Annotated in this window: 52 protein-coding genes and 1 riboswitch (1 of these 53 running past the window's edge); of the genes, 17 read left to right on the plus strand and 35 right to left on the minus strand. The window is 53.2% G+C overall.

The genetic code is table 11. From position 1 onward, the window contains the following. Window positions 1-327: 327 nt before the first annotated feature. Window positions 328-771: an RNA-binding protein gene (locus KCG43_RS16095; protein WP_218386236.1), complete on the plus strand. Its 444-nt coding sequence runs from the start codon at window positions 328-330 to the stop codon at window positions 769-771. Here the strand turns inward: KCG43_RS16095 and murI are convergent. The 3 genes from murI to KCG43_RS16110 all read right to left on the minus strand — a co-directional run bounded on the left by murI (window position 752) and on the right by KCG43_RS16110 (window position 4,156). Beyond that, window positions 752-1,546 carry a glutamate racemase gene (murI, locus tag KCG43_RS16100; protein WP_192017459.1) on the minus strand — a complete coding sequence of 265 codons (795 nt, stop codon included), beginning with the start codon at window positions 1,544-1,546 and terminating at the stop codon, window positions 752-754. The two genes, KCG43_RS16095 and murI, sit on opposite strands and share 20 nt — an antisense overlap. Window positions 1,547-1,624: 78 nt before the next feature. Further along, window positions 1,625-2,302 carry an adenine nucleotide alpha hydrolase gene (locus KCG43_RS16105; RefSeq protein ID WP_218386240.1) on the minus strand — a complete coding sequence of 226 codons (678 nt, stop codon included), beginning with the start codon at window positions 2,300-2,302 and terminating at the stop codon, window positions 1,625-1,627. Between the two features lie 39 nt (window positions 2,303-2,341). Next, window positions 2,342-4,156, minus strand: coding sequence for a TonB-dependent receptor domain-containing protein (locus KCG43_RS16110; RefSeq protein WP_218386243.1), 1,815 nt, complete (start codon window positions 4,154-4,156; stop codon window positions 2,342-2,344). 42 nt (window positions 4,157-4,198) lie between these two features. Further along, window positions 4,199-4,425: riboswitch (cobalamin riboswitch) on the minus strand. A gap of 147 nt (window positions 4,426-4,572) precedes the next feature. Here KCG43_RS16110 and trmA point away from each other — a divergent pair. Further along, complete coding sequence (trmA, locus tag KCG43_RS16115; protein WP_218386245.1) at window positions 4,573-5,679, plus strand: tRNA (uridine(54)-C5)-methyltransferase TrmA; 1,107 nt, start codon at window positions 4,573-4,575, stop codon at window positions 5,677-5,679. Between the two features lie 67 nt (window positions 5,680-5,746). Here the strand turns inward: trmA and KCG43_RS16120 are convergent, their stop codons facing one another. Together KCG43_RS16120 and fabR are read right to left on the minus strand one after the other, a co-directional pair. Then, complete coding sequence (locus KCG43_RS16120) at window positions 5,747-6,130, minus strand: YijD family membrane protein (protein WP_218386248.1); 384 nt, start codon at window positions 6,128-6,130, stop codon at window positions 5,747-5,749. Window positions 6,131-6,150: 20 nt separating this feature from the next. Continuing rightward, window positions 6,151-6,783, minus strand: a complete 633-nt coding sequence (gene fabR / locus KCG43_RS16125; RefSeq protein ID WP_027251541.1) for an HTH-type transcriptional repressor FabR — start codon at window positions 6,781-6,783, stop codon at window positions 6,151-6,153. Window positions 6,784-7,082: 299 nt separating this feature from the next. Between fabR and sthA the strand changes: the two genes are divergently transcribed. Beyond that, entirely contained in the window at window positions 7,083-8,498 is a 1,416-nt protein-coding gene (gene sthA, locus KCG43_RS16130; RefSeq protein ID WP_218386250.1) for a Si-specific NAD(P)(+) transhydrogenase, read from the plus strand. Between the two features lie 103 nt (window positions 8,499-8,601). Here the strand turns inward: sthA and KCG43_RS16135 are convergent, their stop codons facing one another. Further along, window positions 8,602-9,453 carry a bifunctional allantoicase/(S)-ureidoglycine aminohydrolase gene (locus KCG43_RS16135; RefSeq protein ID WP_192017453.1) on the minus strand — a complete coding sequence of 284 codons (852 nt, stop codon included), beginning with the start codon at window positions 9,451-9,453 and terminating at the stop codon, window positions 8,602-8,604. Window positions 9,454-9,621: 168 nt separating this feature from the next. Between KCG43_RS16135 and KCG43_RS16140 the strand changes: the two genes are divergently transcribed. Then, entirely contained in the window at window positions 9,622-10,497 is an 876-nt protein-coding gene (locus KCG43_RS16140; protein WP_218386251.1) for a LysR substrate-binding domain-containing protein, read from the plus strand. A gap of 70 nt (window positions 10,498-10,567) precedes the next feature. On the opposite strand, the gene cysQ is transcribed toward KCG43_RS16140, so the two are convergent. The 14 genes from cysQ to gspC form a co-directional block, all read right to left on the minus strand. After that, on the minus strand, window positions 10,568-11,401 hold the full coding sequence (cysQ, locus tag KCG43_RS16145; RefSeq protein WP_218386253.1) for a 3'(2'),5'-bisphosphate nucleotidase CysQ: 834 nt from the start codon (window positions 11,399-11,401) through the stop codon (window positions 10,568-10,570). Between the two features lie 12 nt (window positions 11,402-11,413). After that, the gene (gene nudE / locus KCG43_RS16150) at window positions 11,414-11,962 is read right to left on the minus strand and encodes an ADP compounds hydrolase NudE (RefSeq protein ID WP_218386327.1); all 549 of its coding nucleotides are present in this window, start codon (window positions 11,960-11,962) and stop codon (window positions 11,414-11,416) included. A 132-nt stretch (window positions 11,963-12,094) separates the two neighbouring features. Next, on the minus strand, window positions 12,095-12,853 hold the full coding sequence (locus tag KCG43_RS16155) for a type II secretion system protein N (protein WP_218386255.1): 759 nt from the start codon (window positions 12,851-12,853) through the stop codon (window positions 12,095-12,097). Window positions 12,854-12,855: 2 nt separating this feature from the next. Next, a complete protein-coding gene (locus tag KCG43_RS16160) occupies window positions 12,856-13,332 on the minus strand; it encodes a type II secretion system protein M (RefSeq protein WP_192017448.1) in 477 nt (158 codons plus the stop codon). Continuing rightward, the gene (gspL, locus tag KCG43_RS16165) at window positions 13,329-14,627 is read right to left on the minus strand and encodes a type II secretion system protein GspL (RefSeq protein WP_218386257.1); all 1,299 of its coding nucleotides are present in this window, start codon (window positions 14,625-14,627) and stop codon (window positions 13,329-13,331) included. Before gspL ends, KCG43_RS16160 begins: the two co-directional genes overlap by 4 nt. Next, entirely contained in the window at window positions 14,596-15,615 is a 1,020-nt protein-coding gene (gene gspK, locus KCG43_RS16170) for a type II secretion system minor pseudopilin GspK (RefSeq protein WP_192017446.1), read from the minus strand. The genes gspL and gspK overlap by 32 nt, the downstream gene beginning before the upstream one ends. Then, complete coding sequence (gspJ, locus tag KCG43_RS16175; protein WP_218386259.1) at window positions 15,612-16,277, minus strand: type II secretion system minor pseudopilin GspJ; 666 nt, start codon at window positions 16,275-16,277, stop codon at window positions 15,612-15,614. The genes gspK and gspJ overlap by 4 nt, the downstream gene beginning before the upstream one ends. Next, window positions 16,267-16,644, minus strand: coding sequence for a type II secretion system minor pseudopilin GspI (gene gspI, locus KCG43_RS16180; protein WP_218386262.1), 378 nt, complete (start codon window positions 16,642-16,644; stop codon window positions 16,267-16,269). Before gspI ends, gspJ begins: the two co-directional genes overlap by 11 nt. Continuing rightward, complete coding sequence (gene gspH, locus KCG43_RS16185; protein ID WP_192017443.1) at window positions 16,641-17,216, minus strand: type II secretion system minor pseudopilin GspH; 576 nt, start codon at window positions 17,214-17,216, stop codon at window positions 16,641-16,643. Before gspH ends, gspI begins: the two co-directional genes overlap by 4 nt. Window positions 17,217-17,224: 8 nt before the next feature. Then, window positions 17,225-17,662 (minus strand): type II secretion system major pseudopilin GspG, encoded by a 438-nt coding sequence (gene gspG / locus KCG43_RS16190; RefSeq protein WP_218386264.1) that lies wholly within the window; start codon window positions 17,660-17,662, stop codon window positions 17,225-17,227. A 23-nt stretch (window positions 17,663-17,685) separates the two neighbouring features. Then, window positions 17,686-18,906, minus strand: coding sequence for a type II secretion system inner membrane protein GspF (gene gspF / locus KCG43_RS16195; RefSeq protein ID WP_192017441.1), 1,221 nt, complete (start codon window positions 18,904-18,906; stop codon window positions 17,686-17,688). Next, on the minus strand, window positions 18,906-20,402 hold the full coding sequence (gspE, locus tag KCG43_RS16200) for a type II secretion system ATPase GspE (RefSeq protein ID WP_192017440.1): 1,497 nt from the start codon (window positions 20,400-20,402) through the stop codon (window positions 18,906-18,908). The genes gspF and gspE overlap by 1 nt, the downstream gene beginning before the upstream one ends. Next, complete coding sequence (gene gspD / locus KCG43_RS16205; protein WP_192017439.1) at window positions 20,402-22,420, minus strand: type II secretion system secretin GspD; 2,019 nt, start codon at window positions 22,418-22,420, stop codon at window positions 20,402-20,404. The genes gspE and gspD overlap by 1 nt, the downstream gene beginning before the upstream one ends. 38 nt (window positions 22,421-22,458) lie before the next feature. Then, window positions 22,459-23,403 carry a type II secretion system protein GspC gene (gspC, locus tag KCG43_RS16210; protein ID WP_225445341.1) on the minus strand — a complete coding sequence of 315 codons (945 nt, stop codon included), beginning with the start codon at window positions 23,401-23,403 and terminating at the stop codon, window positions 22,459-22,461. Between the two features lie 539 nt (window positions 23,404-23,942). Between gspC and hslR the strand changes: the two genes are divergently transcribed. The 4 genes from hslR (at window position 23,943) to KCG43_RS16230 (ending at window position 29,464) form a co-directional block, all read left to right on the plus strand. Next, window positions 23,943-24,347, plus strand: a complete 405-nt coding sequence (gene hslR / locus KCG43_RS16215) for a ribosome-associated heat shock protein Hsp15 (protein ID WP_192017438.1) — start codon at window positions 23,943-23,945, stop codon at window positions 24,345-24,347. Between the two features lie 26 nt (window positions 24,348-24,373). Next, on the plus strand, window positions 24,374-25,252 hold the full coding sequence (gene hslO, locus KCG43_RS16220) for an Hsp33 family molecular chaperone HslO (protein ID WP_192017437.1): 879 nt from the start codon (window positions 24,374-24,376) through the stop codon (window positions 25,250-25,252). Between the two features lie 308 nt (window positions 25,253-25,560). Continuing rightward, window positions 25,561-27,195, plus strand: coding sequence for a phosphoenolpyruvate carboxykinase (ATP) (pckA, locus tag KCG43_RS16225; protein WP_192017436.1), 1,635 nt, complete (start codon window positions 25,561-25,563; stop codon window positions 27,193-27,195). 250 nt (window positions 27,196-27,445) lie between these two features. Next, window positions 27,446-29,464, plus strand: coding sequence for an AsmA family protein (locus KCG43_RS16230; RefSeq protein WP_218386266.1), 2,019 nt, complete (start codon window positions 27,446-27,448; stop codon window positions 29,462-29,464). Here the strand turns inward: KCG43_RS16230 and KCG43_RS16235 are convergent. The 3 genes from KCG43_RS16235 to KCG43_RS16245 all read right to left on the minus strand — a co-directional run bounded on the left by KCG43_RS16235 (window position 29,419) and on the right by KCG43_RS16245 (window position 31,898). Next, on the minus strand, window positions 29,419-30,339 hold the full coding sequence (locus KCG43_RS16235; RefSeq protein ID WP_218386268.1) for a bifunctional GNAT family N-acetyltransferase/hotdog fold thioesterase: 921 nt from the start codon (window positions 30,337-30,339) through the stop codon (window positions 29,419-29,421). The genes KCG43_RS16230 and KCG43_RS16235 overlap by 46 nt on opposite strands. 124 nt (window positions 30,340-30,463) lie before the next feature. Next, the gene (gene dtd, locus KCG43_RS16240; RefSeq protein WP_192017433.1) at window positions 30,464-30,901 is read right to left on the minus strand and encodes a D-aminoacyl-tRNA deacylase; all 438 of its coding nucleotides are present in this window, start codon (window positions 30,899-30,901) and stop codon (window positions 30,464-30,466) included. Between the two features lie 19 nt (window positions 30,902-30,920). Then, window positions 30,921-31,898, minus strand: a complete 978-nt coding sequence (locus tag KCG43_RS16245) for a virulence factor BrkB family protein (protein WP_218386270.1) — start codon at window positions 31,896-31,898, stop codon at window positions 30,921-30,923. A gap of 190 nt (window positions 31,899-32,088) precedes the next feature. Between KCG43_RS16245 and KCG43_RS16250 the strand changes: the two genes are divergently transcribed. Continuing rightward, the gene (locus KCG43_RS16250) at window positions 32,089-32,730 is read left to right on the plus strand and encodes a DUF2959 domain-containing protein (RefSeq protein ID WP_192017431.1); all 642 of its coding nucleotides are present in this window, start codon (window positions 32,089-32,091) and stop codon (window positions 32,728-32,730) included. A gap of 95 nt (window positions 32,731-32,825) precedes the next feature. On the opposite strand, the gene typA is transcribed toward KCG43_RS16250, so the two are convergent. Next, on the minus strand, window positions 32,826-34,655 hold the full coding sequence (gene typA / locus KCG43_RS16255) for a translational GTPase TypA (protein WP_192017430.1): 1,830 nt from the start codon (window positions 34,653-34,655) through the stop codon (window positions 32,826-32,828). Window positions 34,656-35,211: 556 nt separating this feature from the next. On the opposite strand from typA, the gene glnA reads away from it, so the two are divergent. The 4 genes from glnA (at window position 35,212) to add (ending at window position 40,754) form a co-directional block, all read left to right on the plus strand. Further along, window positions 35,212-36,621 carry a glutamate--ammonia ligase gene (gene glnA, locus KCG43_RS16260; protein WP_192017429.1) on the plus strand — a complete coding sequence of 470 codons (1,410 nt, stop codon included), beginning with the start codon at window positions 35,212-35,214 and terminating at the stop codon, window positions 36,619-36,621. 412 nt (window positions 36,622-37,033) lie between these two features. Beyond that, window positions 37,034-38,098: a nitrogen regulation protein NR(II) gene (gene glnL / locus KCG43_RS16265; protein ID WP_192017428.1), complete on the plus strand. Its 1,065-nt coding sequence runs from the start codon at window positions 37,034-37,036 to the stop codon at window positions 38,096-38,098. Between the two features lie 75 nt (window positions 38,099-38,173). Further along, entirely contained in the window at window positions 38,174-39,589 is a 1,416-nt protein-coding gene (gene glnG / locus KCG43_RS16270; RefSeq protein ID WP_218386273.1) for a nitrogen regulation protein NR(I), read from the plus strand. Window positions 39,590-39,752: 163 nt separating this feature from the next. Next, window positions 39,753-40,754: an adenosine deaminase gene (gene add / locus KCG43_RS16275; protein ID WP_192017427.1), complete on the plus strand. Its 1,002-nt coding sequence runs from the start codon at window positions 39,753-39,755 to the stop codon at window positions 40,752-40,754. Between the two features lie 87 nt (window positions 40,755-40,841). Here the strand turns inward: add and hemN are convergent, their stop codons facing one another. The 5 genes from hemN to KCG43_RS16300 form a co-directional block, all read right to left on the minus strand. Further along, window positions 40,842-42,215 carry an oxygen-independent coproporphyrinogen III oxidase gene (gene hemN, locus KCG43_RS16280; protein ID WP_218386275.1) on the minus strand — a complete coding sequence of 458 codons (1,374 nt, stop codon included), beginning with the start codon at window positions 42,213-42,215 and terminating at the stop codon, window positions 40,842-40,844. Between the two features lie 167 nt (window positions 42,216-42,382). Next, the gene (locus tag KCG43_RS16285) at window positions 42,383-42,865 is read right to left on the minus strand and encodes a DUF2489 domain-containing protein (RefSeq protein ID WP_370630703.1); all 483 of its coding nucleotides are present in this window, start codon (window positions 42,863-42,865) and stop codon (window positions 42,383-42,385) included. Window positions 42,866-42,868: 3 nt separating this feature from the next. Further along, window positions 42,869-43,405 carry a Der GTPase-activating protein YihI gene (gene yihI, locus KCG43_RS16290; protein WP_192017424.1) on the minus strand — a complete coding sequence of 179 codons (537 nt, stop codon included), beginning with the start codon at window positions 43,403-43,405 and terminating at the stop codon, window positions 42,869-42,871. Beyond that, a complete protein-coding gene (locus KCG43_RS16295; protein WP_218386277.1) occupies window positions 43,402-44,046 on the minus strand; it encodes a class I SAM-dependent methyltransferase in 645 nt (214 codons plus the stop codon). Before KCG43_RS16295 ends, yihI begins: the two co-directional genes overlap by 4 nt. 166 nt (window positions 44,047-44,212) lie before the next feature. Continuing rightward, entirely contained in the window at window positions 44,213-44,830 is a 618-nt protein-coding gene (locus KCG43_RS16300) for a cytochrome c (RefSeq protein ID WP_027251506.1), read from the minus strand. A gap of 158 nt (window positions 44,831-44,988) precedes the next feature. On the opposite strand from KCG43_RS16300, the gene yihA reads away from it, so the two are divergent. After that, window positions 44,989-45,663 (plus strand): ribosome biogenesis GTP-binding protein YihA/YsxC, encoded by a 675-nt coding sequence (gene yihA, locus KCG43_RS16305; protein ID WP_218386279.1) that lies wholly within the window; start codon window positions 44,989-44,991, stop codon window positions 45,661-45,663. Between the two features lie 998 nt (window positions 45,664-46,661). Here yihA and polA read toward each other — a convergent pair. After that, on the minus strand, window positions 46,662-49,448 hold the full coding sequence (gene polA / locus KCG43_RS16310) for a DNA polymerase I (RefSeq protein ID WP_218386282.1): 2,787 nt from the start codon (window positions 49,446-49,448) through the stop codon (window positions 46,662-46,664). A gap of 326 nt (window positions 49,449-49,774) precedes the next feature. Between polA and elbB the strand changes: the two genes are divergently transcribed. Next, the gene (gene elbB / locus KCG43_RS16315; RefSeq protein ID WP_218386284.1) at window positions 49,775-50,425 is read left to right on the plus strand and encodes an isoprenoid biosynthesis glyoxalase ElbB; all 651 of its coding nucleotides are present in this window, start codon (window positions 49,775-49,777) and stop codon (window positions 50,423-50,425) included. Window positions 50,426-50,559: 134 nt separating this feature from the next. Here the strand turns inward: elbB and KCG43_RS16320 are convergent, their stop codons facing one another. The 5 genes from KCG43_RS16320 to recQ form a co-directional block, all read right to left on the minus strand. Continuing rightward, window positions 50,560-50,892 (minus strand): hypothetical protein, encoded by a 333-nt coding sequence (locus KCG43_RS16320; RefSeq protein WP_218386286.1) that lies wholly within the window; start codon window positions 50,890-50,892, stop codon window positions 50,560-50,562. 31 nt (window positions 50,893-50,923) lie between these two features. Continuing rightward, complete coding sequence (locus tag KCG43_RS16325; protein WP_192017417.1) at window positions 50,924-51,367, minus strand: GNAT family N-acetyltransferase; 444 nt, start codon at window positions 51,365-51,367, stop codon at window positions 50,924-50,926. A 57-nt stretch (window positions 51,368-51,424) separates the two neighbouring features. Next, window positions 51,425-52,102: a 7-cyano-7-deazaguanine/7-aminomethyl-7-deazaguanine transporter gene (locus KCG43_RS16330; RefSeq protein ID WP_192017416.1), complete on the minus strand. Its 678-nt coding sequence runs from the start codon at window positions 52,100-52,102 to the stop codon at window positions 51,425-51,427. 156 nt (window positions 52,103-52,258) lie between these two features. Then, window positions 52,259-52,576 (minus strand): DUF3630 family protein, encoded by a 318-nt coding sequence (locus KCG43_RS16335; RefSeq protein ID WP_218386288.1) that lies wholly within the window; start codon window positions 52,574-52,576, stop codon window positions 52,259-52,261. Between the two features lie 284 nt (window positions 52,577-52,860). Beyond that, complete coding sequence (gene recQ / locus KCG43_RS16340) at window positions 52,861-54,717, minus strand: ATP-dependent DNA helicase RecQ (protein WP_218386289.1); 1,857 nt, start codon at window positions 54,715-54,717, stop codon at window positions 52,861-52,863. A 199-nt stretch (window positions 54,718-54,916) separates the two neighbouring features. Between recQ and rarD the strand changes: the two genes are divergently transcribed. Both rarD and ggt read left to right on the plus strand, forming a co-directional pair. Beyond that, a complete protein-coding gene (rarD, locus tag KCG43_RS16345) occupies window positions 54,917-55,828 on the plus strand; it encodes an EamA family transporter RarD (protein ID WP_218386291.1) in 912 nt (303 codons plus the stop codon). A 113-nt stretch (window positions 55,829-55,941) separates the two neighbouring features. Continuing rightward, window positions 55,942-57,671 carry the 5' portion of a gamma-glutamyltransferase gene (gene ggt / locus KCG43_RS16350; protein ID WP_218386293.1) on the plus strand. Its footprint extends 16 nt past the window's final position, so only the first 1,730 of its 1,746 coding nucleotides appear in the window; its start codon is at window positions 55,942-55,944; its stop codon lies beyond the right edge, outside the window.

The following is a 57,671-nucleotide window of genomic DNA, read 5'->3' on the forward strand; positions in this document are numbered from 1 at the left end:
ACGAATCAAACAAAGTAGTCAAACAATTTTTTATTTGCTTTCTTTGTGCCGCCTTTCATCAAAACTGAACTGATGTTTTCATCCGTTCCCGTCTTGGTGAGGCGGCATTATAGAGACTTGGAAAAGACTGACAACCCTTTTCTTAATAAAAAATGTTTAACCGGTCATAATTTCAACTAATGTAAAAATATGCGCCTTAAGTCAACATTATACGATCAATACATTCACTTTCTGGTAATCGTAAAACTATGCACGTACTATAATTGTGATTAATTTGTTAAATAAATCGCCTTCTAACTTTTCAATCGATGACACTGTAGCTTGCCTATGAAATTTTCCAACTCACACACTATGATCATTGCGCTGATAACTCTTATTGGTGCCATCATATTTAGCTTCATTTCTTCTACCGCTGCGATAGCCTTCGCACTGGGCGCCGTCTTATCCGGATTTGCCAATCATTACCTGAACACAAAGCAGGATGAAAATATGATGGGCGATGAAAACCAGAGCAGTAAAACGCTCTATGTCGGAAACCTTCCCTATCGTGCTAACGAAAGTGAAGTTAAAGATTTATTCTCAGAGTACGGGGAGGTCTTTGCTGTTCGCTTGATGAAAGATAAACGAACAGGAAAAAGGCGGGGCTTCGGCTTTGTGGTTATGAGCAGCAAAGATGCTGACTATGCTGTCAGCAAGCTAAATGAGAAAGAATTTGGTCAGCGTACATTAAAAGTACGTGAAGCCAACGACCCTAAGAATGAGGATAGTTAAGGCTGATTACCCGGCCCAAGTTCATGGCTAATAGACTGTGATTTAAAATCACAACATTGGAATTCTCACCAGAATGATAGGTCAAGTTCTGCCATTGCGGTGACCTTCCTGTGGCCATGTCTCCCAACAGTGAATTGACCCGGCTAGCGATCGCGCTGCCGGAGTCAATCACATTCGTAGCCTGAACAAACACCTTACTGATTTCATCTTTTATCAGCGGAAAGTGAGTGCATCCGAGCACAACCGTATCGATTGCCGTGTGAAACCAAGGCTGCAATATCCCGGTCAGCTCGTCCAGATCAACCTTAGCTCCCCGTAGTTTCATCTCTGCCATTTCAACCAGACGCGTGTTGCCCAGCAAATGAACCTCGCAATCTGAAGCAAACTCCTGGATCAAAGCCTGAGTATATTGGCGTTTAACCGTAGCCGGTGTGGCTAACACGCCCAGGCTTTTCGTTTTACTCAGTAATGCTGCAGGCTTGATAGCAGGCACAACCCCAACCACAGGCAAACTCAGCGCAGCCCGCAGAGGAGGCAAGACGATAGTGCTGGCGGTATTACAGGCAATCACAACCAGATCTGCTTTATGTTTTATGACCAGAGACGACACAATGTGCAGGGTACGCTCAACCAATACCGCCTCGTCCAACTCACCATAAGGGAAAGCCGCATCATCAAATGCGTAGATGTATTGATAATGTGGCAGCTGGCGGTATATCTCCTGATAGACGGAGAGGCCGCCCACACCAGAATCAAAAATAAGGATGGTTTTCACAACGTCTTTCTGACTGCTCCAAGATAGAAGCTCTCATCATACTGGCTGACAGATAAAAGCCAACTATCACACATCAGTTTACTGTGACTCTGGTACTGAGATCCGATAGCGGAGATGGTGAAACCGGCCTTGGTTGTCTATATGCAGAGGTTCAAGCGCTAACTGCCCTGAAAAACATGGGGCATGGACCACCAGAGTATGAAATTCGCCGTCTTCTCCGCAAGGGTCCACCTCATCAGGCAACCGTGCGAGTAATGAGTGATTAAACCATTTACCGCAGAACTCACCGCTGAGCTGGCTGGTATCCACAGTGGTCAGAATCGTTTTTATCCCTCGTTGCAGCATTTCCTCGGCCAGCAGCTGGCTGTCCTCCCCCAGCAAAGGAAAAACACATTGCCAGCCGGCCGGCTCGATATAACTGCGCCGATAGGTTTCAATACCATTACAAAACATATCGCCAAATGCCACGGCTTCAACGGCCAATCCGCTATTGCGAATGGCTTCCACCACCAGCGACTGATATACGTCATTCGGAGGAAACACGTCAGGCAGCGGTATCTCAACCAAGGGGAGCCCTGTCAGCCGGGCCTGTGCCCGTACCACAGCGATTGGTGTTGCCTGAAACGGCACCTCGGTACCGACATAAGTGGTAAACAGCCCCACAACGTCAAAGGCAGGGCTTTCTAATAAGCGCAACAGCGTCAGTGTTGAATCTTTACCGGATGACCAACTGACTATCACTTTCTTTGGTTTCATTGTCGCCTCACGAAAAAGCCGCCCGAAGGCGGCTGAGGGTTAGAACTGGTAGGTCACAGAAGCGTAATAGCTTCTTTCCTGAGTACTGTAGTTCTGAACCAATTCGTATTCTTTATCAAACAGGTTAGCAACACGGCCGCTCAACGTCACTTGCTCGGTCAAATAATAACTGGCCGCGACATCAAACAGTGAGTAGCCCCCCATTTCGTAGACACCGCCACCAAAAAGGTTTTCCTGCCGTTCACCTTGGTAAAGATAGTTCAATGAAGCCTGCCAATCTGCCGCGTTATAAACAATGTTCCACTTGGCATTTTGTTTAGCCACTCGGGACAACGGTTGATCCAAGTTCTTATCTTTCGGATCCAGATATTCAAGGGACAGATTATGATCAAACGCGCCTGTTTCGAAAGCGGCCACCAGCTCAATGCCTTTGATGAGAGCATCATCATTCTGGCAGCTCCCCGACTGACAGGAAATACGGTTATCAATATCATTCTGATATGCGGCTAACCGCCAATAGACCGAATTAAGCTGGCCATCGAATGCGACTTCGAAGGTTGTCGATTCCTCTGGCTCCAGAGTCGGATTACCGAAATTCGGCCAATATAAGTCGTTAAATGTCGGGGCGCGGAAACCTGTACCGGCATTACCCGTCAGGCGCAATGCATCACTGAAGCGCCAACCGGCACCCAACTGCCAGGTAAACTCAGTGCCGTACTGCTCGTTATCATCAACACGGACGCTTGCCTCACCTTGAGCCTGCTGACCATCATGATTGACAGTGACATAAGCCGCTTTATTATCACGATCTCCTTTGTCATAACTGTTGAACACTTGGTTCCAGCTATCCCACAGGTTCGAATCTTTAACTTGCTCATCGGTATACTCCAGGCCCGCCCCCAGCCAGGTTTGCGCCTGAACCAGTACTGCATTTCGCCAGCTGATAACATTCCTGTCCGTAACAATCTTGCTACCGGTCACTGAAGGATCCGCATTTTCAGCTTCATCCCGATTCATGGCGAGGATCAACTCAGAGCTGAACTGATCGTTGTCATACACCAGACGGCCAGATACGTTGTACAGCAAATTATCGGTTTCTTCAGAACCACCAAAAGAGTCATCAAATTCAATGTTCCCCTCGTGGTAGTAGGCATTACCTGCAAGGGTCCAGTGATCATCCAGATGAATCCCGACATCAATCAGGCCATCCCGGTTACGAAAACCATCTTCATCATCGCTACCAAAGGAAGCGACATCCTGGCCATCTGCCTGTTCAAAATTCGCAGCCACTTTTATCCAGCTACGTTCACCAAGGCGGTCTGCGACACTTCCTGCTAACTGCTGGTACTTCTCAGAGCCTACCTTGGCTTTCACTTCACCTGACATTTGCGTAGGCTGTGAGTCCGTGATGATATTAATCACGCCTGCTGTTGCGTCGGCACCATACACAGCAGCACGATTACCACGCACGAATTCGATGCGCTCAATGCCCGTTAACGGGAGTTGCCCAACATTCGTGAAACCTGTCGTGGCGCTGCCAATACGCACACCATTTAACAGAAACAGGACATTGTCACTACCGCGAACATAAGTGCGGCCAAGATGGCCGTAAGTACCATTGGTACTAATCTGCACACCCGGTAAGGTACGTAATACTTCCGTTAAACTGTTCGCCTGCATCGCATCAATATCAGCTTTAGTAACCACTGAAACAGGTGCAATGAGATTTTTTGTAGACTGCTCAAAACGGTTGGCGGTCACCACCATGGTCTCATCGGTGGTGTTCTGGGCGGAAACGAGCGAGGATTGCAGACACAAAGGTGCCAACGCCACGGCTAAAAGCGTTTTTTTCATTGTCATGGATACCTTAAATCGCGTTGAAATCTGGGCAGTCTCCATACTGCCTGTCTCGCTGGTCGGTCTTCGGACTTGAGAGCATGGTTGAACAACCGCCTAGGACATCGACTTCCCATCTCAACTGGCCGGCGTTGCGCTTGCCTGATGAAACAGTGTCTGGCTATCTGCCTTGTGTCTTTCGTTCTCTCTTACCGCTGCGCGTCAGTTACGGATTCTCACCGTATTCCCCGCCTGTGAACAGGCAAACCAGCGCAGCGGAATGCTAATTTTACCGGTCGGAATTGTCTAGTTTAGTTTGCTATTAGTCATGACAAATCTATCTGGCCTGCACTTTTCTCCCCCCTTTCACTGGACATCAGTCAACAATGCAATAAAATCTGCGCTCTTATTTTGAGCAGTTTTGAGGCAACACCATGGCAGCAACCCCAATCAACCCCGCCACCTACCAAGCACAACTGGACGAAAAGGCCGAGCGTATGCAAGCGCTGTTTGCTGACGTAGACACCCCGGAGTTGGAGGTGTTCGCTTCTCCTGCTCAACACTACCGTATGCGTGCTGAGTTTCGTGTCTGGCATGAAGGTGAAGACCTGTATTACATCATGTTCAATCAGGAAACCCGCGAGAAGTACCGGGTCGATCAGTTTCCGCAAGCCAGCCGTCTGATCAATGATTTGATGCCGTTGCTGGTAGATGCCATGAAGCCGAACCGTGCGCTGCGTCATAAGCTGTTCCAGGTCGATTTCCTGTCCACGCTGAGCGGAGAGATTCTGGTTTCCCTGCTATATCACCGTCAACTGGATGATCTGTGGGTCGCAGAAGCCAAAGCCCTGAAGCAAAGGCTGAATGATGAAGGGTTCAATCTCAACCTAATCGGCCGAGCTCGGAAACAGAAAATCGTGCTGGATCAGGACTATGTGATTGAGAAACTGACGATTCACGATCAAACACTGACCTATCAGCAGGTTGAAAACAGTTTTACCCAGCCTAACGGCGAAGTGGCGCAAAAGATGCTGGAGTGGGCAGTAGACTGTACTCAGGACAGCGAAGGCGATCTGCTGGAGCTGTATTGCGGCAACGGGAACTTCTCGCTGGCACTGGCAAAGAATTTTGACCGTGTGCTGGCCACAGAACTGGCCAAGCCGTCGGTGGAATCGGCACAGTACAACATTGCAGCGAACAAGATAGACAATGTGCAGATCATACGTATGTCTGCTGAAGAATTTACTCAGGCGATGGAAGGGCAGCGCGAGTTTCGCCGCCTGAAAGACAATAATATTGATCTCAGCAGCTACAACTGCAACACCATTTTTGTTGATCCGCCCCGCTCAGGCATGGACGAGGATACCTGTCGCATGGTTCAGGCCTATGAGCGTATTGTCTATATCTCCTGTAACCCGGACACCTTAAAAGCTAACCTGGAGATTCTGGGTCACACCCATCGCATTACCCGGTTTGCGCTGTTTGATCAGTTCCCTTACACCCACCACATGGAAGCGGGTGTAATGCTGGAACGTAAATAATCCAAGCGAAAACGGCAAAAACGAAAAAGGCGCCTCAGGCGCCTTTTCTGTCTTTCATGCTGAGAGATTATGCATCATCCTGAGCTTTGGATTTCGATTTCGGCTTCATCACACCCATGCGGTAAGCGACCCACAACAGCAACGCTAAACAAATCATCAACGGCAGGAAGTTAGATCCCATATCCGGTGCCTGCGCGCGCAGAAAGGCAGAATAGCCAAAGGCGCCGACCAGAAACAAAGCAAAGGCAATGGCCGGGGTCCCTTCCGCCATCGGGCGTGTCAGGTAGTCCTGATACATGCAATACACAGTCATCACAAAAGCAATCACCGGAAAAATAGAAAAAGCGACAGCACTGGAGGTAAATACTGCCAGCGTGGCGTTACCGCACAGTCCTGCTAACAGTGACAGGATTAAGGTCTTGCGTTCTGCTTTAACTTGTTGCTTGTCCATATCTTCACCAACATACTCAATTAAGGTTTATGCGCCAGCGTGTTGCGCTCACGCTCTTTACGATACCAGTAAGCTCCTTTGGCTATCATTCGCAGTTGCATGATTAAGCGCTCTGCATGTTCTGCCCGCGACTGACTGTCCAGATCCAGTGCATCGGCTCCTGAGCTGAACACCAAAGTGACTAACGCTTCAGCCTGGATATAAGCTTCTTCGTGCCGGCTCCCGCCTTTGGCTTCCAGATACTCAGTGAGTTCCGCCACGAAGTGCTGAATTTCTCTCGCCACAGCAGCACGGAATGCCGGCGAGGTGCCGGAGCGTTCCCGTAACAGCAAACGAAAAACGTTCGGGCTGCTTTCAATAAATTCCATGAAGGTTTCAACAGAAGTGCGGATAACACTGCCTTCTTCAGCAATGCGCTGGCGAGCCTGACGCATCAGCTGGCGAAGCAGTAAGCCACCTTCATCAACCAATGTTAGTCCAAGTTCATCCATATCTTTGAAGTGACGATAAAAAGATGTGGGTGCTATACCAGCTTCACGCGCAACTTCGCGCAAACTGAGATTGGAAAAACTGCGCTCAGCACTGAGCTGGTTAAAGGCTGCGTTAATCAGTGAACGCCGGGTTTTTTCTTTTTGTTGGGCCCTGATCCCCATGGGTTCCTGCTTCTGTTAAGTTGCCAGTTTGAGTCTCACTATACCCGCTTTCAGCCACTTGATCAGCGCCAATCCACACTTTGCCGGTGGGAATACTAACGGCCCTGTCAGGTGGAAGCAAAATCACAAACGTCATTTTCCCTGTCGGCTCACAAACTGCTGTCTGCCAGCGATAAAAATGGGGGTTTCTTCTGCCACAACGTGATCCTACGCGCTCTATCGGGGAGTCGCGATTTTCCCTTCGATTGGAAAGCGTTACACTCCGCACCACAGAAACAATCGGATAAATAAGGCGGCCCATGAGCACTCAACACCCCACGACTCCTTCTCACTATGATGTGATTATTATCGGCAGCGGACCCGGAGGCGAAGGGGCCGCCATGGGACTGACCAAAGCAGGTTTCAGCGTCGCTATTATTGAACGTGAAAGCCGTGTCGGCGGCGGCTGTACCCATTGGGGCACTATCCCCTCTAAAGCACTGCGTCACGCGGTCAGCCGTATTATCGAATTCAATAAAAACCCGCTCTACAGCAAAAACACCACCACACTGCACAGTACTTTCAGCCAGATTCTTGGTCACGCGCAGACAGTGGTCAGTAAGCAAACGAGAATGCGCCAGGGCTTTTATGATCGCAACAGTTGCCCCATCATTGCCGGTGAAGCCAGTTTTGTCGACCAACACACCATACGTGTTCGCCACCCTGACGGCAGTCATGACACCTATACCGCCGATAAATTCGTGATTGCCACCGGCTCACGTCCTTACCAGCCCAAAGATGTCGACTTCACCCACCAGCGCATCTACGACAGTGACTCCGTGCTGCGTCTGCAGCACGACCCGCGCCACATTATTATTTACGGGGCCGGGGTGATCGGCAGTGAATATGCCTCTATCTTCCGCGGCCTGGGGGTAAAAGTTGACCTCATCAACACCCGCCAGCGGCTGCTGGAATTTCTCGATAACGAGATCTCTGACTCGCTGTCTTACCACCTGTGGAACAACGGTGTGATGATCCGCAGCGGGGAGGCCTACAACAAGATTGAAGGCACAGAAGACGGTGTGATCCTGCATCTGGAATCCGGCAAGAAAATGAAAGCCGACTGCCTGCTGTACGCCAACGGCCGGACAGGTAACACAGATCGCCTCAACCTGGAGGTGGTCGGACTGACACCAGACTCACGCGGCCAGCTATCCGTCGACCAAAACTACTGTACCGATGCCGATAACATTTATGCGGTGGGTGATGTGATTGGCTACCCGAGTCTGGCGAGCGCCGCCTATGATCAGGGCCGCTTCGTGGCGCAGGCCATAGCAACCGGTCAGGCTCAGGGCCAGTTGATCGATCACATCCCAACCGGTATCTACACCATTCCTGAAATCAGCTCTGTGGGTAAAACAGAGCAGCAGCTGACTGCGGAAAAAGTCCCTTATGAGGTGGGACGGGCGCAATTCAAACACCTGGCCCGCGCTCAGATAGCCGGTACCGATGTCGGCAGCCTGAAGATACTGTTCCACCGCGAAACCAAAGAGATCTTAGGGATCCACTGCTTCGGTGAGCGGGCGTCTGAGATCATTCACATTGGTCAGGCGATCATGGAACAGAAAAACGGCGGTAACAGCATAGATTACTTCGTCAATACCACCTTTAATTACCCGACCATGGCTGAAGCCTACCGGGTGGCCGCGCTGAATGGACTGAACCGCCTGTTTTGAAAGCACCACTCCGCAGCCGATGCTGTGGAGCGGTACACACCATAAAAAAACGGCGCTCTAGGCGCCGTTTTTACGATTGGGACTTTTGCGATTGAGACTTTGCTTATCGGCGGTTACCGCGATAAGCCGGTGATGGGTTAAGTACCATGTGACGGTTGATATCTTTAAACAGCAGGTAGCGGAAACGACCCGGACCACCGGCATAGCATGCCTGCGGGCAGAAAGCGCGTAACCACATATAATCACCGGCTTCCACTTCCACCCAGTCCTGATTCAAATGATAAACCGCTTTACCTTCCAGTACGTACAGACCGTGTTCCATCACATGAGTCTCATCAAACGGAATGATCCCGCCGGGCTGGAAAGTCACTATGTTCACTTGCATGTCGTGACGCATATCTTCGGAATCAACAAAGCGGGTTGTTGCCCAGGCATCATTGGTGTCAGGCATCGGCGTTGGCTCGATGTCATTCTCATTGGTTACAAAGGCGTCAGGCACCTCAATACCTTCAACAAATTCATAGGCCTTGCGGATCCAATGGAAACGCACCGGCGCATCGCCATTGTTTTTCAGGCTCCACTTGGCTGATGGCGGCAGATAGGCATAACCGCCGGTTTCCATCTGATATTGCTCGCCTTCCAGCGTCAGGGTCATCTCGCCTTCTACCACAAACAGCACACCTTCCGCACCCGCATCCAGTTCGGGTTTGTCGCTGCCGCCCTGCGGGGAGACTTCCATGATGTAATGGGAGAAAGTTTCAGAAAAACCACTCATTGGCCGGGCAATCACCCACAGCCGGGTATTGTCCCAGAACGGCAGAAAGCTGGTCACGATATCACTCATCACGCCCTTAGGAATGATGGCATAGGCTTCGGTAAAAACCGCGCGGTCAGAGAGAATCTGTGTTTGCGGTGGCAGGCCACCTGTGGGGGCATAATAAGTATTCCGGGCCATTACATATGTCCTTTCATGTATAGCAGTATTACTGCGCCAATGGATAAGCAGAGTCTTGACGAGGCTGCTGTTTCAATTCTGAATTGTGTTGATTGTAGATCATGGCAATTTGATTTATAAATTAAATAACTTAATGCCAAGTAGTGGGATTTCCACTGGTAACGGATTATGAATCAGAACAAGACGTTAGACCCGGTGCTGCTGCGCAGCTTTGTCGCCGTGGTCGATTCCGGCAGCTTTACCCGAGCCGCCGACAGTACTCACCTCACTCAGTCGACAGTCAGCCAGCAGGTCCGCAAACTTGAGTCTCAGCTCGGCTGCGAACTGCTGCACCGCAAAGGCCGCTATGTCACTGCAACCCTGGAAGGCGAGCGGGTGCTCAATTATGCCCGCCGTATCCTGCAATTGATGAACGAAGCGGTCGTGCAGACCAGTGTCAGCGCCGAACAGCAAAAGATCCGGCTTGGGGTGCCGGAGGACTTTGCCACTCACGCCATCATGCCCACGCTGCATGCTTTCTCAACTGAATTTCCGGGCATCCGGTTGGAAGTGAAAAGTGGCTTATGCAGCGATATATGGCGGAAATTTCAGAGTAACGAGCTGGATTTAGCCCTGGTCAAGCAGCGGCAGGGCAGCCTGCCGGGGTTAGCCAGCTGGCCGGAGCCTTTATGCTGGATTGATAGCTTACACAGCAATAACCTCGACAGGCAGCCGGTTCCCCTGGTGTCTTTTCCTATTGGCGGCCTGTATCGCAATGAAATGGCCCATACGTTTGACAGCCTGGGCAGAAGCTGGCGTCTGGCCTACGTAAGCACCAGTTTGTCGGGGGTTTGCTGTGCCGTCGAGGCCGGGCTGGGTATTTCGCTGCTGCCTAGAAGGCTGGTGACCGGGCACCACAGAATTCTGGATGAAGATGACGGACTGCCGCCGGTGCAGGATATGGAAGTGACCCTGCATACCCAGGATAAGCTGTCGGCGCTGAGCAAAACCCTGGCAGAGCGACTGATCAGTACTTGCGATCGCATCTTTGAACATGAAATCTGAGGCGGTTTTTCCCGAGCGGCTGACAACGTACCACGGCCTCTTTCTGTCAAAAGAGGCCAAGTCAGCCCACTTAGCTGGCTTCCATCATCCGGTTGTCCGGGGTCAGGATATCTGCCCAGGGCAGGCTTTCATCGCCCAGCGTAATAAAGTTCGGGTTCTCCAGCGTGTGGCGCTCATTGTAAGACAGAGGTGTCAGGTGGGTATTGAGAATACGTCCGCCTGCTTCTTCCACAATGCACTGTGTCGCCGCTGTGTCCCACTCGCCTGTGGGGCCTAAACGCAGGTAACAATCGACTGCCCCTTCTGCCACCAGACAGGATTTCAGGGCCGCTGACCCCAGCGGGACTAAGTCGTAATTCAGTGCAGGATCCAGCCGGTTGGTGATCGCCCGGATATCCTGGCGGCGACTGATAGCCACAGCTATCGACTGGGTCGGCCCTTCGTGCTTATGGGTCGAGATGGAGACAGTTTCACCTTCGGGGGTAATTTTCCAGGCCCCCTGCCGGCGGCTGGCGTAGTAAACGACACCTGATACCGGCGCATACACCACACCCATCACAGGGTGATTGTTCTCAACCAGGGCGATGATTGTGGCAAAGTCGCCACTGCCAGCGATGAACTCTTGCGTACCGTCGAGAGGATCGACCAACCAGTAACGCTCCCACTGCTGGCGCTCTTCCAGCGGGATAGTTGCATCTTCTTCAGACAACACAGGAATATCCGGAGTCAGCTCGGTTAACCTTTCCAGCACCAGTTTGTGGGCGGCCAGATCTGCGCTGGTCACAGGCGTATTATCAGTCTTGATCTGTTTCTCGAACTGACCACGCTGATAAATATCAAGGATCACCTGTCCCGATTCCCGGGCAATTTCTATCACGGATGGAATTAACATCGACAGCTCCATCTCACACTCCTGCTAGGATAAGTACTTCAATGCCAGGAACAAGGCGGTAATGCTTCTGGCTTCAGCAAAATCAAGATGGCTCAGTAACTCTTCAGCCTGTGACAATGGCCAGCGCACAATATCCAGCGGCTCAGGTTCATCGCCGATCAGTTTCTCGGGAAATAAATCCTGCGCGAGAAACAGCGTCATCCTGCTGGAAAAATAAGACGGCGCCAGCACCACTTCTTTCATTGGCACTAACTGTCTGGCACCAAAACCAATTTCTTCTTTCAATTCCCGGTTAGCGGCTTCGTCGGCCGTTTCGCCGTGGTCTATCAAACCCTTGGGAAAGCCGAGTTCATAGCGATCCGTTCCTGCCGAATACTCACGCACCAATAAGAGATCGCCCTCTGCCGTCACAGGCACCATCATCACAGCATGCCGGCCGCTGGGTTTCATTCGCTCATAAGTACGGGTTTCACCGTTACTGAAACGGAGATCCAAAGACTCTATTTTAAACAGGCGGGATTGTGCCACCACCTCGGTTGCCAGAATTGTCGGTTTCTTATTCTCTGCCGCCATCATATTTCCCTGTCGCTTGGTCTATCTGCTATTAAATGGCATGGCGGTCATGAAATAAAGGAAAAATGCGTATTCAGACAGATTTGATTTTCCTCACCCCGCCAGACCAGGTGTCGCTGCGCAGCCTGTGGCTTACAGGCGACCTGTATAACGAATAGGATAACGGCCATTGGCATCCGGGTTGCCCAGCCATTTCAGCTGTTCCTGTAACCCGGATGGCAGCTCGGCGCCCGGCTTAAACCAGCCGTTCAGGTTATAGCGCTGATCCGTGGTTAAGCCCGCTTGCCATTCGCTGCTTACCTGGGCCGAAGCCTGATTGGCCGTCGCCGCCAGTTGCCCGTCATTACAGCTCAGTTCCGCCAGTACCTGACCGGGATCGACGTCACCCAGCGGTGTGCCTATGCTGGCTCCACTCCACACCAGTCCGCCGTCCAGCGACTGGCAGTAAGGCACCGCAAACCTGTAGTCACGAACGGTGAGTTCGAAGTTACCGCCCAGATTCAGAGGCACCGGAAGGCGTGCATACTGAATCGCCTGCTGGGCAGGCAGGGATAACAGCAAGTTCTGCGCATACAAACCACTGAGATCCGCGCCCATCAAACCTCGTCCTCTCAGCCCCAGATCACTACCCTGGCCCAGTCGCACCGCAAATTCAGCATTGGCACTCAGCAGCTTCCACGGACTGAGTTCCCAGTAAACCTGCCCCAGGTTCCACTGCTGCCAACGCACCTGACTCGCGGCCCCTTGCCAGGGCGTTCCGCTGATGCCGGTCACCGACAGTCCGGGCACCTTGGGCACATACTGCCACACCCAGCTCGCCGGCAAATGCACCAGCAGACTTACAATCAGGGCCAGCACAAAACTCACCCCTAACAATATGTTGTACCTCACGCTTAGCCTCGTCCCAGCTGTAAACGGTTCACTTCTACCAGCCCCGCCTGATTGGTTTTTGATACATCCAGAAACTGCGCTTCAATACCATGTTCTTCACGCAGAAAAGCCAGCCAGTTAACTAATGTATTAAAGGGCAAAGGCTGCACCCAAACCTGAACGGCTTCGTCACGCGGCTGCATTCTGATCAATTCAATGCGAAACCGGCGCGTGGTTTCATTGACGACCTGATTCAGCCCCAGGGGGCTGACACTGCCAGTTGCGCCGGTTTTAGCCCGCAACGCGGTAATATCGTCAGCCTTCTCGCTGACCCAGCTCAGTAGCTGACGCTCTGTTTGCAGGTTTTGCTCGGCAGAGTCAGCCCTTTGTGCCATCGGCTGCCAAATGCCCCAGTATAATACGGCAATCACCAGTGCGATTGCGCCGCCAATCACCAGACGCTGCTCTCGCCCGCTTAATGCTTTAAACCACTGATTCACGAACGTCTCCTCAGCACCAGAGCACCACTTACCTGCTGGCCGTCACGGTTAAGCTGGCCCTGTTCAACTTCAAATCCTTCCACCAGCAAAACCCTGAGCTGTTCGAAATGCTGGAATTCAGCCGCCACCGCCTGCAATCTCAATTCATGGCGGTTGTGATCGTATTTCAGATTCTGCACCGAGATCTGAGGCACTTTCAGTAACGCCGGACGCAGCTCAATCAGCCAGGGCAAAACCCCCTGACCCGATTCCGCACCGCCGAGGCGTGACAGCTCCTGATTCATCTGGCGTTTCAGGTAACTGCTGGTGGGAATATTGTTAAATTGCGGCAGTACCTGACGAAAGATACGCTCACTCTCGGTTTTATAGGCCAGCGCCTGATTTTCCATACCCTGCACACGCACCACATATTCAGCCACCAGCACGCCCAGTACCAGCACAGCGGCAATGCCCACTTTTCGCCAGGGCTTAAGCGCTTTGTGCCAGGTCGGTTGCAGTTTATAAGGACCGGACAGTAAATTGACTTTGCTGTCATCAGCCCCTTTCGCCAACAAGGCCATCACAAGCTCAGGCGCTTCGGCCTGCCAGTGTCCCGGCATGCCGGATGGTGCTGGGGTGAAATGACGAATCCGGTGCTGACTGACCGAATCTTCTGTGTCGTCCGTCAACGCCTCAGCCGCGGTTTGCGCATCGGCGCTCTGCGCTTCAGGGGATTCCTCTTCCAGCACCTGGCTGATTAATGGCACCTGTTGTGCCATCATCCAGCTCGCCAGCCATTCGGTGTCGGCGCAAATGCCCTGAGTCGCCGACTGGCGCAATAGCCACTGACCATCAATTTCGGCGGCACTGTAACTATTGTCAAAGGCCGGCAAACAGAGACAGTCTGGAATGATTTTTCGTACGGCCAGCCCGGCATCGTCACATAACGACAACCAGTGCTGCATCCGCTGATGTCCGACAACAGCAACATCCGCTTTATCGGCTTCCCGCTTAAGCATATGAATGTGCAGATCATCAACATCCTGAGCCAGCTCTTCTTCCAGCAGATACGGCAGTACCTGTGCCAGTTGACGCCCGGACCCGGATGGGATCGATACCTGGCTCAACAGCACATCGCTGCCTGATACCAGCAGATACACAGGCCGGTTTTCCCCGTATGCCGCCAGCTCGCCCAGCTGACCACTGTCAGCCAGTTCACCCGAGGCAATCACTTCCTGTTGCTGTGGCGACCAGACCAGCCAATGTACCGGCCCGTCAGGACGGCTACTCAGCCTTATCGTCAGAAACTCGCTCACTCATTCCTCCATAACGGCGACGTACGACAGTCACCTTGTTCTCCCCGTCTCGTTTGAGCAGGGCTAATATTCGCAATCGCGCGCGATCCACTGTCACTTCAGCATCGAGCTCAAAAAAATCACTTTTTACGGCCAGGTAAGATTTCGCCTGTTTGCGCGCCGCTTCAGTCAGCCGGTTAACGGCCCCTTCGGCCAGAAAGGCATCCACATCCTGCCAGCCATCATAGGGGCGGTTCTCTATCAACTGGCGGGCATCATCCAGGCTCAGTTCCGGGCTGAACACGCCGACCAGCAGCGCTGCCTGAGCAGGCTGGATCGTATTGACATTGATCAGCAGATCGGTCGACGGTAAGGCACACAATAAAGGGCGAGCCTGCTGATACATGGTGGCACTCACGCCATTCACCGCGCGAAACTCACTCACATCTGCCATCAGATTTCTGGGCGGCAGGTATGCCGGTGAAAAGCCTTCATAGCTGCTGTCGCCTGCACCGTAGGCGCTGTACACTGTCTCATCGGGATCGACATACTCCCACACCGAATCCGCCGCCACTTCTGCTTCATAGCTTTCCGCTCCCGCCTCTTCTAACAGAGCCTGCAGAAAACGTACCCGAAACGGCTTCTGGCTGCGATCCTGCTCAGGTGCCTGACCCGACAAGGCATTCAGGTTATAGCACGCCTGCAGATCATAGATATTTCCCTGCACTTCGCCATTATCCAGCGGATAGCTCTGGCCTTCGGTTGCCCAGACCTGGCTTAAGTTAACAGTGTCACTGTCCGCCAGACTCTGTTCTATCGCCACTTTGGCCAACTGCTCCATACCCTGGCTATACCAATAGGCCTGCTGGTTAAAAACCTGATTCTCAACCCGATAAAAATTCAGTTGCAGACGATCTGTCATCTGAACCGCCAGCAATGTCATTATGGCTAACAGCAGCAGGGCCACAATTAAGGCTACCCCTTGCTGTCTGGCGGGAGACTGTCTCATGAGGCGGTCTCCTCATCTGGCTTTTCTGCGTCCGGCAATACCGCTTCCGGCAGCATATAAACGCGCTCTATCTTACCCAGATCTTCCAGTGTCAGGGTGACAGCAATGCCTTTGGGCAATCTGGTATTATCTGACCAGGCTTCCTGCCAGCCTTGCGGGCCATAATAGCTGAATGACAAAGCCGTCACCCCTTGCAGCACCTTACGCACCAAAGGCTCGGTACCTACCACAGTGTCGGGATAGCGAAACCACACCCGCTCGAGTTTGTCATCAATAATGCGATAGCCCACCCGGAGAATCTCGCTGCGGGGAAACATTTGCTGTGGGTTCTGCCAGCCATCGCGGGTAAAAATAATGCCGTGACTGGCGGAATCAAGCAGGTATTCGCCGCTCTGCAACAAAGGACCACTCTCGTTATTGCCCTGCTGCCTGACCTGACGGCCGATAATCTGACGAAAATCGTTGTCCAGCATCAGCATGGCCCGCTGAATTTCCTGTAACCGTTGGTTATGCTCCCGCGACTGTTCATCGCTGCGCTGCACCCCGTTCATGACCTGATAGGCCGACAGGCTGAACATAGCAAACACCGCAATAGCCACCAGTACTTCGAGCAGTGTAAATCCCGCATGTCGCGATAATGGCTGACGATGCTCAGTTCTCAATGTAAGTCCTTAAGGTCGCCACCCTGTCTTTCAGTGCCTCATCGGTAGCGACAACGATATCCAGAGCCCGGAGGTAACCATCCGCTGTGGCGGTGCTTTTGATTGACCAGTACCATTGCCGTCCGGCGAGCTCAGATTTGCCTTTCTTCTCGGCGGTCAGCCGCTCGCCTGCAATGCGAATTCGGGCCAGCTCATTATCCGCTACCATGGTGGCAAAGGTTTTCTGCTCCAGGTAGCCCATAGCGTTGATGTGCTGTCCGACCGCCTTCATCACACTCAAGGCGGCCGTCGCAAATATGGCCATGGCAACCAGCACTTCCAGTAACGTGAAACCCGCGTCAGAAGATAATTTCCGCCGGGAACTCATTGGCCTGACTCCTCTCGGGTGGCTCCCGGTTCAAGCAGGTGCAATTGTCCGACTTCATCGGCTTCGACTGTCCAGATATCACCTTCTCCACTGGCATCAAACGACACAGTAAAAGGCGTATACTCACCACTGGACATCACGATAATCTGCGGCGGTTTGGCTTTTTCATCTTCTTCACTGGCAAAAAGATCCTCGTCAAACAGCGAACCGGGTTCGAACAAACGATCCTCGTCCTGCCAGGCGTCGCTGCCAACCTTGACTTCCATGCCGAGCGTATCGGGCAAAGTGACTTCGCTGAAGTAACGTGAATCCTTGAGGGGTTGCCAGCCTTTCGGGTCCAGCTCAAAAAACTGGTAGCCCTGCCTGTCAACCCGGACACCGTAATCACGGCCATTCAGCATGGCATCTTCACCCAGCAGCTGCACCAGATAATAAAATCGCTGTGATTCTTCTTTCAGCACCTCATTTTTAGGCGCCGGCAGTGTCATCACAACGGCTACGGCGCTGGTGGCCAGCAGTACCAGCACCAGCATCAGTTCAATCAGCGTAAATCCGGCAGCTGCACGTTTCATAGTTTGAATTAGCGGTAATCCAGCATATTCCAGTTACCGATATCGGTATTGACCTCTTCACCGCCTTCCTGGCCGTCAGCACCCAGGCTGAAGACATCCACCGGACCATGTTCACCAGGCATCACGTAGTTATAGTCGTTACCCCAAGGGTCTTTAGGCAGACGCTTGATATAGCCACCGTTACGGTAATTACGTGGTTCAGGGCTTGACGAAGGCTCAGTCACCAGCGCATCCAGACCTTGATCTGTGGTTGGATAAACACTGTTATCCAGCTTATACATATCCAATGCCTGCTCCAGTGCACCAATATCGGTCACGACTTTCTGCTGATCGGCCTTTTCTTTATTACCCAGCAAGTTCGGGACGACCAGACTGGCCAGTACGCCCAGAATCACGATAACCACCATGACTTCCAGCAGGGTAAAACCGCGTTGTTGACGTTGCATTAACACACCTCCAAAAGGGAAAACTACATGCCCACCATGTTATTCAGGGCAATGATTGGCATCAGAGTCGCGATAACGATAAACATCACCACCCCAGCCATTACTACAATCAAAAGGGGTTCAAACACCCCCAGTGCCATGTTGACCAAAGATTCGAAATCTCTGTCCTGATTATCGGCCGCCCGGGTCAGCATCTGCTCCAGCTCGCCACTGCGCTCACCACTGGCTATCATGTGGAGCATCATGGGCGGAAACAGCTTAGTTTGTTCCAGTGAGACGCGAAGACTGGCGCCTTCCCTGACCTTATCGGCTGCCTCAAGGATTTCCTGATTCACCCAGGTATTGGTCATGACCTGAGAGGCCACCTTCATTCCATCAAGCAAAGGGATGGCACTGGAGGTACAAATCGACAGCGTGCGGGCAAAACGGGATGTGTTCAGGCCACGCGCCACTTTACCGATAACAGGAACGCCCATCATCCGCCTGTCCCAGCGCAGCCGCAGGTCCGGACGACGCAACGCCATCCGGATACCCGCAATCAGCAGTATGATGACCAGCACAACGGCCAGTCCCCAGTGCTGAACAAAATTACTGGCGGCCAGCAGCACCTGAGTGATCTGCGGCAATTCCTGCCCCATATGGACAAACTGATCCACAATTTTCGGCACCACAGTGGCCAGCAAAAAAGCCACCACAGACACGGCAACCAGAGTCAGCATGGTCGGGTAAATCAGCGCTTGCTGCAGCTTACTGCGCATTTTCTGCCGGTTTTCAGTGTAATCGGCCAGACGGTTGAGCACGGTATCCAGATGGCCGGATTTTTCCCCTGCCGAAACCATGGCCCGAAAGAGCTGGTCAAAGATATGAGGGAATTCTGCCATGCTGTCTGCCAGGGTGTAGCCTTCAACTACTCTAGAGCGCACCGCCAGCATCATGTTTTTCAGACGGACTTTTTCGCTCTGCTCGGCCACCGCGCGCAGGCACTCTTCTAACGGCATCCCCGCCTGGACCAAGGTGGCCAGCTGGCGGGTCAGCAGGGACAGTTCATTGGTGCTGATCCCGCGGCGAAACGCAATCCGCCCGCCCGCCTTGCGCTTTTCACGCTCATGACTCTGGCTGACTTCAACCGGGATCAATCCCTGCTCGCGCAGTTGCTGGCGAAGCTGGCGGGCCGTGTCGGCTTCCATGACGCCTTTTTTCTGGCGTCCTTTGGTATCCAGGGCCTTATATTCAAATGCTGCCATCAGCCCTCCCTGGTCACTCGCATCACTTCTTCAAGCGTGGTAATACCCTGGCGGACTTTGGCCAAACCATCATCACGGATACTCGGAGTGTGCTGGCGGATCACTCTTTCTATCGCCTGCTCGCCGGCATCGGCATGGATCAGCTCCTGTACCTGTTCATCCACCAGCAGCAGTTCGTGAATCCCGGTCCGGCCACGATAGCCTTTGTTATTGCAGTGCTCGCAACCGACGGCATGGTAGAGGGTCAAGGACTCATATTCCGGTACATCGAACAGCTTTTTCTGCTCACTGTCAGCCTGATAGGGATCGCGGCAATGGGGACACAGCGTCCGAACCAGACGTTGCGCCAGTACTCCCAGCAAAGAAGAAGAGACCAGGAAAGGCTCGATGCCCATATCGCGCAAACGGGTCACGGCACCAATCGCTGTGTTGGTGTGCAGGGTCGACATCACCATATGGCCGGTCAGGGAGGCCTGCACGGCAATGGAAGCGGTTTCCAGGTCACGGATCTCACCGACCATCACCACATCCGGATCCTGACGCAAAATCGCCCGCAGCCCACGGGCAAAGGTCATGTCCACTTTGGTATTCACCTGTGTCTGACCTATGCCATCGATATCAAATTCAATCGGATCTTCGACTGTCAGGATATTGCGCTCATGGCTGTTCAGCTCCTGCAGGCCGGCATATAAGGTGGTCGATTTACCCGAGCCAGTCGGCCCTGTCACCAGTATAATGCCGTGCGGACGGGCAATCAGGTACTGGAAACTTTTGTGAATACGGGGCGTCATGCCCAGGCTGTGTAAATCCAGCCGGGTCGCATTTTTATCCAGCAAACGCAATACGACACGCTCGCCGTGCGAGGACGGCATGGTTGACACCCGCACGTCTACCGCCCGGCCACCGATGCGCAGAGAGATCCGGCCATCCTGAGGCACGCGTTTCTCGGCGATATCCAGCCGGGCCATGACTTTGATCCGGGAGACCAGAAGCGGTGCCAGCTTGCGGCTCGGGGTCAGCACCTCGCGCAGCACGCCATCGACACGAAAACGAATCGACAAGGTTTTCTCAAAGGTCTCGATATGGATATCCGAGGCTCCTTCCTTGATCGCTTCAGCCAGCATGGCATTGATCAGCTTGATGATTGGCGCGTCATCTTCCGATTCCAGCAAGTCTTCGGTTTGAGGCAACTCTTCAGCCAGCGAGAAAAAGTCATCGCTGTCAGAGCCCAGATCTTCCATCAACTGACGCGCTTCCGACGAATCACGCTGATAGGCATCGGTGAGGCGTTGTTCAAAAGCATGCGGCTCCAGCGCTTCAACGCGAAAACTGCGGCCAGACACCCGGCGCACTTCCGCCAGCACCACAGCTTTTAGCGGTCCGTCATGATAAAGCACCCTGCCGTGTTCACCCGTTTCAAGCACCACTTTATGACGCTTGGCGAAAGAAAACGGCAAACGGAACTGCACCAGATCGGCCGGGCGCAGCGTGTCCATCACTTCTCCTCCAGACGGGAGACAAATGCCCGTACTTCAGGGGGCAGAGAAATATCTTCGCCATATCTCGGCAATACCGGGGTTTTGGTCTCCGGCATCAGACGCAGGCCTTCATCGGCCTTATACAGCTGCTCAGCCCGGATATAGTTGTACTTACGCTGGGTAATACCATCTGCCGTCACGCCATCACGGATAATGGTCGGCTTAATAAATACCATCAGGTTGGTTCTGCCCTTACTGGTATTGTTGGATTTAAACAGGTGGCCCAGAATAGGAATATCGCCAAGAATCGGGATCTTGGATTCATTTTCGTTGGTCTCGTCCTGGATCAGGCCGCCCAGGGCAATCATCTGTCCGTCCTGAATCAGCACAGAGGTGGTAAGCTGTCGCTTGGAGAAACGCACGTCAACCGCGCCGTTGGCACCCAGAACGTTAGAGACCTCTTGCTCAATCTTGAGCTGCACAGAATCCCCTTCGTTAATTTGCGGGGTCACTTTGAGCTTGATACCCACTTCTTTGCGTTCGACGGTCTGGAATGGGTTATCGTTATTAGAGCTGGCCGTTGAGCCAGTCACCACAGGTACTTCCTCACCGACAATAAACGAAGCTTCGCCATTGTCCATCACGGTAATACTGGGTGAAGACAGGATGTTAGATTCACGGTCTGTGGCCACCGCATTGACCAGCATGGTCCAGTCACCCATGATCAAGCCCAGTACCGCACCATTGGCACCTGACAGCACCTGGCCCAGAGTCGAAAAATCGCCGCTTTCGGTAACTTCCACGTCAACCAGATTGTTATTATTGTCAAAGCGCTGCTCGGTCCGGGTAGTATCCTTCGCCTCTTCCAGACCAATCAGATACTGACCGACAGGCACATTAGAGTTGTTAAACTGCACTATCCCGTTTTCTTTCGAGCCGTACTGAATACCGAAGTTGATACCGGCCCCTTCAGACAATTCAACAATCATCGCCTCAATCAGCACCTGAGCACGGCGGATGTCGAGCTGGGCAATGATGTTTTCCAGCGCGCGCATGATATCCGGCGGTGCCGTCAGGATCAGGGCATTGGTGTCGGCGTGCGCGGCTATCATCACATCATTTTTCTTAGCAACAGCAGCGGCCTGACCATTGCCTTGTTTTTCGGCCTGCAAGTTATCGGATACCCCTTTCAGTACATCGACCAGCTCTTCGGCATTGGCGTATTTGAGGTAAACGACACGGTTATTGCCCGAGCTCGCCATTTCTTTATCTAACTGGCGTATCAGACGTTTAAGGCGCTCACGCACTTTAGGATCGCCAGACAGCAGCACAGAATTGGTGCGCTCATCCGCGACTAATTTAGGTTGCAGAAACTCTGGCGTCGACTTGGCATCAGCCGACTTGTTCAGGGCATCGACAATGCGCACCATCTCTGCGGCAGAGGCATTATTGAGCTCAACCACGTCGATCTCTTTATCACCGGCACGGTCAACCCGCTCAATGATATCCGCCAGACGATTAACGACGGCCGCACGGCCGGTGATCATGATGATGTTCGCCGGGTCGTAGTGCACCACGTTACCCGCACCTGCGTTATCGTTCAGCTGACGCAGCAGAGGAGACAGCTCTCTGACGGAGACATTGCGTACCGCCACCACCCGGGTCACCACTTCATCACCCTGCGCCTGGGTTTTGCTGTCAACGACAGGAATAGAAGAAATTTTCGCGTCTTTATCACGGATAACTTTCAGTATGCCGTTTTCCATTTCGACGACGGCAAACCCGTACACTTCCAGTACGTTGAGGAAAAACTGGTAATACTGTTCGTCGTTCAGCAGATCATAGCTGCGGACATTAACCTGCCCTCTGACAGAGGGATCCACAATGATAGTTTTCTGCAGATTACGTCCAACAATGTTGATAAACTCTTGAATATCAGTTCCTTTGAAACTGGCGCTGAATTCACTTGCCATCAGGGGAGTCGACAGCAAGCTGGCCGCCAGCCACAGGGTGCCCTTACCCATCCATTTTTTCACAAAAAACTCCTGCGTATATACGCAATGTATTCGTGCCGCTATTGCAGCTCTATCAATATGTCATGTAACTGCCCGTCACGCTCTACTGTTAATGTCAGTTCAGTGGCAGAGGACAGCTCAGTCCACAACCGTGCCATCACGGTCGGGTCCTTCAAATCATTGCCGTTAAGACTCACTGCCAGATCTTCCGGCTGCAGCCCAACGGCATCAAAAAGCACACGGTTTTTCCCTGGATTAACCCGATAACCTATCAGCTCATCATCCTGCTTTACCTGAGATAAACGAATGTATGAGAAGAGGTTTTGTGGCTTGTCCATGATCTCTTGTTTTATCTGCGCCAGCTCGTCACCGGCTCCCTCGGACTCGGTAGAATCGGGCTGCACTGTCGGCTCGGGTGCCTGCCGTGCAGCCGGTGCAGTAGAAGGGGCTGACACCTGAGACCCATTCTGGCCAAACTTTTGTCCGTCCAGCATCAGTGTCTCATCGCGCCCGTTGTTACGGATAATGACCCGATCAACAAACACCCCCTGCAAGGTCGCGCGCGTGCCGTCTATCGCTTCATTCAAACCATAGGTATTCTGCTTACCCCGATTGGTGATCACAGCCAGAGTGGTTTGCGGGTTGTTACTCGCCACCACCCCAACCAGTGTCAGGTTAAGTTTAGTCTCTGGTGCATCCTGTTTGACAGGTTGCTGAGGAATTGCCTTAGGGGCATCCGCCCGATAGCGGCCGAACAGCTCCAACGTCAGCAATTCAGATACTTGCAGCCCCTGCTGATTAGCCCCGCCAGACTTGATGCTGGGTGCCTGCCAGGCCGGCGGCGCTTCCACTGGTTGTAATGCCGACCACACAAGACGCCCCAGCATCCAGGCCAGAACAACCACCAGACACCAGGTCACGATTCTGGTCAGAGACTGCATTGAGGGCATACGTTTTCCCGTCACTGCCTGACGCCAGTGCATTGTTACCCTAGCTACATCCATTTGCTGTTTTCTGCCTCATGACTCTTTGTAATCAATAATATGACAAGAAAAGCCCGGATTGAGTTCCCGTTATTTCAAGCGGATTTTTGCTTGCCGCAATCCCGACGCTCATCTTGTTGCATGACAGGTTAATATAGCAAACCCACTCACTGAAAAAATACTACTCATTTAGCAGTGTGTTATTTCGTGTGAGGAAATTCCCATTCATTGTTGAATTTGCGATCCGGCATCACCATTTAATAACTACTGTGTACCTGTAACGCTGACTTTTTGTGCAACGAAACAAGGTCTAAGACTATCTTCGCATTACAGTAAACCCAAACACTGTGAATGCGCTGTGTCAGATCAAGCCAAAACGAACGGTATTTTTCCTTGGCTTTTCGGGTCGTTAGCCAAAATGTGACGCTGGTGATCTGTGACTTACCCGGATCGCTATCACCTTGGCTCAGAGACAATCCGGCAGGGAATCAGGCTATGCAGCTGACGCGGCATTTCCATTGTGATATTTTTAGCGCCCATTTGGGTAAGGAGCCTATTTTATGAGTCGGCAACCCTCCGAATCCGATACAACAGAAGTGCGTCTGGACAAATGGCTGTGGGCTGCCCGCTTTTACAAAACCCGCTCGATCGCGCGAAACATGATCGACGGCGGAAAAGTGCACTATAACGGCCAGCGGTCCAAACCCAGCAAGCTTGTCGAGCTGGGGGCTGAAATCAAACTTCGGCAGGGTAATGAGGAAAAAACAGTCACTATCCTCAAAGTGTCCGGTACGCGTCGTGGCGCCCCGGAGGCCCAAACCCTTTATCAGGAAACAGCAGCCAGCCTGACTCAGCGCGAGCAACAGGCACAGATGCGCAAGCTCAATTCGCACAATCCGCACCCGGACAAGCGCCCGGATAAAAAGCAGCGACGCGATATACTTAAGTTTAAAAGCAATCACTGACAGTGAGTGCCGGAGAAAACCAAATCATGACCAGCGATAATCTTTACCGTTACCTGTTTGACGATGTGTCTGTTCGCGGTGAACTCGTACAACTCACCGATACCTATCAGCACATTATTGCCAGCAAGGACTACCCTGCGCCTTTGCAGACACTACTGGGCGAATTGCTGGTTGCCACCAGCCTGCTGACGGCCACTCTGAAATTCGAGGGGTCCATCACGGTACAACTGCAAGGTGACGGTCCTGTGAAACTGGCTGTGATTAATGGTGATCACAACCAGCAGATGCGTGGTGTCGCACGTTGGGACGGCGAACTGGCTGCGGACGGCAACATCCACGATCTAATGGGCAAAGGCCATATGATCATTACCATCACACCGAACCAGGGTGAACGCTACCAGGGCGTGGTCGGCCTGGAAGGCGACACGCTTGCCGCGTGTCTGGAAAGCTACTTTGCTAACTCAGAGCAATTGGCGACCCGCATCTGGCTGCGCACCGGTGAGGCCGACGGCCAGACTAAAGCCGCAGGCATGCTGCTGCAGATCCTGCCAGATGGTAAAGGCGATGCCAGTGATTTTGAGCACCTGGAGCAATTAACAGAGACAGTGAAGAATGAAGAGCTGTTCGGTCTGCCTGCTCAGGACGTGTTATACCGCCTGTACCACCAGGAGAAAGTAAAACTCTTTGATCCGCAACCGGTGATTTTCCACTGCGGCTGCTCTCGCGAGCGCAGCGCCGGTGCCATTAAGTTACTGGATCGTAATGAAGTTGAACGTATTTTGCAGGAAGAGGGTAAAGTCTCACTGCATTGCGACTACTGTGGCACCAGCTACGATTTCGACAGTTTTGATATTACCAGCCTGTTCGAAACCGGCTCCGAAGCCGACGATTCGCAGCTGCATTAATTTTCATCCATTATTAAGACTGAAAGTAAATTACATAAGCCAGCTACATGCTGGCTTTTTTTTTAACTCCTCCACACTTTTATGCTGCTTTCTGAAATGCAAGCACAGCTTATTCATGCTTAATTGGCAAGGAATATTAATCACTTACACTGGCATAAACCTTTCCAGACAGGGTAAAATTAGGCTAGGTACAGATAAAAACACTAGAAAGTAACCATACTTTGTATGTGGTTACGACAAAAGCTACCTCCCTGTACGCAGGGTAAAAAAAGACAGCCTAACTACCTCTTACCCCCCAGGAGTCGCTAATGACAGTCATGCACGCCGAAGATAAAAAGGTCAACCAACAGCTGAATTTGTCTCAGTATGGTATCCATAACGTAAAAGAAGTCCTTCGTAATCCTTCCTACGAAGTCCTTTTTGAGGAAGAAACCAGACCCGGTCTGGAAGGTTATGAAAAAGGCGTAGTGACAGAGCTGGGCGCTGTTTCTGTAGACACTGGCATTTTTACCGGTCGTTCTCCAAAAGATAAGTACATAGTCAAAGACGACACCACTCGCGATACTCTGTGGTGGTCAGATCAAGGCAGCAACGACAACAAACCACTGAGTTCAGAGGTCTGGAGCGATCTGAAAGCGCTGGTCGCCAATCAGCTATCCGGCAAACGTCTGTTTGTGATCGACGGCTACTGTGGTGCAAACCCGGACACCCGCTTATGTATTCGGGTGATCACTGAAGTGGCCTGGCAGGCACACTTTGTGAAGAACATGTTCATCCGTCCGAGTGACGAAGAGCTGGCCACCTTCAAACCCGACTTTGTGGTGATGAACGGTGCCAAATGCACCAATGACCAGTGGCAGCAACACGGCATGCACTCTGAAAACTTCACCGTGTTCAACCTGACAGAGCGCATGCAACTGATCGGGGGTACCTGGTACGGCGGCGAGATGAAAAAGGGCATGTTCTCTATGATGAACTACTTCCTGCCGCTGCAGGACATTGCCTCTATGCACTGTTCAGCTAATCAGGGAGAAAATGGCGATGTTGCCGTGTTCTTTGGCCTGTCCGGCACAGGTAAAACCACCCTGTCTACCGATCCTAAGCGTAAATTGATTGGTGATGACGAGCATGGCTGGGATGACAACGGTGTCTTCAACTTCGAAGGGGGCTGCTACGCCAAAACCATTAAACTGTCGAAAGAAGCCGAACCGGACATCTATCAGGCGATCCGTCGTGACGCCCTGCTGGAAAACGTGACCGTTCGCGATGACGGCACCATAGATTTTGACGACGGTTCTAAAACCGAAAACACCCGTGTGTCCTACCCGCTGTACCACATTGAGAACATAGTGAAGCCGGTATCCCGCGGTGGTCATGCCAATAAAGTGATTTTCCTGTCGGCTGACGCCTTCGGTGTACTGCCTCCGGTGTCCAAGCTGACGCCCGAGCAGACTAAGTACCACTTTTTGTCTGGCTTTACGGCGAAACTGGCTGGCACCGAGCGTGGCATCACAGAGCCGACACCGACCTTCTCGGCCTGTTTTGGTAATGCATTCCTAAGTCTGCACCCGACTAAATATGCGGAAGTGCTGGTCAAACGCATGGAAGCGGCAGGCGCTGAAGCCTATCTGGTCAACACTGGCTGGAACGGCAGCGGTAAACGTATCTCAATCAAAGATACCCGCGCCATTATTGATGCCATTCTCGACGGTTCGATCGAAAACGCTGAAACCAAGCAAGTGCCCATTTTCAATCTGACCGTGCCGACAGCCTTGCCGGGTGTGAATCCCGACATTCTGGATCCGCGCGATACCTATACCAGTGAAGCGGAATGGGAAACCAAAGCCAACGATCTGGCTAAACTCTTCATTAGCAACTTCGATAAATACACAGATAACGAACAAGGTGCCGCTCTGGTTGCCGCTGGCCCTCAGCTGGACTGATTTGAGTGAAACTGAAAAAAGCCCTGCACCGCAGGGCTTCCTTGTCTCTGAACCAATCGCACACTCGTGCAACAACCTTAGCTAAACACTAAATAGCCAACAAAAACCCGCCGCATTCCTTGCCAAGTAGTCGCATTTCCTTCACTCTTTTGACACTGGCCTTACCATGCCTTTTTCCCAAGACTTTCATCACCGCCCGATTGCCCGGCAGCGGCCTAAACATGGTTTGGCGGCTGATATGGAGTTCGGCATGCGTTTCTTCACAAAAATACTGGCTACCCTGATGATTCTGCTGCTGATGGCAGCAACCATTATTGTCATCCTGCTGCATACCCGCTACAGCGCTGCCCTGGTGAACACTTTTTTAAAGGGAGCCGGCTACAGCGGCGCTCAGGTTACCGGTGTGCAATATTCACTGCAGAGCGACCCGCTGCATTTACGACTAAGCCAGCCACGCTGGCAAAGGCAAGATGCGCCCGCCTTAGCCGCTGAGCAGCTTGATCTCTGGCTGTCTCCCGCCTCTTTCTACCAGCGGGGCTGGCATTTTGACAGCCTGTTAATCCAAGGCGTTAATCTCGACCGGCTACCGGTTATCGGGCTGGAAAACGGGCAGCTCAATGCCCGCCGGCTGGCTGTGACCAAACTGACTGTTTCTGTGCCCGGATTGCAGCTAGATAACGCGCGCCTCGAACTCGACAACTGGCAAAACCGCGCACAAGACTGGGGAGACTTCAACGGGGACTTCCGCCTTTCGGCCGAGCAGGCCACCTGGCACGATCACTCACTGCAGCAGGTGCTTATTGACGGGGAGCGCGATGCCCGAACCTGGACTGTGTATGGTTTGTCATTGAACTGGCAAGGTGCCCGCTTCCACGGCCAGGCCGAATATCAGACTGACGAGCATAACCTGATCATCCACCAGCTCAGCGCCAGCGGCCTGAAGATAGACCAAGATTTCCCGATCCAAACCTTATTGGATCTGAGCGCACAGGCGAACGAGTCCGGGCTGAGCGTAGATTTACGCCGTCTGGATATCCTGGACAGCAGTCTGGAACACGAAGAATACAGTACCAGTCATGCGAATCTGGCCCTGGAAAACTGGCGCTGGCCCGGCACGCTGTGGCAACAGCAGGATGCCCGTCTGTCGCTGGGGGCCGATACGCTGCGCTGGCATGACCTGCTGCTGGACTCTCCCCTTACCGAGCTGCACTTCACCCCGGAGCAGATCAGTCTGAACGGCTTTTCGGCCCGTATGCTTGAAGGCTACCTGCGCGCTGAGGCGACCCTGACGCCCGAAGCCATGTTGCTGCATCAGCTGGAGTTAAAGGGTATTCGCTGGGTACTGCCCGAAGCCATTCAGGCCTGGCTGATGCACGACAGCGCCCCGCAAACGCCTCTGCAGGCTCAGGTCGATCAGTGGTGGCGCCAGCTGGATACTCTGACCGTGGATCAGCTCTCTGTCGGCTACAGTCAGCTGACCGGCACCTATGCGCCACTGCCTTTTCAGATCAGCGATATCAATCTGGACGGCACAGGGCTGGTGTTGCTGCGTCAGGGACAACCCGGACTGTGGCAAGGTGAACTCAATGCCAGTGCCGGTTTCACCCATATTCGCCAAATCACCATCCACGATCCGCTGCTGACCATGAGCAGCCAGGCAGGACACTGGCAAATCACACGGTTAAATCTGCCAATTGAAGAAGGTTTGTTAGAAGGCAGCGCCGATATCCAGCTCAACGAAGCAGGCTGGCCATGGACACTGTCTCTGGCCGGTGACAGTTTACCGTCACAGATGCTGCACCACTGGTTAGGACTGCCGCTCCCGCTGCAGGGAAAGATGGATATCAGCGCCCAGGCAAGTGGTCTGGGGCAGTTTCACCGCGGGCTGGCTTACAGTTTGAATGGTCATCTCAACGCGGCATTCCGCCAACAGTCTCTGACCCAGAGCGAAGCCTCGCTGCTGCAGAGCTGGCAGAATAGCGAAACACTGGCCGTTACCCCACTCAGTAGTGGTAAAAATCCAGTCCGCTCGCCAGTCACGCTGAGTCCGCTAAAGTTGCGGGCTGATCGGGGACGCATTGCCATACAGCCGCTGAGCCTGCAAGGCCAGCAGTTAACAGCGGAGCTACAGGGAGAGTGGGATCTGGCGATCCCGTCCGAACGCGAAATCCAGCTCAACGCCAGCAATGGCTGCCAACAGCTCAGCAAACGCTGGCATAACCATCAGCAGGACATATCCGTGCTGTCTTGCGAGCGAAACAGCATATAGGTTCCGGTGAAGGTTGCAGCATGGGATTCATCGCTGAACACCTGCACTTCCACCACCATTCGCCCTTTACGGCCATTGGCGATCCGGTCCAGATCGCCGGTAAGGGTCTCCACACCCGTGACGGCGCGAGGGCGCGATTTCACCGGCGCGGAGTAACGAATGCGGCTATCAACCAGCATGATATCAGCCTGAAGCTGGCGCTCCTTCAGCAACATCCAGAGGAATCCCCAGCCAGCCAGCGTCGCCATGGTAAAAATACTGCCGGCAAACATGGTCGCCCTCGGGTTGAGGTTGGCGTTCAGTACCGCACTGACTTCAAACCGGTAACCTGTGTACTGGCTGATTTTGACGCCCATTTTTTCACTGATCGGAATATGAGACTGCCAGACATCCTGCAGCTCCTGGCACCAGTCGGGATGGCGCACCACTTCAGTTAACGGATCCAGATATTTCAGCATCTGCTGATGACGAACCGGCCCGCGTTCCTCGCTTAACTCACCCTGATTGGCAAAACCGTTGATCTGATAAAAGCGGATGGCTTCTTCGCGGGCATTACAGACCAGCCGCTTAGCACCCTCCTGCCGGGCCAGCGATTCCAGCGCCATCAGCAGCAAGCCGCCCATGCCTTTATTGCGGTAATTGGGATCGACAGCCATATAGCGGATCTGACCGTCATTTTCCGGCGTCATATACAGCCGGCCAATCGCCACCGGCTGACCGTCATCATCGACTATCATTCGATGGCAGCTCAGGGCGTCATAGGCATCGCGTTCTGATCCCGCCGGCATATGCCAGGGCTGGCGTAACATCCGCCAGCGAAAGTCAAAATAGCGGGCCAGTTCCGCCTCAGTTTGCGGGGTGATCAATCGAAACATAGCGTCCTTCTCCAGTCATTCAATTCCATTTGCGCACTCACACGCTCCGCCTGTTGGTCTGCTTACCTGCGCAAACGGCCGTGGTTATTCAGATAACCACCTTGTTCACGCTATAGCATGAAGGCTAGCACTGCAGCCAGAAAGTGACAGGACCATCATTAAGAAGCGCCACTTTCATATCGGCGGCAAAGATACCCGTTTCGGTGCGGACAGCGCTTTCCTGGCAGGCTGACACAAAGTAATCGTACAAGCGCTCAGCGTCCGCCGGGTGTGCCCCGGTCGAAAAGCTCGGACGCATACCGCTGTTGGTATCGGCGGCCAGCGTGAACTGCGAGACGACCAGCACACTGCCCCCCGCCTGCTGCACATTGAGGTTCATTTTTCCGGCATCATCCTCAAACACCCGGTAGCCCAGCACTTTATCGCGCAGCCGGCGAGCTTTCGCTTCATCGTCACCTTTCTCTACCCCGAGTAAAACCAGTAACCCCTTGCCAATAGCACCGGTCACTTTGCCATCGACGGCAACACTGGCTTCACTCACTCGTTGTATCAGCGCAATCATTTTGTATCCTTGTACGTCTTCACGGTTTGTTGCTGTTCTTCGTTTGCTCAGCACCGGATGCCTGTGCTCCCTGATGCCCGGCATCCACTGAGGCCAGAGGCTGTTTTTCACCCTCACCTGAGCCGTGCGGTGTTTTTGCCCGCTGACGCCAATGCTGCTCTTCACACAAGCTGGCGGTGATTTCTGCGCCCAGCAACACAATACACCAGCACAGGTACACCCACACAAACAAAATAGGTACCACAGCCAGTGCGCCGTATATCAGCTGGTAAGACGGGAAATTAGTGATGTAGAGCGCAAAGACTTTTTTGCTCAGCTCAAACAGGGCACTGGCGATCAGAGCACCTATCAGCGCATTACGCAACCGGACTTTAGTGTTAGGCACCAGCATATACAGGCCCAAAAAGGCCAGGGTGGACATCAGAACAGGCAGACCGCGCAACAGCTGCTGTACAAAGCCGTTCACGGTTTCGCTGCCCAAGATATTCAGTGAAGCCAGGTAGGAGCTGATCGCCAGGCTGGAGCCGACCAGTATCGGGCCCAAGGTCAGTACCATCCAGTAAATCGAAAAGGAGATCACCACACGGCGGTGCTGGCGAACCCGGAAAATATAATTCAGTGACTTATCAATGGCGGATATCAGCAGAATGGCGACCACAAACAAGGCTCCGATCCCAACAGCCGTCATTTTGCCAGCGTTAGCGACAAACTGATTGAGGTAGTTTTGCACCACGTCCCCTGCTGTCGGCACAAAATTTTCAAACACAAAGGCCTGCAGCTGATCGCCCAGAGAGGCAAACACGGGAAAACTCGACAGTGCTGACAGCACCACAGTGATCATGGGCACCAGCGACAGCAGCGTCACATAGGCCATAGAGCCGGCCGTGACGGTCAGGCGATCATGATCGATGCGACGGTACAAATACTGTACGAATTGCCAAAGTTCTGTGACCGCCTGGCGCAAACCCGGCCTGGACGTTATTTTCATATCAGCCATATTGAATTAATCTTTGTTGTTTATCGTTCAACTACGAAACGACCCTACTCGCGACAGAGTTAACCTCAGCCCTTTCAAATATGCCGCATTCTGGCTCTGAACAGCCGTGTCATGGATATTGGGGTATATCAACAACATAGTGCGTCCGGATGGGAATAACAACCAGCCAGGTCGCCAGCCAGGAGCTTTTATGCCATATGCTTTTGCCCTGATACTGAGCCTGACACTGCTGTCGGGCTGCCAGAGCGCCTACTATTCTGCCATGGAATCGGTCGGTGTTCATAAACGCGATATCATGGTCGATCGCGTCGAAGATGCCACTGAGGCGCAGAAAGACGCCCAGGAACAGTTTACCTCAGCGCTGGCCGCTTTACAGTCACTGACCCGCTTTGAAGGCGGTACGCTGGAAGAGACCTACAACCGGGTGAATGCGCAGTATGAAGCCAGTGCCGATGCCGCCGATAAAGTCAGCGACCGCATCGCAGCGATTGAAAATGTCTCACAAGCCTTGTTCGATGAATGGCAAGAGGAGCTGAGCCTGTATTCCAGCTCAGCGCTGCGCCGCGACAGCGAAGCCAAACTCAAAGCCACCCGCGCTTCTTACAGCAAGATGATTGCTGCCATGCACAGGGCAGAAGGCAAAATGGCACCTGTGCTGGATACGTTGCGGGATAACAGCCTGTACCTGAAGCACAACCTCAATGCTGCAGCAATCGGCTCTCTGCAAGGCGAGTTCCGCTCGCTTGAACGCGATATCCAGCGGGCGATCAGCGATATGCGCGCCGCTATCAGTGAGTCTGAGCGCTTTGTGGCCCAGCTGAACCGCAGTTAATCTGGTGTCGGCCTGAATAAAAAAACCCCCCGCCGGGATAACCGGAACGGGGGGATTTTTCACTGTGCCCCCCAAAGGGCGCACAGAATCAGTTGTTACTTCGCACCACGGCTCGCACGCTTACGATCCGTTTCCGTCAGCAGTTTCTTACGGATACGAATGCTTTCCGGCGTCACTTCCACCAGCTCATCGTCATCGATGAATTCCAGCGCCTGCTCCAGGGTGTACTTAATTGGCGTGGTCAGCACCTGCGCATCATCGGTTCCTGATGCACGGACGTTGGTCAGCTGCTTACCTTTCAGGGCGTTAACCGTCAGGTCATTATCACGGCTGTGAATACCGATCACCATGCCTTCGTAGACTTCGACACCGTGACCGATGAACAGACGACCACGCTCCTGCAGGTTAAACAGGGCATTGGTCAGTGCTTTACCCGCGGCGTTTGCAATCAGCACGCCATTGACGCGCTGGCCGATCTCACCACCTTTGTGCGGACCGTAATGATCAAACGTGTGGTAAATCAGACCAGAGCCTGAGGTCAGGGTCATGAACTCAGTCTGGAAACCGATCAGGCCACGTGATGGCATGACGAAATCCATACGCACACGACCTTTACCATCCGGCGCCATGTCTTTCAGCTCACCTTTACGCAGGCCGATTTTCTCCATGATGCCGCCCTGGTGTTCTTCCATGACATCAATGGTCACAGTTTCAAACGGTTCCATCAACTGGCCGTTTTCTTCTTTGATGATAACTTCAGGACGTGATACCGCCAGCTCGAAGCCTTCACGGCGCATGTTTTCAATCAGAATCGACAGGTGCAGTTCACCACGACCTGACACGCGGAATTTGTCCGGGTCTTCTGTTTCTTCAACGCGCAGCGCAACGTTATGAACCAGCTCTTTCTGCAGACGCTCCAGAATGTTACGAGAGGTCACGAACTTACCTTCTTTACCGGCAAACGGAGAGGTGTTCACCTGGAAAGTCATGGTTACAGTTGGCTCATCGACGCTCAGCGCTGGCAGTGCTTCAACCGCGTTGACATCACAGATGGTGTCAGAGATTTTCAGCTCACCCAGACCAGTGATCGCGATGATATCACCGGCAGTCGCGCGATCGATATCGTGGCGCTCCAGACCCAGGTAGCCCATGACAGTACCGACTTTACCGTTACGGGTTTTACCGTCTGCACCAATAATGGTCACTTGCTGGTTTGGTTTTACAGAACCACGGGTCACACGGGCAACACCGATAACACCGACGTAAGAGCTGTAGTCCAGCTGAGAGATTTGCATCTGCAGCGGGCCGTCAACGTCGACCGCAGGTGGTGCAACATTGTCTACGATTGCCTGGAACAGTGGTTCCATGTTCTCGCCAGTCTCGCCTTCTTCGCGTGTTGCCCAGCCATTCAGTGCTGATGCGTAAACCACCTGGAAGTCCAACTGTTCGTCGGATGCACCCAGATTGTCAAACAGATCGAATACCTGATCCATCACCCAGTCAGGACGAGCGCCCGGACGGTCGATTTTGTTGATAACAACAATTGGCTTCAAACCGTGAGCGAACGCTTTCTGGGTCACGAAACGAGTTTGCGGCATCGGGCCGTCAACTGCGTCAACGATCAGCAGAACAGAATCCACCATCGACATAATACGCTCTACTTCACCACCGAAGTCGGCGTGCCCTGGGGTGTCCACGATATTGATGCGGTAATCATTCCAGTTGATGGCGGTGTTTTTCGCCAGGATGGTAATGCCACGCTCTTTCTCGATATCGTTGGAGTCCATCACGCGTTCTTCAACGCCGCCACGGGAGTCCAAGGTACCTGATTGCTGCAGCAGTTTATCAACCAGGGTGGTTTTACCGTGGTCTACGTGCGCAATGATTGCGATATTACGTAATTTATCGATCTGTGGATTAGACATGGATTTGGCATTCACTCAGATGTTGCGACCCCCTGAAAAACAGGCAGCCACTGATTAAAAAAACGGCTCATAATCTACCAGATTTTACGTCAAAACCCAGCAAATATGTGATTTATATCATCACGTCGGAACGAAACTGATAGCAATAGCAAGAATAAAGCGTAAAAAATCAATAAAAACAGTCAATTAAAAACAAGAGCGCGCAACGGGCTTTTTTTGGTGCAATAAAGTGAATGCAATCCGTCGCGCAGACGATTGACAATTGATCAGCGTGGGCTAAATATAGCCGATGTCTTTGCATTCGGGTGAAACGGAGTGACAAAGAGGGAGATAATCCCTACTTGCACCATTGTGGTGCGCAAAATCACCATATCAGTGCAATGGAGCCCATGATTATTTGCACTGAGCGCCATAACAGGGCGTAAATATGGCAATTTTGGGGATTTAAAAAGTTGGCATGGATTTCGCAAAGCTTACTGTATCGGAGCACATGCTTGTTCCTTTCCAAAATTTTTTGCGGCCAGTTGCCCAAATCTAACACCGGAGGTTACTTAAGATGTCAGTAGAAAACGTACTCGCGTTGATCCAGGAAAACGAAGTTAAATTTGTTGACCTACGCTTTACCGATACCAAAGGTAAAGAGCAACACATCTCTATCCCCGCTCACCAGATTGACGCAGACTTCTTCGAAGACGGTAAGATGTTTGATGGTTCTTCGGTCGCTGGCTGGAAAGGAATCAACGAATCAGACATGGTGATGATGCCAGATGCATCTACCGCTGTGCTGGACCCATTTACCGAAGATGCCACGCTGAACATTCGCTGTGACATCCTTGAGCCTGCCACCATGCAAGGCTATGACCGTGACCCGCGCTCTATCGCCAAGCGTGCGGAAGAGTACATGCGCAGCACCGGCATCGCCGACACAGTGCTGGTAGGTCCTGAGCCTGAGTTCTTCCTGTTCGACGACGTGAAGTTCGCCACTGATATGTCAGGTTCTTTCTTCAAGGTTGACGATATCGAAGCGGCATGGAACACAGGTTCTACCGTTGAAGGCGGTAACAAAGGTCACCGTCCGGGTGTGAAAGGCGGTTACTTCCCGGTTGCACCGGTTGACTCATCACAAGATATCCGTTCTGCCATGTGTCTGATCATGGAAGAAATGGGTCTGGTTGTTGAAGCGCACCACCATGAAGTGGCGACTGCAGGTCAGAACGAAATCGCAACCCGTTTCAACACCCTGACGTCAAAAGCGGACGAAATCCAGATCTACAAATACGTGGTTCATAACGTCGCGCACGCTTTCGGTAAAACAGCAACCTTCATGCCTAAGCCTCTGGTTGGCGACAACGGCAGCGGTATGCACGTGCACCAGTCTCTGGCCAAAGACGGTCAGAACCTGTTTGCGGGCGACAAGTACGGCGGCCTGTCTGAAATGGCACTGTACTACATCGGCGGTATCATCAAGCACGCACGCGCCATCAATGCGTTCGCTAACCCGTCAACCAACTCGTACAAGCGTCTGGTTCCTGGTTTCGAAGCCCCTGTTATGCTGGCGTACTCAGCACGTAACCGCTCTGCGTCTATCCGTATCCCTGTGGTACCAAGCCCGAAAGCGCGCCGTATCGAAGCTCGCTTCCCGGATCCAGCGGCTAACCCGTACCTGGCATTTGCCTGTCTGCTGATGGCTGGTCTTGACGGCATCAAGAACAAGATCCACCCAGGCGAAGCGATGGACAAAGACCTGTACGATCTGCCAGCAGAAGAAGCGGCAGAGATTCCAAAAGTGGCAGAGTCACTGGAGATCGCACTGAAAGCACTGGATGAGGACCGTGAGTTCTTAACCGCTGGCGGCGTGTTCTCTGACGATTTCATCGATTCTTACATCGCACTGAAATCAAAAGATGTTGAGCGCATCAACATGGCGACTCACCCTCTGGAATTCGACCTGTACTACTCTGTATAAGTCTGAACACCGCGATTCACTGTTCAAGGCCTGCGCATGCAGGCCTTTTCTTTATCTGGCTCACCAAGGCTGGGCAAACATTCTCAGCACCCAGGCTGGCGCACCCACTTTCACCAAAACGACTCATCCCGTTTCCCGCAGCCGGCACGCTTTACAGGCTCACTGAAGTGATTGGGCCGGAAAAGACGGCAAGGTTATTGCATTATTCAACGTTCACCGTCTTTATGCGTTGCCAAAAGTCAGTCTCAAAGCGGTTGCTGTCACCAACAGCCTAAAAAGGCTGGACTCGCTCACTTAGTGCTGCACAAGTAACAAAAGACGGGCTACACTGTAATGCACCAAAACAGTGCAATGCACCAGAGGTGTTTGCTCCGCAAGCGGGCACACTGGCCATAACCACAAGGATGAGACTGTGACTGCCGCTTTTACGCCATTGATCCTGAACAACCTGGTCACTGCGGTGATACTGCTCGATGAGCTGCTGAAAATTCGCTACGTCAATCCGGCCGCAGAGCAATTGATGTCCTGCAGCCAGCGGCGATTGCTGGGCAGTCGCTTTCCGGATCTGCTCCAGCACAGCTCGCTCGATCTGGGCCTGATTCAGTCGACAGTGCAAAGCGGACAAGGACTAACCGACGGCGAAGTAACCCTGGTGATCGATGGCCGCCACCATACCCTGGAAATCAATGCCAGCCCGGTAAGCTGGCAAAAAGAGGTGCTGATTCTGCTCGAGCTCAAACCCATAGATCAGCAGCGCCGGATCAGCCAGGAAATCAGCCAGCACGCGCAGCAACAAGCCGCCAAAGAGCTGGTCCGCGGGCTGGCCCATGAGATCAAAAACCCGCTGGGGGGATTACGCGGGGCCGCGCAATTGCTGGAAAAAGCCCTGCCGGATCCCAGCTATACCGAGTACACCCAAATGATCATTGAACAGGCCGACCGGTTGCGAAATCTGGTCGACCGCCTGTTAGGGCCGCAAAAACCCGGCATCAGAACGGTAGGCAATATCCATGTGGTACTGGAAAAAGTTCGCCAGCTGGTGTCGCTGGATCACAGAGAGCAACAACTGCGCATCCAGCGCGATTATGACCCCAGTCTGCCGGATTTCAGCATGGACCCGGAGCAGCTGGAGCAGGCCATCCTCAATATTGTCAGTAATGCCGCCCTGGCACTGAGCCAGCAGTCGGGCGAAGGGGTAATCACCCTGCAGACACGCACCGCACACCAGGCTTTAATTCACGGTCAGCGACACAGAATCGCGGCCAAGATCGACATCATAGACAACGGACCCGGCATTCCGGCCGACATACAGGACACCCTGTTTTATCCCATGGTCACGGGCCGCGAAGGCGGTAACGGACTCGGCCTGTCCATCGCCCAGAATTTAATTGATCAGCACCACGGCAAAATTGAAGTGTCGAGCTGGCCAGGGCAGACAAAATTTTCCATTTATCTACCGATTCAATCAACAGAATAACAAAGCAGCCGGGCCTGTTAGCGTTTCCGCCATCACGCCCGGCATGCACACAAAGGACACAACGGAGGGCATGCGATGAGCAAAGGACTAATCTGGGTTGTCGACGATGACAGCTCCATACGCTGGGTACTGGAGCGCACCCTGAATGCAGCCGGACTGCGCTGCGAAACCTTCGCCGATGCCGACAGCGTCGTAGAAGCACTTGAGCGCAGCGTGCCGGATGTCCTGGTATCTGATATCCGGATGCCGGGCACAGATGGCCTGACACTGCTGCGCAACCTGCATCATGATTACCCCACCCTGCCGGTCATTATCATGACGGCGCACTCAGATCTGGATGCGGCCGTTAACGCCTATCAGGAAGGGGCGTTTGAATACCTGCCCAAGCCGTTTGATATCGACGAAGCCGTGAGCCTGGTGGAGCGGGCAGTCACCCACAGCCAGGAGCAAAAGCGCCAGCAGCAGCCGGAGGAAATCACCAAGCAGGCCCCGGAGATCATCGGCGAAGCACCGGCAATGCAGGAAGTGTTTCGTGCCATCGGCCGCCTGTCCCGTTCCTCGATTTCCGTGCTGATCAATGGCGAATCCGGCACAGGTAAAGAGCTGGTTGCTCAGGCACTGCACCGCCACAGCCCGAGACGGGAGAGCGAATTTATCGCCCTCAACATGGCAGCCATTCCCAAAGACCTGATTGAATCTGAGCTGTTTGGCCATGAAAAAGGCGCGTTTACCGGCGCCAACAACATCCGCCAGGGCCGTTTTGAGCAGGCCAATGGCGGCACCCTGTTTCTGGATGAAATCGGCGATATGCCACTGGATATTCAGACCCGGCTGCTACGGGTACTGGCTGACGGTCAGTTCTATCGCGTTGGCGGACATTCACCCATCAATGTCGATGTCCGCATCATAGCCGCCACCCACCAGAATCTGGAACGGCTGGCGGCCAAAGGGGATTTCCGGGAAGACCTTTTCCACCGCCTGAATGTTATCCGGGTGCATCTGCCCGCCCTGAAAGACCGCCGACAGGATATCCCGCAACTGACCCGCCATTTCTTAAAGCGGGCCTCCGATGAACTGGGAGTGGAAATCAAATCCCTGCACCCGGACACAGAAACCCTGCTCACCAGCCTGGCCTGGCCGGGTAATGTTCGCCAGCTGGAAAATACCTGTCGCTGGCTGACAGTGATGGCCAGCGGCAACGAAATCCTGCCGTCGGATCTGCCGCCCGAACTGACCGCCGTCGACAGCCAGCCGAAAGGCGACGGCAGCGAACCGCACTGGCAACAATCGCTGCAGCACTGGGCCCGCCAGGCATTGCAGCAGGGCAACCAGAATCTGCTGGGGGAAGCCATGCCGGAATTTGAACGTATTCTGCTTGATACCGCCCTGGAATTTACCCACGGTCACAAGCAGGAAGCCGCCAAGCTGCTCGGCTGGGGACGCAACACCCTGACCCGGAAACTCAAAGAGCTCAACATGGCCAGTGACTGACAGCCCTGCCACTGTCGGTGAGCAGGATTGGTGATTTTTTCAACAGCGGAAGTAAACATCAGCCCGATCTTGATGATCGGGCCAGATCCTCACCCTGAGTGTAATGATTGTCTTGATATCTTTGCTTATACTGAGGCTACAGTTTTTCCGGGATACCATGATCATGATTAGCAAACACCTGCCACTGACCGATTTGCACCGTCACCTGGACGGCAACATCCGTATTCAGACCATTCTTGAGCTGGGCCAGCAGTTTGGCATGGCACTGCCTGCCAACGACCTTGAGTCACTGCGTCCGCACGTTCAAATCGTGGAAGCCGAGCCCAGCCTGGTGGCTTTCCTGTCCAAACTGGACTGGGGCGTCGCGGTGCTGGGCGATCTGGAGGCCTGCCGCCGCGTAGCCTACGAAAATGTCGAAGATGCCCTCAACGCGCAAATTGACTATGCTGAGCTGCGGTTCTCACCCTATTACATGGCGATGAAACACAACCTGCCAGTTGCCGGAGTGGTAGAAGCCGTTGTCGACGGCGTTCAAGCCGGTTGTCGCGATTTTGGTATCAAAGCGAACCTGATCGGTATCATGAGCCGGACTTTCGGCACCCAGGCCTGCCAGCAGGAGCTGGACGCCCTGCTGAGCCAGAAAGACCACCTTGTTGCCGTTGATCTGGCCGGCGATGAACTGGGCCAGCCGGGTAACCAGTTTGTCGGCCACTTCAGACAGGTGCGCGATGCCGGCCTGCAGGTCACAGTGCATGCCGGTGAAGCCGCAGGCCCGGAAAGCATGTGGCAAGCGATTCAGGAGCTGGGGGCAGTGCGTATCGGCCACGGTGTGAAAGCGGTGGAAGATGCCAGACTGATGGATTACCTGGCTGAGCACAACATCGGTATTGAGTCCTGCCTGACCTCGAATATCCAGACCAGCACTGTCGCCAGCCTGGCCGGTCACCCGCTCAAGCAGTTTCTCGATCACGGCATTCTGGCCTGTCTGAATACCGATGACCCGGCCGTTGAAGGCATTGAGCTGCCTTACGAGTACGAAGTGGCTGCGCCTAAGGCAGGTCTGACGCCGGAGCAAATCCGCCAGGCGCAAATCAACGGCCTGGAACTGGCTTTCCTGTCTGACAGCGAGAAGAACGCCCTGCGTGAGATGGCGGCCAAGCGTTAATCCCGCCATCGCCTGCGCAACAAAAACGCCCCGCTTGAGATCGCAAGCAGGGCGTTTTTTTTCGGGTTAGCCTGATCAGCGCAAGGGTCAGATCACCCGTGAAAACTGCTGCTGGCGGGCGCGCTGGCGCAGATAGATATCAAAGCACATACAGATATTGCGGATCAGCAACCGGCCCTTGGCGGCGACTGCAATCCGCTCACCTGTCACAGCAACCAGACCGTCATCGATAAACGTCTGCAGCAGCGACAAATCTTGGGCAAAATAGTCCGCAAAGCTAATGCCATAGCGCTGCTCAATATCCGTTATCGATAACTCAAACTGACAAATCAGGGTTTTAATCACCTCACGGCGCAGCAGATCATCGGCGGTCAGGTTCACCCCTTTCCACAGAGCATGCTGGTGCGATTCAATGTCGGCATAGTAAGCATTCAGCTCTTTCTGGTTCTGGCCATAGCTGTCGCCAATCATCGATATCGCGGACACCCCGAGTCCCAGCAAATCGCAATCCCCCTGGGTGGTGTAGCCCTGAAAATTGCGGTGCAGCTTGCCTTCGCGCTGGGCCACGGCCAATTCGTCTTCCGGCAGGGCAAAATGGTCCATACCGATAAACTGATAACCGCCAGCGGTCAGGGTCTCAATGGTGCTGTGCAGCATCGCCAGCTTTTCTGACGGCGCCGGTAAATCGGCGTCTTTGATTTTTCGCTGGGCGGCAAACAGTGACGGCATGTGGGCATAGTTAAACACAGACAAGCGCCCCGGTTTCATCGCCAGCACCTGCTCCAGAGTGTTAACGAAACGGGCATTGTTCTGTTTCGGCAAACCGTATATCAGATCCAGATTGGTCGAGCGGAAACCCAATTCCCTGGCTCGATTGACCAAAGCTTCAATAAAATCTCTGTCCTGCTCGCGGTTAACCAGCTGCTGAACCTCTTTATCGAAATCCTGCACACCGATACTCAGGCGGTTAAAGCCTTCCGCCCGCAGATGATCCAGCACATCCAGCGCTATCCGGCGCGGGTCGACTTCTATGCTGATTTCCGCATCCGGCAGCAGGGTGAAGGAGGCGCGCAGCTGTGCCATCAGCCGGGTAAGTTGCGGCTTGGTCAGAAAAGTGGGCGTCCCGCCGCCCAGGTGCAGCTGACTGACTTCCCGGCCACGCATCAGCGCTGCACGCTGGCGAATCTCAATGTCCAGTGCCGCCAGATAGATATCGGCCTTATGCGCATGCCGGGTAATGACTTTATTACAGCCGCAGTAATAGCAAAGGGTGTGACAGAACGGAATGTGGATATAGAGCGACAAACGGCGCTCGGGATAACGCTGGCAGGCGGCGGAAAACGCCGCGGCGGTAAAGTCGGGCTGAAACTCCAGGGCCGTTGGATACGAGGTGTAGCGGGGGCCTGAATAGTTATATTTTTCGATCAGTGCCTGATCCCAAATCATGGATTGCTCTGTCATCGCGGCGTTACCTCACAGACGTTCTGCCAAGTCAATCCGCCAAGCTAGCATGAGGCCGCCGCCCGATTATTGATCGATAACAAAAACAGCTCGGATTAGGCCGACCGGCATACAAAAAAACCCAGTGGCCAGCCACTGGGTTTTTCATTTCACTCGCAGGCTCTGGGTCAGGCCTTTTGCGCCAGGATCTGAGTCAGTTCCGACTGTATCGCATCAAACAGCCGTGACTCGGCTTTCATGCGCAGCAGATCGTCTTTCATCCGCTCCTGCTTAGCCAGGGCTTTGCGTTCATCACCACGCGGCATCTCTTCAACCACTTTATACAGCTCAAACAAAGCCGGATACTGGGCGGAAAAGTTGACGCTGCGCTCGGCCTGCAGGACTGTCATCAGCTTGTACAGGCGAATGGCAATTTCCGACATGTCACACTGCTCCTGCCGTCCGGCTTGCGCAATGATGTAGACACTTTCCAGAATATTGCTATTTCGCTGCGCAATTGCCTCGCTCTGTTGCTGCTCTGCGCGGGCAATAAAAGCCTTATGGCGCTGCTTTTGTAAATACAGCTGGTAGAGCAGATAACCGGCGTAGGCCGCCAGTGCCACAACAATCAGGCTTCCTGCCACTAACAACCAGAGTTTCAGATCCTGCAAGGCTTACTCCTTATCGAAATCGTCCCAACGGGTATTTTCAAAGTCATCGAGCAGATCTTCTTCGCTGCGGGCATCCCCGGCGGCGATTTGATCCTCGGCTTCATCCTGTTCTTCTTCGTACAGACCCAGCTGTTTCATCAGCTGCTCAATACGGTCCAGTTTCTGGTCAACCTGCTTCTGCAGGCCGGCACCCAGTTTTTCGCCGGCATCGAGACGGTCCAACAGTGCCATCAGCTGCGGATCATTCTCCAGCATTGCCAGTTCCTGCTCGGCACTCATGCGGCGCGCCTGCTTGGTGGCTTTTGGCTCAACAATCAGTGGCACAGGTTTTTTACTGCCGTGGCGAGGATCTTTCGCCTGCCCCTGACGGTGCGCATTCTGAGCATCAGCGTCTGAGTGGCGGCTGCCTGCTTTCAAGCCTTTACGCTTACGGGCTTTCTGACGGGCACGGCCATCCAGGTCTTGCTGGCTGACACTCTTTTCTACGAACTGCGCCGGGCCTTCAGAGCCAGGTTTACGGCCTCTTTTCTTACGGGTCATGACTGATTTTTCCTCAGCATAATTACATCGTTACCAATAAATTCCACCGTCAGCCCATCTCGCTGTGCCAGATAACGGAACGTCTCTTGGCTGAAAAAGCTGACGTGGGTGGGATCATTCTTGTAATGCCAGCGGCTAAATGCCTCGGCATCGGTTGCCAGCTTAGTCATCAATCCCAGCCAGCCGCCCGGCTTGACCAATGACAGCAGCAACTGCCATTCACGGGCCGGGGTATAAAAATGTTCAATCGCCTCGGTACAGGTGACAAAGTCATACTGAGATGCCAGCGCACCGGTATCCGGGGCAAAATAGGGGTCATAAACAGCAACCTGATGTCCCTGCTCACGAAGCATGCTTGCCAGAGCAGGTCCAGGCCCGCAGCCGAAATCCAGGCCATCCAGCGGCCCTGGCGGCAAACGCGCACTAAGCGGTGCGGCCAGCCGGCTGAGGAAGCGGCGATACCCTTCATCTTCAACATGGTTTTCATGCTGATCGTAGACCGCTTTTTCCTGCTCAGGTGTCAGATGCGAGGCCGGGTCCGCAAACACCAGATTGCAGGCCCGGCATTGAAAATAGGCCCGCCGATTATCTTGATGATAAACCTGAATGGTTGCGCTGTCGCATAAGGTACAAACCGTCATCAGCATCTCCTTGAGCCAGGATTTCCGGCGCGGTCAAAATCAAGCCGCGTATGATAGCAGACCTGCGCCGATTGAGAAACGGACAGCGCGGTGAATCCCAGCCAGTAAAAAAGGCAGCCTGAGCTGCCTTTATTACACTGCGAAGCTTGCGATACTGAGTGTGTGATCAGTGAAGACCGCCAACGTACTGTGACAAGGCGTCGATTTCCTTATCACTCAGTTTCGCTGCAACTGAACGCATCATAGCGTTCATATCATTGCTGCGCTGGCCTTCGCGGAACATGGTCAACTGTTTCTTGATGTATTCCGCAGGCTGTCCGGAAATATCCGGGAAACCAGACAGGCTGGTGCCATTACCCCGCGGACCGTGGCACGCCGTACAGGCCGCAATTCCACGGTCGGCATCACCCACACGATAAAGCTGCTGACCGATTTCGATCGAGCTCTCAGTGGTAGTGCCTTCAATCGCAGGCAGGGAACTGAAGTAAGCCGCCAGATCCGCCATGTCTTGTTCAGACAATGGCATCGCCATGCCGCCCATCACAGGATCATTACGCCCTTGTTCACCACCAGTCGTCATCGCCAGCTTGAATTCCTTCAGCTGCTTCTCCAGATAACGTGGGTGCTGACCCGCAAGGTTGGGGTATTGTCCTGTGATACCTTTTCCATCAGCGCCATGGCATGCTGCACATGTCGCTGCTTTTGCTTTTCCAGCTTCAACATCTCCCTGGGCCCAGCTTGTGCAACTGGCAAGAAGTGTAAATATCAATGCTAATTTCTTCATGACATTCCGTTTATAATTATTGAGCTTCCAGTACCACAAGTATTGCTTAGCAACATGGTATACAATGCACCACTAACCAAGCAGGGTTAGTGGTACATTTTACACACTTTCGCATAAAAGTAATTAGTCGACGACCAGAAGACTTGACGGAGTTAACAGTGAATTCCCCTCTCAACTACAGACAAACCCATTTTATTACCAGTGCTCCGGACATCCGCCACCTTCCTTTGGATAAAGGCGTTGAGATTGCATTTGCTGGCCGATCTAATGCTGGTAAATCAAGTGCTTTAAATCGTCTGACTGATCAGAAAGGCCTGGCACGTACCTCAAAGACCCCAGGTCGTACCCAGTTGATCAACATGTTTGAAGTCAGAACCGGCTGTAACCTGATTGACCTGCCAGGCTATGGTTATGCTCAGGTGCCGCTTGAGATGAAGAAGAAATGGCAGGCCGCACTGGGTGAATACCTGCAAAAACGCGAATGCCTGCAGGGACTGGTGGTGTTAATGGATATCCGCCATCCGATGAAAGATCTCGACCAGCAAATGATTTACTGGGCAGTGGAAAGCCATTTGCCGGTACTGGTCCTGCTGACCAAAGCGGACAAACTCAAAAGCGGTGCCCGTAAAGCGCAGTTGCTGAAAATTCGCGAAGCCGCGCTGGCCTTTGGTGGCGATGTGGAAGTCGAGAATTTTTCTGCCCTGAAAGGCATAGGTGTTGATCAGGTCCGCCACAAACTCGATACCTGGTTTGCCCCGGAACTGGCCCGTCAGCAGGCCTTGCTGGAGGCAGAGAATATTGAACAGGACGGTATGGAGCCGGACGCAGAATAACCTCTATCAATATGCCTGATCGCCCGATCAGGCATCAACCCGCCATTTTTCTCACTTTCGCACCGGTCAGACCATTGACGAACGCCAGATAAAAATGTCCCCACCGGAACGATGGGGCAACGGGAGAGAAATAGGAGGTTTTTATATTTGTTCAGAAAGGATTAATGATTTAACCAGCCAACGCAAGTTTTTTATACGAAATCTGGGCGTTTGTTCCCCTCTGATTCCTGATTTTCCATAGCTCCCCTCTGACATAACATGCACTTTTGCCCGACTCAGGCCAAAAGCTTAGCCAATTGTTTCATTCTGCAAATTAAGTCATCCCCTGATTTACCTGAACCGCTCAATTTGGAACTAAATTACAGAAACATGGCAAAATGACAAAAAAAAGCCACCCAAAAACGGGTGGCCGGATCATGGATAGGTCGGCTGGCAATGTATTCACTCAGTCCGACAAATATGAACAAGAAGCAGGCTTCATTATAAACGCCTCATTAACATAATTAAAGTAATTACTCTAATTATTATCCATCGGGTCATCCGGCAGAGAAACCACACCATCAGTGACACCGGGCTGAGGAGCCAGATTAGCCGCGATTCCGGGCAAAGATGCGTAAAGTATCAGCAAATACTGCCAGCAGAGGGATAGCTTATGCGGGAGAGAATGAGCAACAGTCGGGAGATGAAAACGGATAATGATTGGGCCAGCCACAAATAAAAACGCCCTGGCCAAATGACCAGGGCGGCTAAAAAAAGCCAAATCCAATAACGTGAAACAAAAGGTCTGAAAGATAGAACATCTTACCTCTGTACCCTACGCCGATAACTGTATATCAAGTGTGCAGAGAAAAAAAGCCCTTTTCGTAGTTTTTTTTCATATGAGACGTAATTAAATTATACAAAAATTTGATAAACCCTGACTCAGATTGAAAAAAACCGGCCTGCTGGCCGGTTTTTGACGATTTTATTACATGTTTCACGGTTCACGCTGAGGAGGATTAATGCGCCTGATCCCAGTTGTCACCGCTGCCTGCATCCGCGATAAGTGGCACATCCAGCTCGGCAGCGGCTTCCATCAGCTCGCACACCGATTTCGCCACACTCTCCAGCTCAGATTCTTTCACTTCAAACACCAGCTCATCGTGTACCTGCATCAGCAAACGGACACGCTCGCTGTCTTGTGTCTGAATCCAGTTATCGACGGCCACCATGGCACGTTTGATGATATCCGCCGCCGTGCCCTGCATCGGGGCATTGATCGCCGCCCGCTCCGCCGCTTTGCGGCGAATGGCATTGCGCGATTTAATGTCCGGCAGATAGAGACGACGGCCAAACAGAGTTTCGACATACCCTTGCTCGCTGGCCTGGGTACGGGTGCTTTCCATATATTCCAGCACACCCGGGTAGCGTTCAAAGTACACATTCATGTATTGCTGCGCCTCGTTCCGGCCCATCCCCAGCTGTTTTGCCAGACCAAAGGCACTCATGCCGTAAATCAAACCAAAGTTGATGGCTTTGGCACGCCGGCGCTGTTCGCTGGTGACCTCTTCAATCGGCAGGCCGAGGATCTCGGCCGCGGTCGCGGCGTGGATATCTTTGCCGTGACGGAAGGCATCAAGCAGCGCTTTGTCGCCGGACAGATGGGCCATGATCCTCAGTTCAATCTGAGAATAGTCGACCGCCAGAATCTTGTAGCCTTCCGGTGCTGTAAAGGCCTGGCGGATCCGGCGGCCTTCTTCGTTGCGGATAGGAATGTTTTGCAGATTCGGATCGGTCGACGACAGACGTCCCGTGGCCGCAACGGCTTGATGGTATGACGTATGTACCCGCTTTGTGGCCGGGTTAATCATGCGCGGCAGTTTGTCAGTGTAGGTCGATTTGAGTTTCGCCAGCCCGCGATGTTCCAGCAGCAGCTTAGGCAGCGGGTAATCCAGCGCCAGCTCCTGCAGCACTTCTTCATTGGTCGATGGGGTACCGGAAGGGGTTTTCTTGACCACAGGCAAGCCCATTTTCTCAAACAGAATCGCCTGCAGCTGTTTTGGCGAGCTGAGGTTAAACTCCTCACCAGCCACTTCGTAGGCTTTCGCCTGGATCTCATCTAACCGCACCGCAATTTCCTGCGACTGCGCGGTCAGCTTACCGGCATCGAGCAGCACACCAGTGCGCTCCATGCGAGACAGTACTGGCACCAGCGGCATTTCGATGTCTTCCAGCACGCTTTTCAGTTTAGGATCCGCATTGAGCTTGCCGATCAGCAGGTTGTGCAGACGCAGGGTGATATCCGCATCTTCCGCCGCATAAGGGCCGGCCTGCTCCAGATCGATCTGGTTGAAAGTCAGCTGTTTCTTACCTTTGCCGGCAATGTCTTCGAAACTGATGGTTTTGTGTTCCAGATAACGCAGAGACAGGCTGTCCATATCATGGCGGCCCACCACGCTGTTGTACACATACGACTCCAGCATGGTGTCGAAGCGTATGCCCTGCATGGCAACCCCATAACGCGCCAGGACGCTGGCGTCATATTTCAGGTTCTGGCCTACTTTGGCCTGCTCCGGGTCTTCCAGCAAAGGTTTCAACTGGGCGATCACCCAGTCGCGGTCCAGCTGCGACGGCGCATCCAGATAATCATGGGCCACAGGTACATAAGCCGCTTTGCCTTCTTCCGCCGCAAAAGACAGCCCGACCAGATTAGCGACCATGTAATCCAGGTTGTCCGTTTCGGTATCAAAAGCAAAGACATCAGACTGCTTGAGTATCGCCAGCCACTCGCTAAAGCGGGCCTCATCCAGCACCACTTCATAACCGCTACGATCAATCACAGGGGCTGGCGCTGCAGGTTGTGCCGGCTCACTGTCTTGTGTCGCAATGGTGGCTGCGCCATCAGCAATAATGCGGCCATCGCTGCCGTCAAGCATTTCTGCCAGCCAGCGACGAAATTGCAGTTTGCCGAACAGCCGGGTCAGCTCATCGATATCCGGGGTGCCTTTTTGCAGCTCATGCGGACCGAATTCGAGTTCTACATCCAGCTTGATGGTTGCCAGCTCATACGACATCAAAGCCGCTTCGCGGTTCTCTTCCAGTTTCTTGGCCATGGTTTTAGAGCCGCGAAAGCCCAGCGCCGCAATGGCATCCAGGTTGTCATACAGATCTTTCAGGCCGCCAATCCCGGTCAGCAGGGCCGTTGCTGTCTTGTCACCCACGCCAGGCACACCGGGAATGTTGTCGACCTTGTCTCCCATCAGAGCCAGATAATCAATGATCAGTTCCGGACCGATACCAAACTTTTCCCGTACCCCGTCAGGATCCATCACCACACCCGTCATGGTGTTGATCAGGGTAACGTTCTCATCCACCAGCTGCGCCATGTCTTTATCACCTGTGCTGATCAGCACAGGCATCCCGGCCTGGGAAGCCTGACAAGCCAGCGTGCCGATGACATCATCAGCCTCTACCCCGGGTTCGCATATCAGTGGCAGACCCATGGCTTTAATAATGGCGTGCAAGGGTTCTATCTGCGCACGCAAATCATCCGGCATAGGCGGGCGATGCGCTTTATACTCGGGATATAGCTCATCGCGGAAGGTCTTGCCTTTGGCATCAAAGACAACAGCAATGTGTTCCGTCGCAAATTGACGCAGCATGCTACGCAACATATTTACCACGCCATACACAGCACCGGTTGGTTCACCATCTGAGTTAGTGAAATTGGGCGAGGCATGATAAGCGCGATAAAGATACGAGGAACCATCGATCAGGATCAGTGGATTTTCTGGAATAGTTGCCATAATGGATTGTCTGTATCTGGAAGATAAAAGGATCAGGGTCTTAGGATGCCATGAGATGTGCCGAGTGTTAACAGAAGTTTTTTCCTACCTGGATCACTCCACCTGTGGATAAGTTTGTGAGTTTTTGGAATAAGCCTGATGATCTTTTTTTGAATAACCTGAGAAAGATGATTAAAATAATTTAAAAATCATATACTTAAAATATATAACCAAAAATAACCCTTGATCCTGAAAAGATCATCAAGTGTGGAAAAAGTTATCAGATGGCGGTGTAATCGGTCAAAGCGATGCCAAATTCCCCAAGGTTGAACAAAAAGGAGGCCAAGATGAAAAAGGTTGCAGTGATATTAAGCGGTTCCGGCGTCTTTGACGGCAGCGAGATCCATGAAGCTGTGCTGGCGCTGTATGCCATAGAGCAGGCAGGTGCCAGCTGGCACTGTTTCGCCCCGAACGTGGATCAGCACCATGTGATTAACCATATTACCGGCGAGCCGATGAATGAAACACGCAATGTACTGATCGAAGCTGCGCGCATTGCCCGGGGTCAGATCCAGGATGTGGCTGAATTAAGCGCTCGTGACTTCGATGCCCTGCTGCTGCCGGGCGGCTTTGGGGCAGCGAAAAACCTGTCAGACTTCGCCATCAAAGGTGCATCCTGCCAGATCCACCCCGAGGTCAAGCGTGCCTGCCAGGAATTTGCCCGGGCGCAGAAACCGGCCGCTTATCTGTGTATTGCCCCGGTATTGATCCCCCAGATTTATGGCAAGGGCGCAAAAGGCACCATAGGGCATGAAAAAGAGGTAGCCAGTGCATTTCGCGCCATGGGCGGCGATCATATTGACTGCCCTGTCGATGAGTTTGTACTGGATCAGGAACGCTGTCTGTTAAGCACTCCGGCTTACATGCTGGCAGGCTCGATCTCAGAAGCTGCCAGCGGGATCAACAAGCTGGTACAGCAACTGGTTAAAATGGCCTGAAAAAGAAAAAGCGGCGCTTTATACAAGCGCCGCTCAGCAGAAGTGGTCACTGTTTTTAGCCCTACACCAAAAACCTGACCAAGCTGTATTACTGGAAGCAATGTGAGCAATGTCGTGCCTTCATACGGAAACTGTTACTGCTTATTTCCCGCTGAGTGCAAGTTAATAATAACCATTCTCATTACCTTTGCAAGCGTTAATTGATAATAATTTTCATTCATTAATAAATTCAATACCTTCGCCTGTTTATTGCTTGCTTTACCCATTCTCTGACAGACAAAAAAGAAAAAGCGGTGCTTGAAAACAAGCACCGCTAAGCAAAAGTCGACAACATATTCAGCCCTACACTCAATATCTGCCTTCGCTAAAGTACACTGGAAGCAATGTGAGCAATGTCGTGCTGACAGACCAGAAACGCCTTGCTGTTCGTTTCTCGCTGAAAGCAAGTTAATAATAACCATTCTCATTTATTGATCAAGCATTATTTGCGAATAATTTTCATTTACCCTGTTTATCCCAACTTTTCACGAAATGCAGCCGATAATCCTCTATGCCGTCTTTCTTCTCCATATGCTCTATCTGATAACCGTTTCTCAACAACAATCTCAGCATCGAAGGGTAACGGTTACGGGATTTGACTCTCAGCTCCAGATAGCCCTGCTCTTTAACCCAGGCTTCCTGAGTGCTCATCAGAGCCTGAGCCACCCCATTGTGACGACCTTCGGCGACCACGCCACCAAGCCAGCTGTAATAACAGGTTTCCGACAGGCTGTATCCAATTTTCACGCCCACCAGCTTTCCTTCTTTTTCCGCTACCAGAATCAAAGGACAACGTCCGCGCACTCTGGTTGCCAGACTGTGCTCTGTCTCAGGGTGATCAAATTCTTTGATTCTGGCCAGCACGCTGGCCGCCTCAGCCAGACTGGCTTCACGTATTTTCATCACAGCCCCCAACTCAGATGCCGCCGACAAAAAAGCCGGCGCTTGCCGGCTTTGAGTTTATGACAGCCCCTGCGAGGGCTCAAGCTGGGAACGAATACCAGTCAGACGCTTCACCAGATAATTGAGCAGTACGCCGTACATAGGCACAAACAGGCCCAGGCTGATGATCAGTTTGACGCCATAATCCACCAGGGCAATTTCCACCCAGTGTTCGGCCATGAAGGCATCCGGGCTCTGATAAAAGGCGATGGCGAAAAAAGCAATAGTATCAAGGGCATTACCGAATACCGTCGAGCAGGTTGGCGCTATCCACCACTGCTTGCACTGGCGCAGGCGATTAAACACAGAAACATCCAGAATCTGCCCCAGCAGATAAGCCATAAAGCTGGCTATCGCGATCCGGGCCACAAAGAGGTTGAACTCACCCAACGGCGCGAGCCCCTGAAAAGCGCCCTGATAGAACACCACGGAGAGGAGATAAGACACCGCCAGAGCCGGCAGCATGACCCGGGTAATGATCTTACGCGCCATGGCGGCGCCGTAAATACGTACCGTCAGATCAGTGGCCAGAAAAATAAACGGGAAGGTAAAAGCGCCCCAGGTGGTGTGGACACCAAACAGGGTGAAGGGGATCTGAACCAGATAGTTGCTGGAGGCAATGATCACCAGGTGGAACAAGACCAGAATCCACAGAGCCTGACGCTGCTGGGCCGGCGAGAAAGGAGAAGTCGTCATCAACAGACCTTTTTGTCAAATGGGGGCGAGGGAACCCAAACACACCAACAGCACATTTTATGTACAGTGCTGTCACCAAAGGCGCTGATTATACAGTAACCAATCCGACTGCCAAGACACCACAGGGTTTGGCAAACGTTTGCTGTTAAAAATTGATTACTGAGTCAAGTTTTTGAGCCAACCAGCCAGAAAAGCCAGCGTGTCGCCGTCATCCCGGCTGAGTAATTCCAGCCACATCGCTGAACTGTAATGCTCGCCTTTCAGCATCATCCGGCAGCCTTCAAAATCGATCAGCCAGATATGTAAATCGGCATTGGCCTCTTTTTCTACCACGCTCGCCCCCAGCACAGTGACCAGTGCCTGCGCGACATCGGCAAAGCTGTCGTAGTCAAAATCCGGGGTCTGCAGATGCAAACAGCCTTGCGCGTTGTCCAGTTCGCGAACGCCAAAACGGATGTCAGTCGGATAAGTCATTGGGTGTCCTTCCAGTCTCCGGTGCTGCCGGGCAGTTATGGTGTAAGTAAGTGTGTATTAACGTATCAAAGCATAAGCAAGGCATAGCAATGAACGGGGATTCGTGGTCTTATCGCCCGGTTGCCTTGACGGCCAGGAGGCCTAGCCGGGTAACACTGAGGTGATGAATTGCATTCTCACCCCAATACGCAAGCTGTTTTGTAGTAAACAAAATCCTGGATTTTGTTTCTGCTACACTCTCTGCCGGATAATCGACGATTGTCCGGTATTTTTTTGCCTCCGGCTCAGCCCGCTTGATACTCAGCAGCAGCCAGCAAATGCTCTTCGATCACCGATAAAAAGACCTTGCCGTATTTTTCCAGCTTCCGCTGACCCACACCGTTGACGGCCAGCAATTCACCTTCAGAAGTCGGTAAACGCTCGGCCATTTCCATCAGGCTGGCATCATTGAACACCACATAAGGCGGCAGCGATTCTTCGTCGGCAATCGCTTTACGTACCATCCGCAGTTTAGAAAACAGCTTCTTGTCGTACTGGCGTTTAAGCCGGTTGTCCTGACGGGCATTGCCGCGCGAGCTGCTGTCAATCCGCGGTACCGCGAGCTGGAGGCTGATCTCACCGCGCAGCACAGAGCGCGCTTTCTCGGTCAGCTGCAGGGTGGAACTGTTGACTATGTTCTGAGTCAGGAAGCCGCGGTGGATCAGCTGGCGCACAATACTGACCCAGAATTCATGGCTGTGCTCACGGCCAATACCGTAGGTGCTGAGCTTGTCATGCCCCTGCTCCCTGACTTTGGCGTTTTGCAGGCCGCGCAGTACATCAACCACATGGTGAACCCCAAAGCGCTGATTCACCCGGTAGACACAGGACAGCGCCTTCTGCGCCATTTCCAGTGCCTCAAAATGCTGAGGCGGATCAATACAGATATCGCAGTTGCCGCAGGCGTGTTCACTGTGCTCGCCAAAGTAATGCAACAGCACCTGGCGGCGACAGGTCTGCGCCTCGGCAAACGCCCCCATGGCATTGAGCTTATGGCTTTCGACCTGCTTTTGCGGGCCTTCCTCTTTCTCATCCAGACAGCGGCGCAACCAGGCCAGATCCGCCGGATCGTAAAACATCACGGCTTCGGCAGGCAGGCCATCACGCCCGGCACGGCCGGTTTCCTGGTAATAAGATTCGATATTGCGCGGAATATCAAAATGCACCACGAAGCGGACATTGGGTTTGTTGATCCCCATACCGAAGGCCACAGTAGCGGCAACAACCTGAATGTCATCGCGCTGGAACCCTTCCTGCACCCGGATTCGCTCGTCGTGTTCCAGCCCGGCATGGTAGGCCGCCGCACGTACCCCCTGCTCAGCGAGCTTCTCCGCCACCTGCTCCACTTTTTTGCGGCTGTTGCAGTAAATAATACCGCTCTGGCCCCGCACGCTGGCTAAAAAGCGCACCAGTTGCGCCATCGGCTTGTACTTTTCCTGCAGGGTATAGCGGATATTGGGGCGGTCAAAGCTGCCCAGGTGGGTAAAAGGGTCATCCAGCGCCAGCCGGCTTATGATGTCCTGCCGGGTGGTGTCATCGGCCGTGGCGGTCAGAGCAATGACAGGCATGGCGGGGAAGTGTTGCTTGAGCATACCCAAAGACGCATACTCAGGCCGAAAATCGTGCCCCCACTGGGACACACAGTGCGCTTCATCCACGGCCAGCAGGCTGACCGGCAAACCACTGAGCCGGTCAATGAAATCCCGGCTCACCACCCGCTCCGGCGACACGTAAACCAGCTTCAAGGTTCCGTCTGCCATCCCCTGCCAGGTAGCCTGTATCGCTTCCGGTGGCATGGTTGAATTGAGGCAACCTGCCGCTACCCCATTGGCTTGCAATTGGTCGACCTGATCTTTCATCAGTGAGATCAACGGGGAAATGACCAGAGTCAGTCCTTCGCGCACGAGAGCGGGGATCTGGTAACAGAGCGACTTGCCGCCCCCGGTCGGTAAGATCACCAGACAATCACGGCCTGACGCCACAGCCTCGATGACCGCCTGCTGGCCGGGCCGGAAAGATTGATAGCCAAACACCTGCTGCAGAATCTGCTCACTGTTGGCGGATGAAACGGCACGGCTGAGATCAGGGGTTGAGGCGGACATGACTTCACTCTTGATTGACACAGCCAGCTATTCTATACCATTCAGATCCCGGATGGGAGCGCCAGCCTCACCGCAACCGGATCAGCAAAAGAAGTCGCTGGTCATTTTGAACAGGCTGGCATTATACTGCCCATTCGGGCATATCTAGCGTAATGCCCATACCTTCCTCTCAATATTTACCATAACGTACTGGAATAGCATGGACGAGCAAGCAAAAACGATCCAACGTGGGGTCATACTGGCTATCGCCGCCTACACCATGTGGGGTATTGCACCAATTTATTTTAAGATGCTGCAAAGCATCAGTCCGATGGAAATCCTCAGCCACCGCATTATTTGGTCTTTCTTTTTTCTGGCGGGATTAATCTTTATTGGCAAGGGCTGGGGCAAAGTCCGACAGGTACTCAAACAGCCTAAAGTTCTGCTGATGTTGCTGGCCAGCTCTGTCATTATTGGTGCCAACTGGCTGATCTTTATCTGGGCGGTCAACAGCAACTACATGCTGGATGCCAGCCTGGGCTATTTCATCAATCCGCTGCTGAACGTGCTGCTGGGCATGGTGTTTCTGGGCGAGCGCCTGCGCCCGCTGCAGTGGCTGGCCGTGGCACTGGCCGCTGGCGGCGTACTGGTGCAGTTAATTCATTTCGGCTCTCTGCCCTGGGTCGCGCTGGTACTGGCCGCCAGTTTTGGCGTCTACGGCCTGCTGCGTAAAAAAGTCAATCTGGATGCCCAGACCGGCCTGTTGATGGAAACCAGTATTCTGCTGCCATTGGCACTGGGTTATGTGTGGCTGTTCGCCAGCAGCCCGACCTCAGACTGGACGCTGAACAGCATAGACACCAACTTACTGCTGATGGCGGCAGGGATAGTCACCACCTTGCCCTTGCTGTGCTTTACCGGCGCGGCCACCAAACTCAAGCTGTCGACGCTGGGCTTTTTCCAGTACATAGGTCCCAGCCTGATGTTCCTGCTGGCCGTCGCCGTGTACGGTGAAGAATTCAGTGCCGATAAGAGCCTGACGTTTGCCTGCATTTGGGTCGCGCTGGTGCTGTTCAGCTACGATGGCATCAAGGGACACCGCCAGAGCCGCAAGAAAGCCCAAATCGCCTGACACTGCCCGCCCCTTGCTACTCAGCACACAGATTGCTCACACTCGCGGGCAATCTGTGTTAAAAACACCTAATCTTATTGACTGATTCAAAACAATTTTCAGAAGGATAAGCCATGAAAAGGACCTCCCTTGCGCTGGCTCTGACCTGCGCATTGCTCTCCGTCTCGGCCTACAGCGAACAAGCCACAGATCTCATCGCCCCGGAAGGGGCAACGGGCTTTCAGCGGAACGCGCAGGTCACAGGCAAAGAGTGGATGATTGCCACCGCCAATCCGTATGCCAGTGATGCCGGGGCCGCCATTCTGGCCAAAGGCGGTAATGCCATTGATGCCATGATTGCCGCGCAACTGGTGCTGGGCCTGACCGAGCCGCAATCATCCGGTTTGGGAGGGGGCGCATTTCTGGTGTACTGGGACAGCAAAGAAGCAGCCCTGACCACCTTCGACGGTCGTGAAACGGCCCCGGCCGAAGTCACGCCACAATTATTCCAGGACGACAAGGGCACGCCTCTGTCTTTCTATGATGCCGTGGTCGGTGGTCGCTCTGTCGGCACCCCAGGCACAGTCAAACTGATGTGGCATACCCACCAGCGTTTGGGCAAGCTCCCCTGGAAGGATCTGTTTGAACCCGCGATAGCGCTGGCACGCGACGGCTTTACCGTCAGCCCGCGACTGGCGCAACTGGTTCAGCAAGACAGCGAACGCCTGCAGCGCTGGCCAGCCACCAAAGCCTACTTTTTCCCCAACGGTCAGCCGCTGAAAGCCGGGGATACGCTCAAAAACCCGGCCTATACCGATACCCTGCAGCAAATCGCCGAGCGTGGCGCCAGTGCCTTTTATCACGGTGATATTGCCAAAGACATAGTCAAAACCGTGCGCAACGCCGAAGGTAATCCCGGAGTGCTCAACACCATGGATCTGGCTACCTATCAGGTCAAAGAACGTCCGGCGGTCTGCGCGCCGTATCGCCAGTATGAAGTCTGTGGCATGGGGCCGCCCAGTTCCGGGGCGCTGACACTGGGTCAGATCCTGGGCATGCTGAGCCATTTTCCGATGAAAGAGCTGGGGCCGCAAAAAGCGCTGAGCTGGCATTTGATCGGCGATGCGTCCCGGTTGGCGTTTGCTGACCGTGGCCGCTATATGGCGGACAGCGACTATGTCCCTATGCCGACCGCGGGGCTGCTAGACAAAGATTACCTCAGCCAGCGTGCCGGCCTGCTGAAAAGCAGTCAGGCATTGCAAGAAGTCAGCGCGGGGCTGCCGCCCTGGTCACACGCCGTAAATTACGGTCAGGATAATGCGCTTGAACTGCCTTCCACCAGCCATCTGGTGATTGTCGATAAAGACAGAAACGTGCTGTCGATGACCACCACCATAGAGAACGGTTTTGGCTCCCGCCTGATGGTGCGCGGTTTCCTGCTCAACAATGAGCTGACCGACTTCTCATTCAGCACCCACGACAATGGCATGCCGATTGCCAACCGGGTCGAACCCGGCAAACGTCCGCGTTCATCCATGGCGCCGACCATAGTGCTGAAAGATGACCAGCCGGTGCTGGCGATAGGCTCGCCAGGTGGCAGTCAGATCATCGGTTATGTCGCCAAAACCCTGATCGCTCACCTCGACTGGGGATTGAGCCTGCAGCAAGCGATCGATCTGCCCAACATGAACAATCGCTTCGGTCCGTTCGAGCTGGAGCAGGGCACCAGTGCTGAGCACTGGGCGCCGGAGCTGGAAAAACTGGGGTTTGAGGTCCAGATCAAGCCGCTCAACTCAGGGGTCCAGGCAATCGGCCTGTTCCGTGGTCAGCTCAATGGGGCCGCCGACCCGCGCCGTGAAGGGAA

It is taken from the genome of Photobacterium sp. WH24 (assembly GCF_019204055.1).
GTDB classification, from domain to species: domain Bacteria; phylum Pseudomonadota; class Gammaproteobacteria; order Enterobacterales; family Vibrionaceae; genus Photobacterium; species Photobacterium arenosum.

Coding starts and splice junctions, on each gene's coding strand:
- hslR (WP_192017438.1), top strand. CDS start 23,943: ATGAGTCGGCAACCCTCCGAATCCGATACAACAGAAGTGCGTCTGGAC.
- glnA (WP_192017429.1), top strand. CDS start 35,212: ATGTCAGTAGAAAACGTACTCGCGTTGATCCAGGAAAACGAAGTTAAA.
- gspK (WP_192017446.1), bottom strand. CDS start 15,615: ATGAGACAGTCTCCCGCCAGACAGCAAGGGGTAGCCTTAATTGTGGCC.
- gspE (WP_192017440.1), bottom strand. CDS start 20,402: ATGGACACGCTGCGCCCGGCCGATCTGGTGCAGTTCCGTTTGCCGTTT.
- KCG43_RS16325 (WP_192017417.1), bottom strand. CDS start 51,367: ATGAAAATACGTGAAGCCAGTCTGGCTGAGGCGGCCAGCGTGCTGGCC.
- yihI (WP_192017424.1), bottom strand. CDS start 43,405: ATGACCCGTAAGAAAAGAGGCCGTAAACCTGGCTCTGAAGGCCCGGCG.
- hslO (WP_192017437.1), top strand. CDS start 24,374: ATGACCAGCGATAATCTTTACCGTTACCTGTTTGACGATGTGTCTGTT.
- KCG43_RS16245 (WP_218386270.1), bottom strand. CDS start 31,898: ATGGCTGATATGAAAATAACGTCCAGGCCGGGTTTGCGCCAGGCGGTC.
- hemN (WP_218386275.1), bottom strand. CDS start 42,215: ATGACAGAGCAATCCATGATTTGGGATCAGGCACTGATCGAAAAATAT.
- polA (WP_218386282.1), bottom strand. CDS start 49,448: ATGGCAACTATTCCAGAAAATCCACTGATCCTGATCGATGGTTCCTCG.
- gspI (WP_218386262.1), bottom strand. CDS start 16,644: ATGAGTTCCCGGCGGAAATTATCTTCTGACGCGGGTTTCACGTTACTG.
- cysQ (WP_218386253.1), bottom strand. CDS start 11,401: ATGGAGCTGTCGATGTTAATTCCATCCGTGATAGAAATTGCCCGGGAA.
- typA (WP_192017430.1), bottom strand. CDS start 34,655: ATGTCTAATCCACAGATCGATAAATTACGTAATATCGCAATCATTGCG.
- add (WP_192017427.1), top strand. CDS start 39,753: ATGATTAGCAAACACCTGCCACTGACCGATTTGCACCGTCACCTGGAC.
- KCG43_RS16230 (WP_218386266.1), top strand. CDS start 27,446: ATGCGTTTCTTCACAAAAATACTGGCTACCCTGATGATTCTGCTGCTG.
- KCG43_RS16110 (WP_218386243.1), bottom strand. CDS start 4,156: ATGAAAAAAACGCTTTTAGCCGTGGCGTTGGCACCTTTGTGTCTGCAA.
- fabR (WP_027251541.1), bottom strand. CDS start 6,783: ATGGGGATCAGGGCCCAACAAAAAGAAAAAACCCGGCGTTCACTGATT.
- rarD (WP_218386291.1), top strand. CDS start 54,917: ATGGACGAGCAAGCAAAAACGATCCAACGTGGGGTCATACTGGCTATC.
- pckA (WP_192017436.1), top strand. CDS start 25,561: ATGACAGTCATGCACGCCGAAGATAAAAAGGTCAACCAACAGCTGAAT.
- glnG (WP_218386273.1), top strand. CDS start 38,174: ATGAGCAAAGGACTAATCTGGGTTGTCGACGATGACAGCTCCATACGC.
- KCG43_RS16250 (WP_192017431.1), top strand. CDS start 32,089: ATGCCATATGCTTTTGCCCTGATACTGAGCCTGACACTGCTGTCGGGC.
- KCG43_RS16135 (WP_192017453.1), bottom strand. CDS start 9,453: ATGGCCCGGAATACTTATTATGCCCCCACAGGTGGCCTGCCACCGCAA.
- KCG43_RS16235 (WP_218386268.1), bottom strand. CDS start 30,339: ATGTTTCGATTGATCACCCCGCAAACTGAGGCGGAACTGGCCCGCTAT.
- elbB (WP_218386284.1), top strand. CDS start 49,775: ATGAAAAAGGTTGCAGTGATATTAAGCGGTTCCGGCGTCTTTGACGGC.
- KCG43_RS16295 (WP_218386277.1), bottom strand. CDS start 44,046: ATGACGGTTTGTACCTTATGCGACAGCGCAACCATTCAGGTTTATCAT.
- KCG43_RS16330 (WP_192017416.1), bottom strand. CDS start 52,102: ATGACGACTTCTCCTTTCTCGCCGGCCCAGCAGCGTCAGGCTCTGTGG.
- KCG43_RS16335 (WP_218386288.1), bottom strand. CDS start 52,576: ATGACTTATCCGACTGACATCCGTTTTGGCGTTCGCGAACTGGACAAC.
- KCG43_RS16140 (WP_218386251.1), top strand. CDS start 9,622: ATGAATCAGAACAAGACGTTAGACCCGGTGCTGCTGCGCAGCTTTGTC.
- gspC (WP_225445341.1), bottom strand. CDS start 23,403: ATGGATGTAGCTAGGGTAACAATGCACTGGCGTCAGGCAGTGACGGGA.
- KCG43_RS16300 (WP_027251506.1), bottom strand. CDS start 44,830: ATGAAGAAATTAGCATTGATATTTACACTTCTTGCCAGTTGCACAAGC.
- gspG (WP_218386264.1), bottom strand. CDS start 17,662: ATGCAACGTCAACAACGCGGTTTTACCCTGCTGGAAGTCATGGTGGTT.
- recQ (WP_218386289.1), bottom strand. CDS start 54,717: ATGTCCGCCTCAACCCCTGATCTCAGCCGTGCCGTTTCATCCGCCAAC.
- gspH (WP_192017443.1), bottom strand. CDS start 17,216: ATGAAACGTGCAGCTGCCGGATTTACGCTGATTGAACTGATGCTGGTG.
- KCG43_RS16320 (WP_218386286.1), bottom strand. CDS start 50,892: ATGAGAATGGTTATTATTAACTTGCTTTCAGCGAGAAACGAACAGCAA.
- trmA (WP_218386245.1), top strand. CDS start 4,573: ATGGCAGCAACCCCAATCAACCCCGCCACCTACCAAGCACAACTGGAC.
- sthA (WP_218386250.1), top strand. CDS start 7,083: ATGAGCACTCAACACCCCACGACTCCTTCTCACTATGATGTGATTATT.
- gspF (WP_192017441.1), bottom strand. CDS start 18,906: ATGGCAGCATTTGAATATAAGGCCCTGGATACCAAAGGACGCCAGAAA.
- KCG43_RS16095 (WP_218386236.1), top strand. CDS start 328: ATGAAATTTTCCAACTCACACACTATGATCATTGCGCTGATAACTCTT.
- nudE (WP_218386327.1), bottom strand. CDS start 11,962: ATGGCGGCAGAGAATAAGAAACCGACAATTCTGGCAACCGAGGTGGTG.
- KCG43_RS16105 (WP_218386240.1), bottom strand. CDS start 2,302: ATGAAACCAAAGAAAGTGATAGTCAGTTGGTCATCCGGTAAAGATTCA.
- KCG43_RS16120 (WP_218386248.1), bottom strand. CDS start 6,130: ATGGACAAGCAACAAGTTAAAGCAGAACGCAAGACCTTAATCCTGTCA.
- dtd (WP_192017433.1), bottom strand. CDS start 30,901: ATGATTGCGCTGATACAACGAGTGAGTGAAGCCAGTGTTGCCGTCGAT.